This is a genomic window from Microbacterium testaceum StLB037 (assembly GCF_000202635.1).
In the GTDB taxonomy this organism is placed as follows: Bacteria; Actinomycetota; Actinomycetes; order Actinomycetales; family Microbacteriaceae; genus Microbacterium; species Microbacterium testaceum_F.
In genome coordinates, this window is record NC_015125.1 from 3824537 (window position 1) to 3882207 (window position 57671).

The 57671-nt window shown below is 70.5% G+C and carries 50 protein-coding genes and 1 tRNA gene (2 of these 51 running past the window's edge); 43 read left to right on the forward strand and 8 right to left on the reverse strand.

Features of this window, described 5'->3' with window-relative positions:
* Positions 1-371, forward strand: partial view of a VOC family protein gene (locus MTES_RS17525; protein WP_013586619.1) — the 3' portion only. Its footprint begins 25 nt before the window's first position; the window shows 371 of its 396 coding nt (coding positions 26-396); the start codon falls outside the window, past its left edge; the stop codon is at positions 369-371.
* Positions 372-536: 165 nt separating this feature from the next.
* On the opposite strand, the gene MTES_RS20045 is transcribed toward MTES_RS17525, so the two are convergent.
* Positions 537-779, reverse strand: coding sequence for an HNH endonuclease signature motif containing protein (locus tag MTES_RS20045; protein ID WP_419865648.1), 243 nt, complete (start codon positions 777-779; stop codon positions 537-539).
* Between the two features lie 491 nt (positions 780-1270).
* Between MTES_RS20045 and MTES_RS19420 the strand changes: the two genes are divergently transcribed.
* The 30 genes from MTES_RS19420 (at position 1271) to MTES_RS17675 (ending at position 34703) form a co-directional block, all read left to right on the forward strand.
* Positions 1271-2083, forward strand: coding sequence for a hypothetical protein (locus MTES_RS19420; protein WP_148272908.1), 813 nt, complete (start codon positions 1271-1273; stop codon positions 2081-2083).
* 274 nt (positions 2084-2357) lie between these two features.
* Complete coding sequence (gene pyrR, locus MTES_RS17535) at positions 2358-2888, forward strand: bifunctional pyr operon transcriptional regulator/uracil phosphoribosyltransferase PyrR (protein ID WP_013586621.1); 531 nt, start codon at positions 2358-2360, stop codon at positions 2886-2888.
* Complete coding sequence (locus MTES_RS17540) at positions 2885-3853, forward strand: aspartate carbamoyltransferase catalytic subunit (RefSeq protein ID WP_013586622.1); 969 nt, start codon at positions 2885-2887, stop codon at positions 3851-3853. Before pyrR ends, MTES_RS17540 begins: the two co-directional genes overlap by 4 nt.
* Positions 3850-5172 carry a dihydroorotase gene (locus MTES_RS17545; RefSeq protein WP_013586623.1) on the forward strand — a complete coding sequence of 441 codons (1323 nt, stop codon included), beginning with the start codon at positions 3850-3852 and terminating at the stop codon, positions 5170-5172. Before MTES_RS17540 ends, MTES_RS17545 begins: the two co-directional genes overlap by 4 nt.
* Complete coding sequence (locus tag MTES_RS17550) at positions 5169-5672, forward strand: hypothetical protein (protein WP_043361675.1); 504 nt, start codon at positions 5169-5171, stop codon at positions 5670-5672. The genes MTES_RS17545 and MTES_RS17550 overlap by 4 nt, the downstream gene beginning before the upstream one ends.
* Positions 5669-6907, forward strand: a complete 1239-nt coding sequence (gene carA, locus MTES_RS17555) for a glutamine-hydrolyzing carbamoyl-phosphate synthase small subunit (RefSeq protein WP_013586625.1) — start codon at positions 5669-5671, stop codon at positions 6905-6907. The genes MTES_RS17550 and carA overlap by 4 nt, the downstream gene beginning before the upstream one ends.
* Entirely contained in the window at positions 6900-10187 is a 3288-nt protein-coding gene (gene carB, locus MTES_RS17560) for a carbamoyl-phosphate synthase large subunit (protein ID WP_013586626.1), read from the forward strand. The genes carA and carB overlap by 8 nt, the downstream gene beginning before the upstream one ends.
* Positions 10184-11044 (forward strand): orotidine-5'-phosphate decarboxylase, encoded by an 861-nt coding sequence (pyrF, locus tag MTES_RS17565; RefSeq protein ID WP_013586627.1) that lies wholly within the window; start codon positions 10184-10186, stop codon positions 11042-11044. Before carB ends, pyrF begins: the two co-directional genes overlap by 4 nt.
* On the forward strand, positions 11037-11960 hold the full coding sequence (gene gmk, locus MTES_RS17570) for a guanylate kinase (RefSeq protein WP_013586628.1): 924 nt from the start codon (positions 11037-11039) through the stop codon (positions 11958-11960). Before pyrF ends, gmk begins: the two co-directional genes overlap by 8 nt.
* Before the next feature lie 113 nt (positions 11961-12073).
* On the forward strand, positions 12074-12328 hold the full coding sequence (gene rpoZ, locus MTES_RS17575) for a DNA-directed RNA polymerase subunit omega (RefSeq protein ID WP_013586629.1): 255 nt from the start codon (positions 12074-12076) through the stop codon (positions 12326-12328).
* Between the two features lie 117 nt (positions 12329-12445).
* Complete coding sequence (gene metK / locus MTES_RS17580) at positions 12446-13639, forward strand: methionine adenosyltransferase (RefSeq protein WP_013586630.1); 1194 nt, start codon at positions 12446-12448, stop codon at positions 13637-13639.
* Between the two features lie 88 nt (positions 13640-13727).
* Complete coding sequence (locus MTES_RS17585; RefSeq protein WP_013586631.1) at positions 13728-15710, forward strand: primosomal protein N'; 1983 nt, start codon at positions 13728-13730, stop codon at positions 15708-15710.
* 76 nt (positions 15711-15786) lie between these two features.
* On the forward strand, positions 15787-16704 hold the full coding sequence (gene fmt / locus MTES_RS17590) for a methionyl-tRNA formyltransferase (RefSeq protein ID WP_013586632.1): 918 nt from the start codon (positions 15787-15789) through the stop codon (positions 16702-16704).
* A complete protein-coding gene (locus tag MTES_RS17595; RefSeq protein WP_013586633.1) occupies positions 16701-18074 on the forward strand; it encodes an RsmB/NOP family class I SAM-dependent RNA methyltransferase in 1374 nt (457 codons plus the stop codon). Before fmt ends, MTES_RS17595 begins: the two co-directional genes overlap by 4 nt.
* A 68-nt stretch (positions 18075-18142) precedes the next feature.
* Positions 18143-18814: a ribulose-phosphate 3-epimerase gene (gene rpe, locus MTES_RS17600; protein WP_013586634.1), complete on the forward strand. Its 672-nt coding sequence runs from the start codon at positions 18143-18145 to the stop codon at positions 18812-18814.
* Between the two features lie 145 nt (positions 18815-18959).
* A complete protein-coding gene (locus MTES_RS17605) occupies positions 18960-19223 on the forward strand; it encodes a phosphoribosyl-ATP diphosphatase (RefSeq protein WP_043361677.1) in 264 nt (87 codons plus the stop codon).
* A 78-nt stretch (positions 19224-19301) separates the two neighbouring features.
* Entirely contained in the window at positions 19302-20144 is an 843-nt protein-coding gene (gene hisG, locus MTES_RS17610) for an ATP phosphoribosyltransferase (protein WP_013586636.1), read from the forward strand.
* Positions 20144-20908: an imidazole glycerol phosphate synthase subunit HisF gene (gene hisF, locus MTES_RS17615; protein ID WP_013586637.1), complete on the forward strand. Its 765-nt coding sequence runs from the start codon at positions 20144-20146 to the stop codon at positions 20906-20908. Before hisG ends, hisF begins: the two co-directional genes overlap by 1 nt.
* Entirely contained in the window at positions 20905-21243 is a 339-nt protein-coding gene (gene hisI, locus MTES_RS17620; protein WP_013586638.1) for a phosphoribosyl-AMP cyclohydrolase, read from the forward strand. Before hisF ends, hisI begins: the two co-directional genes overlap by 4 nt.
* Entirely contained in the window at positions 21243-21830 is a 588-nt protein-coding gene (locus MTES_RS17625; RefSeq protein WP_013586639.1) for a Trp biosynthesis-associated membrane protein, read from the forward strand. The genes hisI and MTES_RS17625 overlap by 1 nt, the downstream gene beginning before the upstream one ends.
* Before the next feature lie 261 nt (positions 21831-22091).
* Complete coding sequence (locus MTES_RS17630) at positions 22092-22322, forward strand: DUF6704 family protein (RefSeq protein ID WP_013586640.1); 231 nt, start codon at positions 22092-22094, stop codon at positions 22320-22322.
* 2 nt (positions 22323-22324) lie between these two features.
* Positions 22325-23101, forward strand: a complete 777-nt coding sequence (gene trpC, locus MTES_RS17635) for an indole-3-glycerol phosphate synthase TrpC (protein WP_013586641.1) — start codon at positions 22325-22327, stop codon at positions 23099-23101.
* The gene (trpB, locus tag MTES_RS17640) at positions 23098-24426 is read left to right on the forward strand and encodes a tryptophan synthase subunit beta (protein ID WP_013586642.1); all 1329 of its coding nucleotides are present in this window, start codon (positions 23098-23100) and stop codon (positions 24424-24426) included. The genes trpC and trpB overlap by 4 nt, the downstream gene beginning before the upstream one ends.
* Positions 24423-25214: a tryptophan synthase subunit alpha gene (gene trpA / locus MTES_RS17645; RefSeq protein WP_013586643.1), complete on the forward strand. Its 792-nt coding sequence runs from the start codon at positions 24423-24425 to the stop codon at positions 25212-25214. The genes trpB and trpA overlap by 4 nt, the downstream gene beginning before the upstream one ends.
* A 10-nt stretch (positions 25215-25224) precedes the next feature.
* Entirely contained in the window at positions 25225-26229 is a 1005-nt protein-coding gene (gene lgt, locus MTES_RS17650) for a prolipoprotein diacylglyceryl transferase (RefSeq protein WP_013586644.1), read from the forward strand.
* A gap of 51 nt (positions 26230-26280) precedes the next feature.
* Positions 26281-30858, forward strand: a complete 4578-nt coding sequence (gene gltB / locus MTES_RS17655; protein ID WP_013586645.1) for a glutamate synthase large subunit — start codon at positions 26281-26283, stop codon at positions 30856-30858.
* Entirely contained in the window at positions 30851-32317 is a 1467-nt protein-coding gene (locus MTES_RS17660) for a glutamate synthase subunit beta (RefSeq protein WP_013586646.1), read from the forward strand. The genes gltB and MTES_RS17660 overlap by 8 nt, the downstream gene beginning before the upstream one ends.
* Positions 32318-32371: 54 nt before the next feature.
* Positions 32372-33817, forward strand: a complete 1446-nt coding sequence (pyk, locus tag MTES_RS17665; protein ID WP_013586647.1) for a pyruvate kinase — start codon at positions 32372-32374, stop codon at positions 33815-33817.
* A gap of 81 nt (positions 33818-33898) precedes the next feature.
* Positions 33899-33979 (forward strand) — tRNA-Leu (locus tag MTES_RS17670).
* 103 nt (positions 33980-34082) lie between these two features.
* Positions 34083-34703, forward strand: coding sequence for an ANTAR domain-containing response regulator (locus MTES_RS17675; RefSeq protein ID WP_013586648.1), 621 nt, complete (start codon positions 34083-34085; stop codon positions 34701-34703).
* A 349-nt stretch (positions 34704-35052) separates the two neighbouring features.
* Here MTES_RS17675 and MTES_RS17680 read toward each other — a convergent pair whose 3' ends face one another.
* Complete coding sequence (locus tag MTES_RS17680; RefSeq protein ID WP_013586649.1) at positions 35053-35484, reverse strand: hotdog fold thioesterase; 432 nt, start codon at positions 35482-35484, stop codon at positions 35053-35055.
* Positions 35485-35558: 74 nt separating this feature from the next.
* On the opposite strand from MTES_RS17680, the gene polA reads away from it, so the two are divergent.
* The 7 genes from polA to MTES_RS17715 all read left to right on the forward strand — a co-directional run bounded on the left by polA (position 35559) and on the right by MTES_RS17715 (position 45013).
* Entirely contained in the window at positions 35559-38198 is a 2640-nt protein-coding gene (gene polA, locus MTES_RS17685) for a DNA polymerase I (protein WP_013586650.1), read from the forward strand.
* A 294-nt stretch (positions 38199-38492) separates the two neighbouring features.
* Positions 38493-40169 carry a DUF885 domain-containing protein gene (locus tag MTES_RS17690; protein WP_013586651.1) on the forward strand — a complete coding sequence of 559 codons (1677 nt, stop codon included), beginning with the start codon at positions 38493-38495 and terminating at the stop codon, positions 40167-40169.
* 98 nt (positions 40170-40267) lie between these two features.
* Positions 40268-41329 (forward strand): LLM class flavin-dependent oxidoreductase, encoded by a 1062-nt coding sequence (locus tag MTES_RS17695; protein ID WP_013586652.1) that lies wholly within the window; start codon positions 40268-40270, stop codon positions 41327-41329.
* Complete coding sequence (locus MTES_RS17700) at positions 41326-42660, forward strand: MFS transporter (protein ID WP_013586653.1); 1335 nt, start codon at positions 41326-41328, stop codon at positions 42658-42660. Before MTES_RS17695 ends, MTES_RS17700 begins: the two co-directional genes overlap by 4 nt.
* Before the next feature lie 118 nt (positions 42661-42778).
* Positions 42779-43543, forward strand: coding sequence for an SGNH/GDSL hydrolase family protein (locus MTES_RS17705; protein WP_013586654.1), 765 nt, complete (start codon positions 42779-42781; stop codon positions 43541-43543).
* Between the two features lie 71 nt (positions 43544-43614).
* Positions 43615-44121, forward strand: a complete 507-nt coding sequence (locus tag MTES_RS17710; RefSeq protein ID WP_013586655.1) for a hypothetical protein — start codon at positions 43615-43617, stop codon at positions 44119-44121.
* Positions 44122-44209: 88 nt separating this feature from the next.
* On the forward strand, positions 44210-45013 hold the full coding sequence (locus tag MTES_RS17715; RefSeq protein WP_013586656.1) for an SDR family oxidoreductase: 804 nt from the start codon (positions 44210-44212) through the stop codon (positions 45011-45013).
* 42 nt (positions 45014-45055) lie between these two features.
* On the opposite strand, the gene MTES_RS17720 is transcribed toward MTES_RS17715, so the two are convergent.
* Positions 45056-47302, reverse strand: a complete 2247-nt coding sequence (locus tag MTES_RS17720) for a transglutaminase domain-containing protein (protein ID WP_013586657.1) — start codon at positions 47300-47302, stop codon at positions 45056-45058.
* Positions 47303-47730: 428 nt separating this feature from the next.
* Here MTES_RS17720 and MTES_RS17725 point away from each other — a divergent pair, with 428 nt between their 5' ends.
* Positions 47731-48909, forward strand: coding sequence for a serine/threonine-protein kinase (locus MTES_RS17725; protein WP_013586659.1), 1179 nt, complete (start codon positions 47731-47733; stop codon positions 48907-48909).
* 23 nt (positions 48910-48932) lie between these two features.
* Here the strand turns inward: MTES_RS17725 and MTES_RS17730 are convergent, their stop codons facing one another.
* Positions 48933-49478 (reverse strand): hypothetical protein, encoded by a 546-nt coding sequence (locus MTES_RS17730; protein ID WP_013586660.1) that lies wholly within the window; start codon positions 49476-49478, stop codon positions 48933-48935.
* Positions 49479-49661: 183 nt separating this feature from the next.
* On the opposite strand from MTES_RS17730, the gene MTES_RS17735 reads away from it, so the two are divergent.
* Both MTES_RS17735 and MTES_RS17740 read left to right on the forward strand, forming a co-directional pair.
* A complete protein-coding gene (locus tag MTES_RS17735) occupies positions 49662-50591 on the forward strand; it encodes an AEC family transporter (RefSeq protein ID WP_013586661.1) in 930 nt (309 codons plus the stop codon).
* An 85-nt stretch (positions 50592-50676) separates the two neighbouring features.
* Complete coding sequence (locus MTES_RS17740) at positions 50677-51228, forward strand: HdeD family acid-resistance protein (RefSeq protein WP_013586662.1); 552 nt, start codon at positions 50677-50679, stop codon at positions 51226-51228.
* Positions 51229-51279: 51 nt separating this feature from the next.
* On the opposite strand, the gene MTES_RS17745 is transcribed toward MTES_RS17740, so the two are convergent.
* Positions 51280-53250: an alpha/beta hydrolase family protein gene (locus MTES_RS17745; protein WP_013586663.1), complete on the reverse strand. Its 1971-nt coding sequence runs from the start codon at positions 53248-53250 to the stop codon at positions 51280-51282.
* Position 53251: 1 nt separating this feature from the next.
* The gene (locus MTES_RS17750; RefSeq protein ID WP_013586664.1) at positions 53252-54016 is read right to left on the reverse strand and encodes an SDR family oxidoreductase; all 765 of its coding nucleotides are present in this window, start codon (positions 54014-54016) and stop codon (positions 53252-53254) included.
* Positions 54017-54168: 152 nt separating this feature from the next.
* Here MTES_RS17750 and MTES_RS17755 point away from each other — a divergent pair, with 152 nt between their 5' ends.
* Together MTES_RS17755 and MTES_RS17760 are read left to right on the forward strand one after the other, a co-directional pair.
* On the forward strand, positions 54169-54969 hold the full coding sequence (locus MTES_RS17755) for a glycerophosphodiester phosphodiesterase family protein (RefSeq protein WP_013586665.1): 801 nt from the start codon (positions 54169-54171) through the stop codon (positions 54967-54969).
* Positions 54970-55078: 109 nt separating this feature from the next.
* Entirely contained in the window at positions 55079-55450 is a 372-nt protein-coding gene (locus MTES_RS17760; RefSeq protein WP_013586666.1) for an RNA polymerase-binding protein RbpA, read from the forward strand.
* A gap of 15 nt (positions 55451-55465) precedes the next feature.
* Here MTES_RS17760 and lnt read toward each other — a convergent pair whose 3' ends face one another.
* Together lnt and MTES_RS17770 are read right to left on the reverse strand one after the other, a co-directional pair.
* Complete coding sequence (gene lnt, locus MTES_RS17765) at positions 55466-57031, reverse strand: apolipoprotein N-acyltransferase (protein ID WP_013586667.1); 1566 nt, start codon at positions 57029-57031, stop codon at positions 55466-55468.
* Between the two features lie 35 nt (positions 57032-57066).
* A protein-coding gene (locus MTES_RS17770) for a DEAD/DEAH box helicase (protein ID WP_013586668.1) crosses the window boundary here: on the reverse strand, positions 57067-57671 show its 3' portion. Its footprint extends 1879 nt past the window's final position; the window shows 605 of its 2484 coding nt (coding positions 1880-2484); its start codon lies off the right edge, out of view — the gene reads right to left on this strand; its stop codon occupies positions 57067-57069.

Genomic DNA, 57671 nt, shown 5'->3' on the forward strand with positions numbered 1-57671 from the left:
TGTGGGTCGCCGACCTGGCGTCGGCGCGCTCCGAGTGGGGCTGGCTGCTGTCGACGGTCGGCTTCGAACGGACCGGGCAGTGGTGCGATGGCGAGACGTGGAGCGCGGGTGACGGTGCCTACCTGACGCTGACGTCGTCGCCGAACCTGTCGGGATCCGATCACGACCGGCGTGCTCCCGGGGTCAACCACCTCGCATTCCTCGGTGGCTCTCGTGCGCAGGTGGATGCCGTGATGTCAGCGGCGAGCGCGCACGGGTGGCGGCCGCTGTATCAGGAGCGGTACCCGTTCGCGGGTGGCCCCTCGCACTACGCCGGGTGGGTCGAGAACTCCGCGGGCTTCAAGGCGGAGATCGTCGCTGTCGAGGACTGACCCGACCCGTGCGCCGCGTTCGTCGGACCGCGGTCGAGACGGGGTGCGGCGAGCACACTCAGCGCGGCAGGCATAGCCACGAGGGCGAGGGCCTGAGTCGCAGCCTCACTCCCTCCCAGCCTTTCCGATACCCACCGGCGAACCGCTCGCCGGCCTGTGCCGGCTTCACGCCGCGTCGAAGCGACGCGGAGATCTCGACCGCAGGAGAGTCGGCGGCCGCACCTCACCCGTGCGCGGATCAGGTGGAGCGTGCAACCAGTAGGAGTCCCGCCCGGTGAGGGGATCGCGCTCGCGCACGATCTTCTCGCCACGATTGTGCAGGCCGAGGTGGTGATTCCGGCAAAGTGGGACGCCGTCGTCGACGTCGGTCCTGCCGCGATCCGCCGCCCAGTGGTCGATGTGGTGCATCTCGCACTGCGAGATCGGGGCACGGCATCCGATCCCGACGCACCCTCCATCGCGCACCGCGATCGCGATCCGCTGGGCGCGGGTGAACAGACGCTGATGTCGACCGACGTCCAGAGGACGGCCCGCGCCATCGAGGGCCACCGGCACCGCACCCGCGTCGCACAGGTAGCTCTCGACCACTCCGCCGGGAAGGGCTTCTCCACCGTCTTCGAGGTGCCCGACGCCGCGCACGGCGGTCTCGACGCTCCACCGCCCGGGTCACCGCCGACGCGTCTCCCCCCGACAGCCCCCGGCGCAGACGCCTCCACCACGATCCGCACCCCGGGTTGCCGGTCGCCGAACGCCTGCGCGGGATCGGCAGCGGCCCCGGTGCGCATCACGGCGATCAGCGTGTCGTACGCGATCTGCTCGCCCGACCGATCGTCGGAGGCGTCGGCGACCAAGGCGTCCGGATCCACGAACCGCGGCCCCCTCCGCGGACGCAGCGCAGCGTGAAGGATCCCGTCGACCCACGCCGCCGCATCGTCGTCGAAGACGAACCGCCCGTGCCTCTGCCCGTGCTCGTCGATCCACGACCGGTACGACCGGGCGGCGAAGCGCTCCTCGAACCGCAGCGTCACCCCGACGGGATCGAGACGATCGCGGGCGATCCGCGCAAATGCCCGCAACTCCTCGACCGGCAGGTGAGGCGCTTCGTCGATCAACCGCTCGGCGGCCGTCGCCCAGGCCCGGGGGAGGACGTCCGGGTCGAGCTCGGGATACCTTTCGACGGGCGGCTCGCCCAGGCCCACGCGTATTGCCTGAAACTGCGCGTGGCCGAGCGTCCCGTCTCGAAGCGCCCTGCTCATGTGGTCGAGCCACTCCCCGGCGGCACCCTCGGGCACGACACCCGACGCCGCCGCAGAACGACCGCCGTCGGGCCCGAGCGAGGGAGGAAGGGAGGGAAGCAGATCACCCCCGGTCTTCACCGACCGCGTCACCTCGCGGCGACTCTGCCCGGTCAAGGTCTGCAGGAGTTCCGTCGCGTTCCGGTGTCCGTGTCGTTGCGCCAATCCTGCCCTGCCCAGCTCCCGTGCCGACCGCGCATCGATCACGCGCGCCGCACAGGCCGCCAGCACGTCGAGGGCGTTCCGCGCCGCAGTGATCTCCGCCATGACTGCCATGAGCTCGCGATCGTCGAGAACCTCGATGTCGCGCCCCGCAATCAGCGTGACGACACGATCGCTCGCCACCCGAAGGCGCTCCGTCGGCAGGTGTGGACTCATAGAACAAATATACGAATGTCGTGGGCCTGCCACGAGTGAATCCGGGCCTTACCACCCCGACCTTGCCGAAGTTTCACCCGCGGCCCGCCGACAGGCACCGCGCCCGCCGATCAGCGGTGACGCGCGAGATCACGCGCCCCCGCTGAGCGCACGCGAATCGACAGGTGATGTCGTCACGGTCACGTGACCTCGGCGGCGGAACCGGCGGCCCCGTCCGGAACCGCCCGGAAACCCCCGCCCCCACCCGCTACACTCGACCAAGAACCACAGCAACCTTTAACCCCGTCCCGTGAGGCGGAGAAGGGAGCGGCGGATGAGTACGCGCACCGTCATGCACGATGCCGATATCGCCCGCGCTTTGACGCGCATCTCGCACGAGATCCTGGAGTCCAACAAGGGACCGGAGGGACTCGTCCTCCTCGGCATCCCGACCCGCGGCGTCACGCTCGCGAACCGGATCGGCCCACTCGTCAGCGAGTTCGGGGGAGCGCCGATTCCGGTCGGCTCGCTCGACGTCACGATGTACCGCGACGATCTGCACCGCAATCCCACGCGGGCTCCGCGCAAGACCGAGATCCCCGCTGGCGGCATCGACGGCAGAACCGTCGTGCTCGTCGACGACGTCCTGTTCTCGGGGCGCAGCATCCGCGCCGCCCTCGACGCCCTGCAGGACATCGGTCGCCCCGCGGCCGTCCGCCTCGCAACGCTCATCGACCGCGGGCACCGCGAGCTGCCGATCCGTCCCGATTTCGTCGGGAAGAACCTCCCGAGCTCCCGCGAGGAACGCGTGAACGTGCGCCTCGCCGAGATCGACGGCATCGAAGAGGTGACGATCGAATCATGAGGCACCTCCTCGACACCCAGCACCTCTCGCGTGAGGACGCCCTCGAGATCCTCGACGTCGCCGAGGACATGGCCGACACCCAGCGCCGCGAGGTGAAGAAGCTCCCGACCCTGCGCGGCAAGACCGTGGTGAACCTCTTCTTCGAGGACTCCACGCGCACCCGCATCTCGTTCGAGGCCGCCGCGAAGCGCCTCTCCGCCGACGTCATCAACTTCTCGGCGAAGGGCTCGAGCGTCAGCAAGGGCGAATCGCTCCAGGACACCGCGCAGACGCTCCAGGCGATGGGGGCGGATGCCGTCGTCATCCGCCACGGCGCGTCCGGCGCCCCGAGGACCCTCGCCACGAGCGGCTGGATCACGGCGGGCGTCGTCAACGCCGGCGACGGCACGCACGAGCACCCGACCCAGGCGCTGCTCGACGCCTTCACGATCCGCAAGCGCCTCTTCGGCGACGACAGCCGGGGCCGTGACCTCGACGGCATCCGGGTCACGATCGTCGGTGACGTGCTGCACTCGCGCGTCGCGCGCTCGAACGTGTGGCTGCTGCACTCCCTCGGCGCGCACGTGACCCTCGTCGCTCCGCCGACCCTGGTCCCGCAGGACGTCAGCGGGTGGCCCGTCGAGATCGACTACGACCTGGACCACGCGATCGCCGCGGGCCCCGACGCGCTGATGATGCTCCGCATCCAGCTCGAACGCATGAACGCGGCGTATTTCCCGACTGAACGGGAGTATTCGCGTCGCTATGGACTCGACGCACGACGCCTGGCGGCCCTGCCGACCGATAGCATTGTGCTGCACCCCGGCCCCATGAACCGGGGTCTGGAGATCTCCGCCGAAGCCGCCGATTCGCCTCGCTCGACGGTGCTCGAGCAGGTCACGAACGGCGTCTCCGTGCGGATGGCCGTGCTGTACCTGCTGCTGGCGGGCGAGCGGCCCCACACCGAGAAAGAGGACCTCCGATGAGCCACGCCACCCCCCAGACCCTTCTGGTCCGCGGCGCGCGCGTCGAGGGTCAGGATGCCACCGACCTCATCGTGAAGGACGGCGTCATCGCCGAGACCGGCACCGGCCTCTCGCACGCCGGCGCCACCGTCGTCGACGCCGACGGGCTGATCGCCCTTCCCGGCCTGGTCGATCTGCACGTGCACCTGCGCGAGCCCGGGTTCGAGGCATCCGAGACCGTCCTCACCGGATCCCGCGCGGCAGCGGCCGGTGGCTTCACCACCGTCTTCGCCATGCCGAACACCTCGCCGACGGCCGACACGGCCGGTGTCGTCGAGCAGGAGCTCGCCCTCGGCGAAGCAGCCGGCTACGTGCACGTGCAGCCGATCGGCGCCGTCACCGTCGGGCAGAAGGGCGAGCGCCTCGCCGAGCTCGGCGCGATGGCCGACTCCCGTGCCCGCGTGCGCGTGTTCAGCGACGACGGCTTCTGCGTCTTCGACCCGCTCATCATGCGCCGCGCCCTCGAATACGTGAAGGCGTTCGACGGCGTCATCGCGCAGCACGCTCAGGACCCGCGCCTGACCGAGGGCGCACAGATGAACGAGGGCGCCGTCTCGGCCGAGCTCGGCCTGACCGGCTGGCCCGCGGTCGCCGAGGAGTCGATCATCGCCCGCGACGTGCTGCTCGCCGAGCACGTCGGCTCGCGCCTGCACGTGTGCCACCTCAGCACCGCGGGCTCGGTCGACATCATCCGCTGGGCCAAGAAGCGCGGAGTGAACGTCACCGCCGAGGTCACCCCGCACCACCTGCTGCTGACCGACGAACTCGTGCGCGACTACGACGCCCGGTACAAGGTCAACCCGCCGCTGCGCCGCGAGGAAGACGTGATGGCCGTGCGCGAGGGCCTGGCCGACGGCACGATCGACATCGTCGCCACCGACCACGCCCCGCACCCCGCCGAGGCGAAAGCCTGCGAGTGGGCGGCCGCCGCCAACGGCATGGTCGGGCTCGAGAGCGCTCTGCGCGTCGTGCAGCAGGCGATGGTCGACACCGGCCTCCTCGCCTGGACCGACGTCGCGCGCGTGATGTCGAAGACCCCCGCGCGCATCGGCCGCCTCGACGGGCACGGCACCCCCGTGGCGGAGGGGCAGCCGGCCTCCTTCACCCTGTACGACGCGCGCCCCTCGCGTACGTTCGCGGTGGACGACCTGCGCGGTCGCAGCAAGAACTCGCCGTACCTCGGCCGGGAACTGCCCGGAGAGGTGCGCTGGACCGTGCGTTCCGGCATCCCGACCGTCGTCGACGGTGCGCTGCTCGAGACGCCCGGGGCCCTCGCATGACTCGCGAGGGTGCTCTCCTCGTGATGGCGGGCGTGGCCGTGGTCGCGCTCGGCATCCTCGCGTGGGCGTGGTGGCGACGAACGCGGCGCGATGCGCGCTACACCGCCCCGGTGGGGGAGCTGCCCGCGGACGCCGTCGAGACGGCCGTGTTCCCGGGGCTCTACGTCGCCACGACCCGTCATGACGAGCCGCTCGAGCGTCTCGCGGTCAAGGGTCTCGGCTTCCGCTCCCGCGTCGACGTGACCGTCACCACGGCCGGCGTCGCGCTCGACCTTCCGGGCCAGCCCCGCATCGCGCTCACCCGCGATCGCCTGATCGATGCGAGCCAGGCGACCGTCGCCATCGACCGTGTGGTCGAGCGCGACGGCCTGACGCGCGTCAGCTGGCGCATCGACGACGACACCGTCGTCGACACCTATCTCCGACCTCAGGATGCCTCGGCGAAAGCCCTCGCCGACGCCATCCGTCCGCTCATCACCACGACAGGAAGCGACGCATGACCGCCCTGATCCCTTCCGCGCGCCTGACGCGCGACCCGGCCGTCCTCGTGCTCGAGGACGGCACCCGCTACACCGGACGCGCCTATGGCGCGCGGGGCGAGACCCTCGGCGAGGTCGTCTTCGCCACCGGCATGACCGGCTACCAGGAGACGATCACCGACCCCTCGTACGCGGGACAGATCGTGCTGCAGACCGCGCCCCACATCGGCAACACGGGTGTGAACGACGAAGACCCCGAGTCCCGGCGCATCTGGGTCGCGGGTTACGTCGTGCGCGACCCCTCGCGCATGGTGTCGAACTGGCGCGCGAACCGCTCGCTCGACGACGCTCTCGTCGAAGACGGCATCGTCGGCATCTCCGGCATCGACACCCGCGCCGTCACCCGCCGCATCCGCTCCGAGGGCAGCATGCGCGGCGGCGTCTTCTCGGGCGAGGCGGCGAACCTGGATGCCGAGGAGCAGCTGCGCCGCGTGCGCGAGGCCCCGGGGATGGCGGGCCGCAACCTGTCGGCCGAGGTCTCGGTCAGCGAGGTCGAGGTGACGCCCGCGACCTCCGACCGCATCGGCAACCTCGCCGTGCTCGACCTGGGCGTGAAGACCTCGACGATCAACAACCTCGCGGCGCGCGGCTTCGACGTGCACGTGTTCCCGCAGTCGGCGACGATCGACGAGATCCGGGCCATCGAACCCGTCGCGGCGTTCTACTCGAACGGCCCCGGCGACCCCGCGGCATCCGACCAGCACGTCGAGTTGCTCCGCGAGGTGCTGAGTGACGGCCTGCCGTTCTTCGGCATCTGCTTCGGCAACCAGTTGCTCGGACGCGCCCTCGGCTTCGGCACCTACAAGTTGCCCTTCGGGCACCGCGGCATCAACCAGCCGGTGCTCGACAAGACCACCGGCCGTGTCGAGATCACCTCGCAGAACCACGGTTTCGCCGTGGACGCGCCCCTCGACCAGGTCGTGGACAGCCCGAACGGCTTCGGCCGCGTCGAGGTGAGCCACATCGGCCTCAACGACAACGTCGTGGAGGGTCTGCGTGCCCTCGACATCCCCGCGTTCAGCGTGCAGTACCACCCGGAGGCCGCCTCCGGCCCGCACGACGCCAACTACCTGTTCGACCGCTTCCGCGAGATGGTCCTCGCCACCCAGGCCCTTCGACAGGCTCAGGGACCGGCCACCGCGGCTCATGGCCAGAACGACGCTCAGGACACGACCCAGGAAGACACCAATGCCTAAGCGCGACGACATCAACTCCGTCCTCGTCATCGGCTCCGGCCCGATCGTCATCGGTCAGGCCTGCGAGTTCGACTACTCCGGCACCCAGGCGTGCCGCGTCCTGCGCGAAGAGGGGGTGCGCGTCATCCTCGTCAACTCCAACCCGGCGACGATCATGACCGACCCCGACTTCGCCGACGCGACCTACATCGAGCCCATCACCCCCGAGGTGATCGAATCGATCATCGCCAAGGAGAAGCCGGATGCCGTGCTCCCCACCCTCGGCGGCCAGACGGCCCTGAATGCGGCGATCCAGCTCCACAAGCGCGGCATCCTCGAGAAGTACGACGTCGAGCTCATCGGCGCCGACTTCGACGCGATCAACCGCGGCGAGGACCGCCAGATCTTCAAGGAACTCGTCATCGAGGCAGGCGCCGACGTCGCGGCATCCGTCATCTGCCACTCGATGGACGAGCTCCTCGCCGGGGCGGAGAAGCTCGGGTACCCCCTGGTCGTCCGGCCGAGTTTCACGATGGGTGGTCTCGGTTCGGGCTTCGCCTACGACGAAGAAGACCTCCGCCGCATCGGCGGTGCGGGCCTGCACGACTCGCCCACCAACGAGGTGCTGCTCGAGGAGTCGATCCTCGGGTGGAAGGAGTACGAGCTCGAGCTCATGCGCGACACCGCCGACAACACGGTCGTGGTCTGCTCGATCGAGAACGTCGACCCGGTCGGCGTTCACACCGGCGACTCGATCACGGTGGCTCCCGCCCTCACGCTGACCGACCGCGAGTACCAGCGCCTGCGCGACATCGGCATCGACATCATCCGCGCCGTGGGCGTCGACACCGGTGGCTGCAACATCCAGTTCGCCGTGGACCCCGCGACCGGCCGCATCATCGTCATCGAGATGAACCCGCGCGTGTCGCGTTCGAGCGCGCTCGCGTCGAAGGCCACGGGCTTCCCGATCGCGAAGATCGCCGCGAAGCTCGCGATCGGCTACCGCCTCGACGAGATCCCCAACGACATCACCAAGGTCACCCCGGCGAGCTTCGAGCCCACGCTCGACTACGTCGTGGTGAAGGTGCCGCGGTTCAACTTCGAGAAGTTCCCGGCGGCCGACACCACGCTGACCACCACCATGAAGTCGGTGGGCGAGGCCATGGCGATCGGCCGCAACTACACCACCGCCCTGCAGAAGGCGCTCCGCTCGCTCGAGAAGCGCGGGTCGAGCTTCCACTGGGGCGAGGAGTCGCGCTCGGTGGAGGAGCTGCTCGAGATCGCGAAGACCCCGACCGACGGCCGCATCGTCGTGCTGCAGCAGGCGCTGCGCAAGGGCGCGACCCCCGAGCAGGCGTTCGACGCCACCGCGATCGACCCCTGGTTCATCGACCAGATGGTGCTGATCAACGAGGTCGCGGAGTTCATCGCGCAGGCCGACGAGCTGGATGCCGACACCCTCCGCGTCGCGAAGGAGCACGGTTTCAGCGACGCCCAGATCGCCGAGATCCGCGGCCTCGACGAGGCCGCGGTGCGCGAGACCCGCTACGCGCTCGACGTGCGCCCGGTCTACAAGACCGTCGACACGTGCGCGGGGGAGTTCCCGGCCCTGACGCCGTACCACTACTCGTCGTACGACGCCGAGACCGAGGTCACCCCCTCGGACCGCACGAAGGTCGTCATCATCGGCTCGGGCCCGAACCGCATCGGTCAGGGTGTCGAGTTCGACTACTCGTGCGTGCACGCCTCGTTCGCGCTGTCGGATGCCGGGTACGAGACCGTCATGGTCAACTGCAACCCCGAGACCGTGTCGACCGACTACGACACCTCCGACCGCCTGTACTTCGAGCCGCTGACACTCGAGGACGTGCTCGAGGTGCTGCACGCCGAGAGCCAGTCGGGCACGATCCTCGGTGTCGTCTGCCAGCTCGGCGGCCAGACGCCGCTGGGCCTGGCGAAGGGCATCGAGGCCGCGGGCTACACCATCCTCGGCACGAGCCCCGAGGCGATCGACCTCGCCGAGGAGCGCGAGCTGTTCTCGCGCCTGCTCGACGACGCCGGTCTCGTCGCCCCACGCAACGGCACCGCGATCGACGTCGAGGGCGCGGTCACCGTGGCCGAGGAGATCGGCTACCCCGTGCTCGTGCGCCCGAGCTTCGTGCTCGGCGGCCGCGGCATGGAGATCGTCTACTCGACCGAGGCGCTGCGCGACTACTTCGTGCGCGTCGCCGACCAGGCGATCATCGGCCCCGGGCTCCCGCTGCTGGTGGACCGCTTCCTCGACGACGCGATCGAGCTCGACGTCGACGCACTGTTCGACGGCACCGACCTGTACATCGGCGGGGTCATGGAGCACCTCGAGGAAGCCGGCATCCACTCCGGTGACTCCTCCTGCACCCTGCCGCCCGTCTCGCTCGGTCGCACCGAGGTCGACCGCGTCCGCGAGGCGACCCTCGCCATCGCGAAGGGCGTCGGCGTCCGGGGCCTGTTGAACGTCCAGTTCGCGATCTCGGCCGGCGTGCTCTACGTCATCGAGGCGAACCCCCGCGCGAGCCGCACCGTGCCGTTCGTGTCGAAGGCGCTCGGCATCCCGCTCGCCAAGGCCGCCAGCCGCATCATGGCCGGCAACACGATCGCCGAGCTCGTCGCCGAGGGACTGCTGCCCGAGCAGGACGGCTCGCGCGTGCCGCTCGACGCCCCCGTCGCCGTCAAGGAGGCCGTGCTGCCGTTCAAGCGGTTCCGCACCGCCGACGGCCACACGGTCGACAGCGTGCTCGGGCCCGAGATGCGCTCGACGGGTGAGGTCATGGGCATCGACCGCGACTTCCCGACCGCGTTCGCGAAGAGCCAGGAAGCCGCGTACGGCGGGATGCCGACCTCGGGCACCGTGTTCATCTCGGTCGCCGACGCCGACAAGCGCGCCGTGATCCTGCCCGCGCACCGCCTGCAGGAGCTCGGCTTCACGCTCATGGCGACCGAGGGGACGGCCGAGATCCTCGCCCGGAACGGCATCCGGGTCCAGGTCGTCGAGAAGTACTCCGAGACGCAAGGGTCCGGCCAGCAGAACGTGGTCGACCTCATCAACGCGGGGGAGATCGACATGATCGTCAACACCCCCTCGGGCGGCACGGCCCGCGCGGACGGGTATGAGATCCGCGCGGCGGCCGTCGCCGCCGACAAGGCGCTCTTCACCACGATGGCCGTCCTGGGTGCCGCCGTCAGCGCGCTCGGCGCGATGAAGGACGGCTTCGGGGTCCGCAGCCTCCAGGAGTACGCCGTGGATCGCGCGGGGCGTCTGTGAGCGAAACGTTCGGGCAGCGGCTCAGCGCCGCACTGTCGGCCCACGGCGCGCTGTGCGTCGGCATCGACCCCCACGCCGCGCTCCTGTCGGCGTGGGGGCTGGATGCCACGGCCGACGGCGCGCGCGACTTCGGCCTGCGGGTGGTCGAGGCCGCCCGCGGTCGGGTCGGGGTCGTGAAGCCGCAGGTGGCGTTCTACGAGCGCTACGGCTCTCGCGGCTTCGCCGCTCTCGAGGACGTGATGGCCGCCGCACGCGACGCCGGCCTCCTGGTGATCGCCGACGCGAAGCGCGGGGACATCGGCACGACCATGGAGGGGTACGCGCACGCCTGGCTCGAGCCCGGTTCCCCCCTCGAAGCGGATGCCGTGACCCTGTCGCCGTACATGGGCGCCGACTCGCTGCGCGACACGCTGTCGCTGGCGATCCGGCACGGCAAGGGTGCTTTCGTCCTCACCGCCACCAGCAACCCCGAGGCGCGCGCGCTGCAGAGCGCGATCGTGGACGACGCCCTCGCCGTCGGTGACCACGAACACGTCGCCGCCCGGGTGGCGCACGACGTGAACGAGGCGAACATCGGCGCGCCCGGCGCCCTCGGCTCGATCGGCGTCGTCGTCGGTGCGACGGTCGATCGTGCCGCGTTCGGCCTCGGCGACGTGGCCTTGGCGGGGATGCCGATCCTCGCGCCCGGGTTCGGCGCACAGGGTGCCGAGCCGGCCGACCTCGGCCGGCTGTTCGGGTACGTCGCCTCGGCGGTGGTCGCGAACGAGAGCCGGAGCGTCCTCGCGGTCGGACCGGATCGTCTCGGGGCTCGTATCGAACAGCGCGCCGCGCTGTACCAGGGAGTGTCTCGTGGTTGATTCCCGCCGTCCGCCCGAGGTCGATCGCGCCGCGGCATCGCGACGCGCCGTCGCTGCGCGCCGCGAGCGGGCCGCGCTCAAGCGCGATGTCTCCACGCGCGTCATCAGCCCGCAGGAGCTTCTGCGCAGGGCCCTCGCCGACCCGTCGTCGGCCGCGGGCGCCATGCGCGTGACCGAGTTCCTCACGGCGATCCCCGCGATCGGAGAGAGCAAGCGCGATCGGATCCTCGACGCCCTCGGCATCTCGCCGGTCAAGCGACTCGGCGGGCTCGGCTCGCGCCAGCGCGACGCACTCCGCGACTACCTCGACAGCCGATGGCCCGAACCCGGCCCCCGTGCCGGGCGGAGCCGCCTGATCGTGCTCGCCGGTCCCACCGCGGTGGGCAAGGGGACGGTCGCCGCGTACATCAAGGAGAACCACCCCGAGATCCACCTGTCGGTGTCGGCGACGACCCGTGCTCCGCGGCCCGGAGAGGTCGAGGGCGAGCACTACTACTTCGTCGACGACGCGGAGTTCGATCGCCTGGTCGCAACGGGTGCGCTGCTCGAGTGGGCGACCGTGCACAACCGTCATCGCTACGGCACACCGCGCGAGCCGATCGAGCGCGTGCTGGCGACCGGCGGTACGGCCCTCCTCGAGATCGATCTGCAGGGCGCCCGGCAGGTGCGCGCCGCGGAGCCCTCGGCGACCCTCGTGTTCCTCCTCCCGCCGAGCTGGGACGAGCTCGTCCAGCGTCTGGTCGGACGAGGGACCGAGGATGCCGAGGAGCGGGCGCGCCGCCTGCGCACCGCCCGCACCGAGCTGGCGGCCCAGAACGAGTTCGACTACCGCGTCGTGAACGACTACGTCGCCTCGGCCGCGGCCGAGGTCGTCGCCCTCGCCGCACGGCGGCCGGGAGACCCCGGAAGCCGCTGACCCGGCGCCCCCGCACGCAGAGCGCATCTCGGGCGGACGTCGGATAGAATGACAGGATGCTTCGGCGCTTCGCGCGCCGCATCCACCCATCCCGCCGAACCAGGAGGTTCCCCATGGCCGGACGTAACCAGGGCATCATCGACCCGCCCATCGACGCACTGCTCGACAAGGTCGACTCGAAGTACCAGCTCGTGATCTACGCATCCAAGCGCGCTCGGCAGATCAACGACTACTACTCCGACCTGCACGAGGGCAACCTCTTCGACAACGTGGGCCCGCTCGTCGACTCCACCGTCGAGGACAAGCCGCTCACCATCGCGCTGCACGAGATCCACGAAGACAAGCTGCGCCTGCGCGCTGCGGAGTAATCCACAACACCCGTTCACACGTGATCTGTTCACACATGTGACGATGCCCCGGGCGGCTCACCGCCACCCGGGGCATACTTGTGCCCGTTCCCACTCGCTCACCCCCACGGAGTCGTCTTGACCGACCTGCGCCTGTTCACGTCCGAGTCCGTCACCGAAGGACACCCCGACAAGATCTGCGACCAGATCTCGGACAGCATCCTCGATGCGATCCTGACCGACGACCCGACGGGCCGCGTCGCGGTCGAGACCCTCGTCACGACGGGTCTCGTCCACGTCGCCGGCGAGGTGTCGACGAGCGCCTACGTCGAGATCCCCGCGATCGTCCGCGACGTCGTCAACCGCATCGGGTACACCTCGAGCGAGACGGGCTTCGATGGCGAGTCGTGCGGCGTGTCCGTCTCGATCGGCGCGCAGTCGTCCGACATCGCCGCGGGCGTGAACAAGGCGTTCGAACAGCGCGAGCGCGGCTCCGTCGACCCGCGCGACCTGCAGGGCGCGGGCGATCAGGGCATCATGTTCGGCTTCGCGACGAACGAGACGCCGCAGCTCATGCCGATGGCGGCCTGGACCGCGCACCGGATCGCCGAGCGCTTGGCATCCGTGCGCAAGAACGGGACGCTGCCGTTCCTGCGGCCCGACGGCAAGACGCAGGTGACGCTCGGGTACGACGGCCACACGCCCCGCAGCGTCGACTCCGTCGTGCTGTCGACGCAGCACCACCCCGACATCTCGCAGGAAGACCTGCGCGCGGCGGTGCAGGCCGAGGTCATCGACCCGGTGCTCGCCGAGACGGGGCTCGAACTCCCCGACGTGAAGTACTACATCAACCCGGCCGGACCCTTCGTGATCGGCGGCCCCAAGGGCGACGCCGGACTCACCGGCCGCAAGATCATCATCGACACCTACGGCGGGGCCTCCCGTCACGGCGGCGGCGCGTTCAGCGGCAAAGACCCGTCCAAGGTCGACCGTTCGGCCGCCTACGCCATGCGCTGGGTCGCCAAGAACGCGGTCGCGGCGGGGCTCGCCGACCGTCTCGAGGTGCAGGTCGCGTACGCGATCGGCAAGGCCAACCCGGTCGGCCTCTACGTCGAGTCCTTCGGCACGGCGCACGTGGCCGACGAGGTGATCGTCCGCGCGATCCGCGACGTGTTCGACCTGCGACCGAAGGCGATCGTCGACCAGCTCGACCTCTTGCGGCCCATCTACGCGCAGACGGCCACCTACGGCCACTTCGGGCGCGAGCTGCCCGACTTCACCTGGGAGCGCACCGACCGCGTCGACGAGCTGCGCGCGGCCGCCGGGCTCTGACCGTGCGGGCGGGCGTCGCGAGGCCCGGCGGAAGCCGCGCCTCGTCGGCGGAGGTATCGGCTCCCGGTGGCGGCAGACAGGCACGCTCGTGAGCGAGCGGCGCGTGGCGCGCGTGCAGCTCGAGTCTCCCGTGCCGCAGCTCGACCGCCTCTTCGACTACGCGGTCCCGCATCCCCTCGTGGCCGACATCGCCCCCGGCGTGCGGGTGAAGGTGCCGCTGCGCTCGGCCGGACGGATGATGGATGCCTTCGTCGTCGATGTCGTCGCCGACGACGGCACCGAGCGTCCCCTGTCGTCGGTCGAGGCCGTGGTGTCGCCGATGCCGGTCCTGCCGGAGCGGCTGTACACGCTCGCCCGCCGCGTCGCCGATCGTGCCGCGGGTTCGGTCAGCGATGTGCTGCGCCTCGCGGTGCCCAAGCGGATGGTCCGCGCCGAGAAGGCCTGGGCCGCCGCGCCGCCGCCCGCCGCCCCGGACGTCGTCCCCGCGGCCCGAGAACGAGCCGCCGAGTTGTTCAAGCCCTATCCGGGTCTCGCGGACGCCCTCGACCGCGGCGAGCGCCTCGCGGTCGATGCGCCCCCGCACCCGCACGCGGACCTTCCGCGCGGAGCGTGGGCCGATCTCCTCGCCGCCGCCGCCGTGCACACGCTCGCCCGGGGCAAGAGCGCTGTCCTCGTCGTCCCCGACTACCGCGACCAGGCCCAGCTCCTCGCCGCCCTGTCGGAGCTGGTGACTCCGGATGCCATCGTGCGCGACGACGCGGACCAGTCCGGTCCCGCCCGTTACGCGCAGTATCTCCGTACCCTCGCGCCCGTGCCGTGCATCGTCGTCGGTCGCCGCTCGGGCGTGTACGCGCCCGCGTACGACACGGGGCTCGTCGCCATCTGGGATGACGGCGACTCGCTCCTGTCCGAGCCGCTCGCTCCCGGGGTGCATGCGCGCGACGCCGCTCTCGTGCGGCAGGAGCTCGAGGGGTCGGCCCTGGTGTTCGCGGGACACACCCGCACCACCGACGTGCAGCGCCTGGTCGACGTCGGGTACGTGCGCGAGATCACGCAGGCGCGGCGCCCCAGCCCCCGCGTGGTGCTGAGCGCGACGCGCGAGGGGGAGCAGCGCCAGTCCCGCGTGCCCTCGTCGGCGTTCGCGGCGGCGCGGGAGGCGTTGCAGAGCGGTCCCGTGCTGGTGCAGGTCGCCCGCCCGGGCTACGCCCCGTCCCTCGTGTGCGCGGACTGCCGCCGTCCCGCGCGCTGTCCGCACTGCGCCGGCCCGCTGCGGGCCGCCCGACCGGGGGCCGTTCCCGTCTGCGCGTGGTGCGGTCGCAGCGCGCACGCGTGGACCTGCGGGCACTGCCACTCGACAAAGCTGCGGATGGCCTCCTCCGGGAGTGAACGCACCGCCGACGAGCTCGGTCGCGCCTTCCCGAACACCCGGGTCATCATCGCGGACGGCGCGCACCCGGTCGCCGAGGTCGACGGGCACCCGGCCCTCGTGATCGCCACCCGGGGCGCCGAGCCGATCGCCCGGGGCGGATACCGCGCCGTCATCCTGCTCGACGGTGACCGAATGCTGCAGAGCGAGGCCCTCCGCATCGGCGAGAGCTGCCTGCGCTGGTGGTCCAACGCCGCGGCTCTCGCGGCCCCCGGCGCACCCGTGCACCTCGTCGGCGTCGCCGGTCCCGTCGCCCGCGCTCTCGCCGCCTGGACCCAGCCCGCGTACGCCCGCGCCGAGCTGGCCGACCGCGTCCCCCTGCGGATGCCGCCCGCCGTGCGCGTCGCGAGCGTCGACGGACACGCGCGGAGTGTGGACACCCTCCTCACGTCGCTCCTTGAGACGGTGCCCGATCTCGACCCCCTCGCGATCCTCGGTCCGGTGGACACATCGGAGACCCCGGACGTGTCGACCTCCCGGGCGCTCGTGCGGTTCGACTACGCGCACGGCAAGGCCGTGGCCGAGGCTCTCCGCGCCGGGGTCATCGCCGACGCCCTCCGCGCCCGCAAGTCACGCAAGGATCGCGGGCCGAAACAGCGCAGTACGCTCAGAGTTCGTCTCGACATCCCCGAGCCCGATCTGTGAGCACGACCCGCGCCCGGCCGACATCGGCCGCACTGCGCGGGACGCCCCTTCCGCCCCGAACCGCCTGAGGAGAACCATGCGCCTCGTCTTCGCCGGCACCCCCGCCGTCGCCGTCCCGTCGCTGCGAGCCCTGGCATCCGGTCCGCATGAGATCGCCGCCGTCCTCACCCGCGGCGACGCTCCGCTCGGCCGCAAACGCGTGCTCACCCCGTCGCCGGTCGCTCAGGCGGCGGACGAGCTCGGTCTCCCGCTCATCAAGGCGGACCGCCTCGACGCCGAGGCCACCGCGGCCGTCGCGGCACTCGAACCCGATCTCGGTGTGATCGTCGCGTACGGCGGTCTGGTGCGCGAGCCTCTGCTCTCGACGCCTGGTCACGGCTGGATCAACCTGCACTTCTCTCTCCTGCCGCGATGGCGCGGAGCCGCCCCCGTCCAGCGCGCTCTCATCGCGGGCGACCGGGTGACCGGCGCGAGCGTGTTCCAGCTCGTCGCGGCGCTCGACGCCGGTGACGTGTTCGCCGAGGAGCGCTACGAGATCCCCGCCGGGGCGACCAGCGCCGAGGTGCTCGACGCCCTCGCCGACATCGGCGCTCCGCTTCTCGCCCGCGTCGTCGACGGCATCGCCGACGGAACCGCGGTGAGCACCCCGCAGCAGGGCGAGCCGACGCTCGCCCCCAAACTCTCGCTCGAGGACGGCCTCCTCGATTTCACTCGGGGTGCCGACACCCTCCTGCATCGGATCGCCGGGGTCACGCCCGAACCCGGCGCGCACACCACCCTCGACGGTGCGCGGTTCAAGGTGCTGCGCGCCGCCCCCGCCGACGCACCGCCCCTTCCGCCCGGTCGGGTCGCGGCATCCGGCAAGGACGTGATCGTCGGCACCGGCACCGCACCGCTGCGCCTCGAGACGGTCCAGCCCGCGGGCAAGGGCGCGATGGCCGCCGGCGACTGGTTCCGCGGACTGCGCACGAGCGAACCGGTGCTGGGCGCATGAGCGTGCAGGGAGCGCGCGCGGTCGCGTACGAGGTTCTGCGGGCGGTCTCGGGCGACGAGGCGTACGCCAATCTGCTGCTGCCGCACGCGATCGTGCGAGCGAACCTGGATGCCAAAGACGCCGGTCTCGCGACCGAGCTGACGTACGGCACCCTGCGCCGTCGCGGCACCTACGACGCGATCATCGCCGCGGCCGCGGATCGTACGGTCGACCGCATCGATCCCGCCGTGCTCGACGCGCTGCGCCTGGGCGTGCACCAGCTGCTGTCGACGCGCGTCGCCTCGCACGCTGCGGTGAACGAATCCGTCGAGCTGGCGCGCCGCCACGGGGGCGGAAGGGGGGCCGCGGGCTTCGCGAACGCCGTCCTGCGTCGTGTCTCGCGCGACACCCCGGGCGAGTGGATGGACCGGATAGCGGCGACCGCGCGCAGCGACGACGAGCGGATCGGCGTGACGACCTCGCACCCGGTCTGGATCGTCCGCGCGCTCCGCCGTGCCCTGACCGCGGAGGGTCGGGCCGACGAGCTCGGTGCGCTCCTCGACGCCGACAACGTCGCCCCGCGCGTGGCGATGGTCGCCCTTCCGGGTCTCGCCGAGGCTCCCGCCGACGCCACGGCCGCGCGCTTCGCGCCCACGGCCTTCACCACCCGCGGGGGAGGCGACCCCGAGGGCCTCATCCGCGCGAGCGAAGGCCGGATCCGCGTGCAGGACGAGGGGTCGCAGCTGGCCGCTCTCGCCCTCAGTCGCGCGCTGCCGATCCGGGAGGGCGAGCGCTGGCTCGACCTGTGCGCCGGCCCCGGCGGCAAGACAGCTCTGCTCGCCGCCGAAGCCCTCGCGCACGGCGCTCACCTCGACGCGAACGAGATCGCTCCGGCGCGCGCGGGGCTGGTGCGCCAGGCCGTGGCATCCGTTCCGCTCGATGTCGACGTGAGCGAGGAGGACGGGCGCGACCGCGCGGCCCGAGCACCGGGGGAGTACGACCGCATCCTCGTCGACGCGCCCTGCACCGGGATCGGTGCTCTCCGGCGTCGGCCGGAGGCACGCTGGCGCAAGACGCCGTCCGACGTGCCCGATCTCACCGCCCTGCAGCAGGAGCTTGTCCTCGCGGCCTTCGAGGCGCTGAAGCCGGGAGGCGTCGTGGCCTACGTCACCTGTTCGCCGCACCTCGCCGAGACCTCCGGGGTGCTCGCCGAGGTCAAGCGCGCCCTCGGCGACTCCGTCGAGGAGCTTGATGCGCGCGCGGTCGTCCGGTCCGTGGCGCTCGCCGAGATCGACCTCCCCGACCAGGCGGACGGCTCGCTCCGCGCGCAGCTGTGGCCCCACCGCCACGGGACCGACGCGATGTCGATCGCTCTGCTGCGCAAGCGGTGACCCGGGGTCTCGCGGCCGATCGGCTCTGCCCGGGTGAGCGGGCCGCGACCCCTGGACATAATGGTCGGGTGCCTACCGACGCCCCGCGCATCAACCCGAGCATCCTCGCCGCCGACTTCGTGAACATGGAGGCCGAGCTCGCGCGCATCGCGGGCGCCGACTTCGTGCACGTCGACGTGATGGACAACCACTTCGTGCCGAACCTCACCTTCGGCCCGCAGATGGTGGGGCGCATCCAGGAGACGAGCCCCGTTCCGCTGGACGTGCACCTCATGATCGACGACCCCGACCGCTGGGCACCCGCCTACGCCGAGCTCGGCGCCGCCTCGGTGACCTTCCACCTCGAGGCCGCGGCATCCCCGATCGCCCTCGCCCGTCAGCTGCGCTCCCTGGGCGCCCGGGCGGGAGTCGCCGTCAAGCCCGGCACCCCCGTCGAGAACCTCTTCGAGGCGCTCAACGAATTCGACCAGATCCTCGTGATGACGGTCGAGCCCGGATTCGGCGGGCAGTCGTTCATGCCCGAGACCATGCCGAAGCTCCGCGCCCTCGCCGATGAGGCGAAGCGCCGCGGCTCGAACGTCTGGCTGCAGGTCGACGGGGGCATCGGCGAGTCCACGATCGCCCAGGCCGCCGAAGCGGGCGCCGACACCTTCGTCGCCGGCTCCGCGGTGTTCGGCGCCGACGACCCCGACCGCGCGATCGAGTCCCTCCGCGCCGCCGCGGCCCGCCACCGCCACTGACGCCGCCTCCGCGCCCCCGATAAACGCCGTTCCTGCCGAGAAACGCCGCGTCCCCGCGTGTCTCGCACGGAACGGCGTTTATCGAGGTCGGAGTCGGCGCCGGCCCGCGACATCCCCACCCCCGCCGACCCGATACCCTGGAAGCGTGAAGACCTTCGACGACCTGTTCGCGGAACTCAGCGCCAAGGCCGTCGAGCGACCCGAGGGGTCGGGTACCGTCGCGCAGCTCGACGCCGGCGTGCACGCCATCGGCAAGAAGATCGTCGAAGAGGCCGCCGAGGTGTGGATGGCCGCCGAGTACGAGTCCGACGCCGCGGCCGCCGAAGAGATCTCGCAGCTGCTCTACCACCTGCAGACGCTCATGCTCGCGAAGGGCCTGACGCTCGAGGACGTCTACCGACATCTCTGAGCCCGCGCCCGACCGCTCGACGCCGCACTCCGCGGCGTGAGCCGCCCACAGCTCACATCAACACGAAAGCCCCCCGTCATGCTGCGAATCGCCGTGCCGAACAAGGGGTCGCTCGCCGAGACCGCCGCCGAGATGCTCTCGGAGGCCGGGTACACCGGACGACGCGACTCGAAAGACCTGTACACCGTCGACCCCGCCAACGAGGTCGAGTTCTTCTACCTCCGCCCGCGCGACATCGCGACCTACGTCGGTTCCGGCGCGCTCGATGTCGGCATCACCGGCCGCGACCTGCTGCTCGACGCCCGCATGCCGGGCGCGCGCGAGGTCGAGTCTCTCGGTTTCGCCGGCTCGACCTTCCGCTTCGCCGGGCGCCCCGGCCGCTTCACCGACGTGCAGGACCTCGAGGGCCTCCGCGTCGCCACCGCCTACCCCGGCCTGGTCGACGCCTTCCTCGACGAACGCGGCATCGCGGTCGACATCGTCCCGCTCGACGGCGCGGTCGAGTCCGCCGTGCAGCTGGGAGTGGCGGATGCCGTCGCCGACGTCGTCTCGACCGGCACGACGCTGCGCCAAGCGGGGCTCGAGATCTTCGGGCCCGTCCTCCTCGAGAGCGACGCCGTGCTCATCTCCGGCCCGAACGAGGTCGAGGGCACCGAAACGCTGCTGCGCCGCCTGCGCGGCGTGCTCGCCGCCCGCAAGTACGTGCTCGTGGACTACGACCTCCCCGTCGCGCTCGTCGACCAGGCGATCGCGGTCGCCCCGGGCCTGGAATCCCCGACGATCTCGCCGCTGCGCGACCCCGAATGGGTGGCGGTCCGCGTGATGAGCCCGCGCCGCGACGTCAACCGCGTCATGGACGAGCTGTACGCGATCGGCGCGCGCGCGATCCTCGTCACCGAGATCCTCGCCGCGAGGCTCTGATGACCCTCGCGCGTCGCGTCATCCCGTGCCTCGACGTCGCGGGCGGCCGCGTCGTGAAGGGCGTCAACTTCCTCGACCTGCGCGACATGGGCGATCCGGTGGAGCTCGCGAAGCTGTACTTCGATCAGGGCGCCGACGAGGTCACGTTCCTCGATGTCACCGCCACGGTCGACGAGCGCGCCACGACGTACGACGTCGTCCGCCGCACGGCCGAGCAGGTCTTCATCCCGCTCACCGTCGGCGGGGGAGTGCGCTCGAGCGACGACGTCGCGCGCCTGCTCGCGGTCGGCGCCGACAAGATCGGCGTCAACTCGGCCGCGATCGCCCGCCCTGCGCTGATCGACGAGATCGCCGACCGCTTCGGCGCTCAGGTCATCGTCCTCTCTCTCGACGTCAAGCGCGCGGCATCCACTCCCTCCGGCTTCGTCGTGACCACGCACGGCGGACGCACCGAGACCACTCTCGACGCCCTCGAGTGGGCCCGTGAGGCGGTCGAACGCGGAGCCGGCGAACTGCTGGTCAACTCGATCGACGCCGACGGGACCAAGCAGGGGTTCGACCTCGAGCTCGTGCGTCTCATGCGCCAGGTCGCCGCGGTCCCGGTCATCGCCTCCGGGGGCGCGGGAGCCCTCGAGCACTTCGCCCCCGCGATCCAGGCCGGCGCCGACGCCGTGCTCGCGGCATCCGTGTTCCACTCGGGTCAGCTGACCGTGGGACAGGTGAAGGGCGCCCTGGCCGCCGACGGAATCGAGGTGCGCCGATGAGCGTCGACCGCGTCACCTACAACTCCGACGGCCTGGTCCCCGCGGTCATCCAGCAGTTCGACACGCGCGAGGTGCTGATGATGGGGTGGATGGATGCCGAGGCCCTGCGCCGCACGCTCACCACCGGCCGCGTGACCTTCTGGTCCCGCTCGCGCCAGGAGTACTGGCGCAAGGGCGACACCTCGGGCCACATCCAGCTCGTCAAGGGCGCGCGCTTGGACTGCGACGGCGACACCCTCCTCATCGAGGTCGATCAGATCGGCGCCGCGTGCCACACGGGCGACCACACCTGCTTCGACGCCGTCGACCTGCACCCGGTCGTGGGGGAGAGCTGATGCGGCGCCCCCGCTCGCTCGCCGTCGTCGCGATGCTCCTCGCCGGAGCCATCGGCGTGATCGGCTCGACGCAGACGTGGATCGACGTCACCCTCAACGACGGCGCGCAGCAGACCCTCGCCGTTCCGGGCTCCGACGCGCTCCCGGTGCTCACGCCGCTGAGCCTCGCCGCGCTGGCTCTCGGCGCGGCGCTCTCGATCGCCGGACCGATCGTCCGGTACGTCTTCGGCGCTCTCGGTCTCGGCATCGCCGCGCTCATCGGCTTCGGCGCCGCGCAGATCGTCTTCTCGACCCCCGTCTCGGCCACCGCCGCGACCGTGACCGAGGCGACCGGGATCTCGGGAGTGGATGCCGTCGGCGACCTCGTCGCGGGACTCTCGCTGACCCCGTGGCCCACGATCACGCTACTGGCCCAGGTCGTGCTGGCCGCCGCCGCCGTGTTCACCCTCGTGACGGCTCGCCGCTGGGGCTCGAGCGCGGGCCGGAAGTACCGCACCACCGCCGACGCGGCGGGGGAGTCCTCCCGCCCGCACGACGCGATCGACTCGTGGGACGACCTCTCGCGCGGGGATGATCCGACGGCCTGACGTCCCACCCATCCGCGCTCCGCTCGTCGGCTGCCCGCGCCGCGGGCCGTCCTGCCGCGAGCCGTCACGCGGAGTCCGCGGCCGACGCGCAGGATTCCGGCATCCGCACACGGGGTGTCCGTGACGCCGCCCGCATGACGGCACCGCAGCCGGCCGCGCCGTCCTCGCGACATCGAGACGACCGCACCGGTACCCCGCCCGCGCTTCGATAGACTGATCGAACGCTTTCCCCTGCGCCCGCGCGCGACTGTAAGGAGCCCCATGAGCAACCCCATCGGTGATCCCGGCCACGGACACTCGCCCGCCGCCTGGACGGCCGTGATCATCATGCTGCTCGCGTTCACGCTCGGAACGCTGTTCTTCTGGCTCGACATGCCCGTGCTCGTCTGGGCGTCCGTGGGCCTGCTGGTCGTCGGCGCGATCGTCGGTTGGGCCATGGGCAAGGCCGGTTACGGCGCGAACGGCTCGAAGACCAGCCCGAAGGCCCACTGACCGTGCTGGCCGATCTCACGGCCGGGGCGGTGGAAGACGCAGAGAAGCGCGCCGAGACGCGTCCTCTCGCAGAGGTGGAGCGCGACGCCCTCGCGCAGACGCCCCCGCGGGACGCCCTCGCGATGCTCGCGCCCGCCGACCGGGTCAAGATCATCGCCGAGGTCAAGCGCGCGAGCCCGTCCCGCGGGGACCTCGCGTCGATCCCCGATCCCGCCCGCCAGGCCCGCCTGTACGAAGAGGGTGGCGCGTCCGCGATCTCGGTGCTCACCGAGGGCCGCAAGTTCAAGGGCAGCCTCGCAGACCTCGAGGCCGTCCGCGCGGCCGTGAGCGTCCCCGTGCTGCGCAAGGACTTCATCGCCACGCCCTATCAGGTGCTCGAAGCCCGCGCCTCCGCAGCCGACCTCGTGCTGCTCATCGTCGCCGCTCTCGACCAGAAGACCCTCACCGAGCTCTACGGCCTCGTGACCGACCTCGGCATGACGGCCCTCGTCGAGACGCACTCCGCCGACGAGCTCGAACGCGCCACCGACCTCGGCGCGAAGCTCATCGGCGTCAACGCCCGCAACCTCTCGACCTTCGAGCTCGACCGCGACCTGTTCGGCTCGCTCGCCGACCGATTCCCGGCCGACGCCGTCAAGATCGCCGAGTCCGCGGTGCTCGCTCCGGCCGATGTGGCCCACTACCGCGCCGCGGGCGCCGATGTCGTGCTCGTGGGCGAAGCCCTCGTCACCGGCGATCCCGTCGCCACGCTCCGCGCGTTCCTCCAGGAGACGTCATGACCACCAGCCTGCGCGACCAGAAGGGGCCGTTCTTCGGCGACTTCGGCGGCCGGTACATGCCCGAGTCGCTCATCGCCGCGATCGACGAACTGACCGCGGTCTACGAATCGGCGATGGCCGATCCCGCGTTCCACGCCGAGCTGCGAGCCCTGCTGCACGACTACGCCGGACGCCCGTCCGCTCTCACCGAGGTCCCGCGCTTCGCCGAGCACGCGGGAGGTGCGCGCGTCTTCCTCAAGCGCGAAGACCTCAACCACACCGGCTCGCACAAGATCAACAACGTGCTCGGCCAGGCGCTGCTCACCAAGCGTCTGGGCAAGACCCGTGTGATCGCCGAGACCGGAGCCGGCCAGCACGGCGTCGCCACCGCGACGGCCGCGGCCCTCTTCGGACTCGACTGCGTCGTCTACATGGGCGAGGTCGACACCGAGCGTCAGGCGCTCAACGTCGCCCGCATGCGCCTCCTCGGCGCCGAGGTCGTCCCCGTCACGACCGGCTCGCGCACGCTGAAAGACGCGATCAACGAGGCCTACCGCGACTGGGTCGCCTCGGTCGAGACGACCAACTACATCTTCGGCACGGCCGCAGGCCCGCACCCGTTCCCGGCGATGGTCCGCGACTTCCAGAAGATCATCGGCGAAGAGACCCGCGCCGAGTTCCTCGAGCGCCTCGGCCGTCTCCCCGACGCCGTCTTCGCGTGCGTCGGCGGCGGTTCGAACGCGATCGGCATGTTCGACGCGTTCCTCGACGACGAGGGCGTCGCCCTCTACGGCGTCGAGGCGGCGGGTGACGGCGTCGACACGCCGAAGCACGCGGCATCCATCGAACGAGGTCGTCCCGGCGTCCTGCACGGTGCCCGCACCTACGTCCTGCAGGACGAGGACGGCCAGACCACCGAGTCGCACTCGATCTCCGCGGGCCTCGACTACCCGGGCGTCGGGCCCGAGCACGCGTGGCTGGCCGACATCGGCCGCGCCCAGTACATCCCCGCGACCGACGACGAGGCCATGCAGGCCCTCCGCCTCCTCTCGCGCACCGAGGGCATCATCCCGGCGATCGAGTCGGCCCACGCCCTGGCCGGAGCCCTGCGCATCGGTCGAGAGCTGGGTCCGGATGCCGTCATCGCGATCAACCTCTCCGGTCGGGGCGACAAAGACATGGACACCGCCGCCCGCTACTTCGACCTGTACGACGCGGAACACGCGCCCGAAGAGCCCGGTCCCGCGCAGACGAAGGCCGCCGCGACCGTCGCGTCGGCGGACGGCTCGCCGCTCGACGTGACGCCGGCCCCGGATGCCGCGAGCGGCGCGGGGGTCGAACTGTGACCTCGCGCGTCTCGGCAGCGATCGAGGCCGCCCACGCCGAGGGCCGTGGCGCGTTCGTCGCGTATCTGCCCGCCGGCTTCCCCGACGTCGCCACCAGCATCGAAGCGATCGTCGCGCTGGCCGAGGCCGGCGCCGACGTGATCGAGCTCGGACCTCCCTACAGCGATCCGGTCATGGACGGCCTGGTCATCCAGGAGGCGACGCAGACCGCGCTCGCCAACGGGTTCCGCATGCGCGACCTCTTCACGATCATCCGCGAGGTCACGGCGCGCACCGACGTGCCCATCCTCGTCATGACGTACTGGAACCTCGTCGAGCAGTACGGCGTCGACCGCTACGCCGACGAGCTCGTGGCGGCCGGGGGAGCGGGGCTCATCACGCCCGACATCACCCCCGACGCCGCGTCGGCGTGGATCGCGACGAGCGAACGAACCGGTCTCGACCGGGTCTTCCTCGCCGCCCCGACCTCGACCGACGAGCGTCTCGCGATGATCGTGGGCGCGTCCACGGGCTTCGTGTACACCGTCTCGACGATGGGCATCACGGGGGAGCGGGACCAACTGGATGCCGCTGCCCGCCGTCTCGTCGAACGGCTGCGCGCGCACGGCGCCGCCCACGCGTGCGTCGGCATCGGGATCTCCAACGCCGCCCAGGTGGCCGGGGTCGTCGAGTACGCCGACGGCGCGATCGTCGGGACCGCGCTGGTGAAGGCTCTGCGGGACGGCGGCGTCGAGGGTCTGTCCACCCTCGCGCGGGAGCTGTCCGCGGGCACCGCGCGGCGCGCCTAGACTCTTTCGCATGACGTTCGCCCTCTCGAGCGCCGCCTCCGGCGTGCTCGCCAGCATCCCGAGTCCGACGATCTCCTTCGTCGATCTCGGTCCGCTCCGTATCCACTTCTATGCCCTGTGCATCGTCGCGGGCATCATCGTGGCGTTGCTGCTCACGAACGCGCGTCTGACGCGTCGCGGCGCGGAGAAGTGGGTCGTCATCGACATCTGCCTCCTGGCGGTGCCGTTGGCCATCATCGTCGCCCGCATCTACCACGTCGCGACCCACGCGGGCTTCTACTTCGGGCCGGGCTCGAACCCCTGGAACATCACCCAGCCCGGCTCCGTGTGGGCCATCTGGGAGGGCGGGATCGCGATCTACGGCGCCCTCATCGGCGGCGCCATCGGCGCGATCCTCGGCTGCAAGTGGAGCGGCATCCGCTTCTGGACCTTCGCCGACGCCCTCGCTCCGGGCCTCATCATCGCCCAGGCGATGGGTCGTTTCGGCAACTGGTTCAACCAGGAGCTGTTCGGACAGCCCACCGATCTGCCGTGGGGCCTCGAGATCGCGCCGGGCAACCCGGCGATCCCCGTCGGGCTGCCCGCGGGGACGCTCTTCCACCCCACGTTCCTGTACGAGGTCATCTGGAACCTGCTCGGCGCCGCCGTCATCCTGTACGTCGGAAAGCGCTTCACCCTGCAGTGGGGCAAGCAGTTCGCGATCTACCTCGTGTGGTACAGCGCCGGACGCATCGTGTGGGAGTCGATCCGCGTCGACCCCAGCGACATCATCCTCGGCCTCCGCACGAACGTGTGGGCCGCGATCTTCGGCGTGGTGCTCGGTCTGGTCATCTTCATCGTCCAGTCGCGCCGTCACCACGGCCTCGAGCCGTCCCCGTACGCACCCGGGCGCGAATCGAAGGCTCCGGGGGCTGTAGACTCAACCGACCCCTCTGACTTCGTCGACGTGAGCGAGCCGCCCGCGACGAGCGACACCGTCGGCACCAGCGCCACAAGCAGCCCCGCCACGAACTAACCTCTGGGCCGACGTCGTCCCATTCGAAGCATCAACGTGAGGACGGTTGATATGGCTTCCAGCCTGCGCTCCGACACCGTCGGAGGCTCATTCCCGGCCCGACAGGGAATGTACGACCCGTCGTTCGAGAAAGACGCCTGTGGCCTCGCCATGGTCGCGACTCTCCGCGGCGAGGCCGGGCACGACATCGTCGACCTGGCCCTGACCGCGCTGCGCAACCTCGAGCACCGTGGTGCCATCGGCTCCGACGCCGGCACCGGCGACGGCGCCGGCATCCTCACCCAGATGCCGGATGCCTTCCTGCGCGAGGTCGTGGACTTCGCCCTGCCGCCGGTGGGGGAGTACGCCGCGGGGATGGTCTTCCTTCCCCTCGGGCACGACGAGCGCGCCGCCATGAAAGCGGGCATCGAAGAGATCGCGCGCCACGAGAACCTCGAGGTGCTCGGCTGGCGCGAGGTGCCGACCGAGCCCGACAACCTCGGCAAGCTCGCGTTCGAGGCGCGCCCGGCGTTCGAGCAGCTGTTCGTCTCGCGTCCGGCCGTCGGCGAGCAGCCCGCCCTGTCCGGGATCGCCCTCGACCGGCGCGTCTACCGCCTGCGCAAGCGCGCCCGCCACGAGCTCGACGCGTACTTCGTGTCGCTGTCGAGCCGCACCCTGGGCTACAAGGGCATGGTCACCACGCTGCAGCTGGAGCCGTTCTACCCCGATCTCCAGGACGCGCGGTTCGCGTCCGAGCTGGCCGTGGTGCACTCGCGGTACTCGACGAACACCTTCCCGTCGTGGCCGCTCGCCCAGCCGCTGCGCATGCTCGCGCACAACGGTGAGATCAACACGGTCAAGGGCAACCGCAACTGGATGCGCGCGCGCCAGTCGCAGCTCGAGTCCGAGCTGATCGGCGACGTCCGCCCGCTGCTGCCCATCTGCACCGAGGGGGCGAGCGACTCGGCATCCTTCGACGAGGTCCTCGAGCTGCTCACCCTGACCGGCCGGAGCCTGCCGCACGCCATCATGATGATGGTTCCCGAGGCGTACGAGAAGCAGGCGACGATCGACCCCGATCTGCGCGCCTTCTACGACTACCACTCGATGCAGATGGAGCCGTGGGACGGGCCCGCCGCCCTGATCTTCACCGACGGCACGCTCGTCGGCGCGACCCTCGACCGCAACGGCCTGCGCCCGGGTCGTTGGACCGAGACCACCGACGGCCTCGTCGTGATCGGTTCCGAGACCGGCGTGCTCGACTTCGCCCCCGAGCGGATCAAGCGCCGCGGACGCCTGCAGCCGGGTCGCATGTTCCTCGTCGACACGGCCGAGCGCCGCATCGTCGAGGACGAGGAGATCAAGGCCAGCCTCGCCGCGCTCGAACCCTGGCAGGAGTGGGTCGACGCCGGACGCGTGAAGCTCAGCGAGCTGCCGGAGCGCGAGCACATCGTCCACCCGATCGCCTCGATCACGCGCCGCCAGCGGACCTTCGGCTACACCGAGGAAGAGGTGCGCCTGCTGCTCACCCCGATGGGGCAGGCCGGCGCCGAGCCGCTCGGCGCGATGGGCAGCGACGCCCCCGTCGCCGTCCTGAGCGACCGTCCGCGTCTGCTGTTCGACTACTTCTCGCAGCAGTTCGCACAGGTCACCAACCCGCCGCTCGACTCGATCCGCGAAGAGGTCGTGACCTCGCTGTCTCTGGGTCTCGGTCCGGAGCGCAACCTCCTCGACTGGGGTCCCGAGCACACCCGCACGGTGACGCTCGACTTCCCCGTGATCGACAACGACGAGCTCGCGAAGATCCAGCACATCGACACCGCCCTCCCGGGGCGGTCGTCGGTGACGATCCGCGGGCTGTACCGCGTCGAGGCGGGGCACAAGGGCCTGCAGAAGCGCTTGACGCAGATGTGCACCGAGGTCGACCAGGCCATCGAGGACGGCGCCGAGTTCATCGTGCTCAGCGACCGTGACTCGAACAAGGACCTGGCGCCGATACCGTCGCTGCTCATGCTCGCGGCCGTGCACCACCACCTCATCCGCAAAGAGACCCGCATGAAGGTCGGGCTCGTGGTCGAGGCCGGCGACGTGCGCGAGGTCCACCACGTGGCCACGCTCATCGGCTACGGCGCGTCGGCGGTCAACCCGTACCTCGCGATGGAGACCGTCGAGTACCTCGTGCGCGCGGGCTTCATCACCGGGGTCACCCCGGAGAAGGCCGTCAAGAACCTGATCTACGCGCTCGGCAAGGGCGTGCTGAAGATCATGTCGAAGATGGGCATCTCGACGGTGTCCTCGTACGCCGGCGCCCAGGTGTTCGAAGCGGTGGGTCTGTCGCGCGAGTTCGTCGACGCGTACTTCACCGGCACCGAGTCGAAGCTCGGCGGCGTGGGGCTCGACGTCATCGCGGCCGAGAACGCCGCGCGGCACGAGTACGCCTACCCCGAGGATGCCGCGGCGCGGGCGCACGAGCGCCTGTGGACCGGCGGTGAGTACCAGTGGCGTCGCGACGGTGCCCCGCACCTCTTCAACCCCGACACGGTGTTCCGCCTGCAGCACGCCACGCGCGAGCGCCGGTACGACATCTTCCGCGAGTACACGCAGCTGATCGACGACCAGGCGCACGAGCTGAAGACGCTCCGCGGGCTCTTCGAGCTGCGCACGGGCGTCCGTCCGCCCGTGCCGATCGACGAGGTCGAACCCGTGTCGGCGATCGTCAAGCGCTTCTCGACCGGAGCGATGAGCTACGGCTCGATCTCCAAAGAGGCGCACGAGGTCCTCGCCGTCGCGATGAACCAGATCGGCGGCAAGTCGAACACCGGTGAGGGCGGCGAAGACGTCGACCGCCTGCTCGACCCCACCCGTCGCAGTGCCATCAAGCAGGTGGCATCCGGTCGCTTCGGGGTGACGAGCCTCTACCTGACCGAGGCAGACGACATCCAGATCAAGCTCGCCCAGGGTGCCAAGCCCGGCGAGGGCGGTCAGCTGCCGCCGACCAAGGTGTACCCGTGGGTGGCGCGGACGCGCCACGCGACCGCGGGCGTCGGGCTCATCTCGCCCCCGCCGCACCACGACATCTACTCGATCGAAGACCTCAAGCAGCTCATCTTCGACCTCAAGCGCGCCAACCCGAAGGCCCGCATCCACACGAAGCTCGTCAGCCAGTCGGGTATCGGTGCGGTCGCAGCCGGTGTCGCCAAAGCACTGAGCGACGTCATCCTCGTCTCCGGCCAGGACGGCGGGACGGGCGCGAGCCCGATGAACTCGCTGAAGCACGCGGGCACCCCCTGGGAGCTGGGCCTCGCCGAGACGCAGCAGACGCTCATGCTCAACGGCATGCGCGACCGCGTCGTGGTGCAGGTCGACGGTCAGATGAAGACCGGCCGCGACGTCATCATCGGCGCGCTGCTCGGCGCCGAGGAGTTCGGTTTCGCCACGGCTCCGCTCGTGGTCTCGGGCTGCATCATGATGCGCGTCTGCCACCTCGACACCTGCCCCGTGGGCGTCGCGACGCAGAACCCGGTCCTGCGCTCGCGCTTCACCGGCAAGGCCGAGTACATCGTGAACTTCATGGAGTTCATCGCCCAGGAGGTGCGCGAGTACCTCGCCGCCCTCGGGTACCGCTCGATCGACGAGATCGTCGGGCACGCGGAGCTCCTGGACGTCAACGGCGCGGTCGAGCACTGGAAGGCGCGCGGCCTCAACCTGGCCCCGATCCTCGAGGGCCCGCGGTTCGCGGACGACGAGCCGCGCCGCCACGGCCGCAACCAGGACCACGAGCTCGAGGAGCACTTCGACGTGCAGCTCATCGAGCGCGCGCAGGACGTCATCGCCCGGGGCGGAAAGATCACGATCGACCTGCCCATCCGCAACACCGCGCGCGCGGTGGGGACGATGCTCGGCCACCACGTCACGAAGGCCCACGGCGAGCACGGCCTCCCCGAGGGCTCGATCGACGTGCGTCTGACCGGTTCAGCCGGGCAGTCGTTCGGTGCGTTCATGCCCGCCGGCATCACGCTGCGTCTCGAGGGCGACTCGAACGACTACGTCGGCAAGGGCCTGTCGGGCGGCACGATCGTCGTGCGCCCGCCGCGCGGGTCGACGTTCGCGGCCTCCGAGAACGTCATCGCCGGAAACGTCATCGGCTACGGCGCGACCCAGGGGCAGATGTTCCTGAACGGTGTCGTGGGCGAGCGTTTCCTCGTCCGCAACTCTGGGGCCACCGCGGTCGTCGAGGGCGTGGGAGACCACGCGCTCGAGTACATGACCGGTGGTCTCGCCGTGATCCTCGGCTCCACGGGCCGCAACCTCGGCGCCGGCATGTCGGGCGGGCAGGCCTACGTCTACCGTCTCGACCGTGACCTGGTGAACCGCGAGGCCTTGGCATCCGGTGAGCTCGTCCTCGGAGAACTCGGATCCGGGGATGCCGAGATCCTCCGCGATCTGCTCGAGAAGCACGTCGCGGAGACCGATTCCACGTTGGCCCGTCGTCTCGTCGAGGAGTTCGAGACCGAGGTGCACAATTTCGTCCGGGTGCTGCCGCGCGACTACGCCGCTGTGCTGCAGACCCGCCAGGAGGCATTGGCCGAGGGGCTCGACCCCGACGGCGACGTCGTCTGGACGCGCATTCTGGAGGTGACGGGTGGCTGACCCGAAAGGTTTTCTCAAGGTCACGGAGCGCGAGCTCCCGAAGCGTCGACCGGTGCCCGTGCGCATCATGGACTGGAAAGAGGTGTACGAGCCGGGTGATTCGGCCGTCATCCGCCGCCAGGCCGGCCGCTGCATGGACTGCGGCATCCCGTTCTGCCACAAGGGGTGCCCTCTCGGGAACCTGATCCCCGAGTGGAACGACCTCACGTGGCGCGGCGAGGGCCGCGCGGCGATCGAGCGCCTGCACGCGACGAACAACTTCCCGGAGTTCACCGGACGGTTGTGCCCCGCGCCCTGCGAGAGCTCGTGCGTGCTCGGCATCAACCAGCCGGCCGTCACCATCAAGCAGGTCGAGGTCTCGATCATCGACGAGGCCTTCTCCAACGGCTGGGTCGAGCCCGAGCCCCCGGAGCGCCTGACCGGTAAGACGGTCGCCGTGGTCGGTTCCGGCCCCGCCGGCCTCGCCGCAGCCCAGCAGCTCACGCGCGCCGGTCACACGGTCGCCGTCTACGAGCGCGACGACCGCATCGGCGGACTGCTGCGGTACGGCATCCCGGACTTCAAGATGGAGAAGCGCCACCTCGAGCTGCGCCTGCGCCAGATGCAGGCCGAGGGCACGCGTTTCCGCGCCGGCGTCGAGATCGGCCGGGACATCTCGTGGAGCGACCTCCGCGCGCGCTACGACGCCGTGGTGGTCGCCACCGGGTCGACCGTGCCGCGCGACCTGCCCATCCCGGGCCGCGACCTCGACGGCGTCCACTTCGCCATGGAGTACCTCGTCGAGGGCAACAAAGCTGTCGCGGGCGACCAGGTGCCGCAGCAGATCTCGGCCGAGGGCAAGCACGTCGTCGTCATCGGCGGCGGCGACACCGGTGCGGACTGCATCGGCACCGCGCACCGTCAGGGTGCTTTGAGCGTGACGAACCTCGCGATCGGCAAGCAGCCGCCGTCGGAGCGTCCGGCGGAGCAGCCCTGGCCGATGATGCCGAACCTGTTCGAGATGGCATCCGCCCACGAAGAGGGAGGGGAGCGCACGTTCCTTGCCTCGACCGTGGAGTTCCTCGGCAACGCCGCGGGCGAGGTGCGCGCACTGCGCGTCGCCGAGACCGAGTACGTCGACGGCCGTCGCGTCCCCAAGAGCGGGACCGAGCGCGAGATCCCCGCCGACCTGGTGCTCATCGCGATGGGCTTCACCGGCCCCGAGAGCGAGCACCTCGGCGACCAGCTCGGCACGCGCTTCACCAACCGCGGCAACGTCGAGCGCGACGCGACCTACGCCACGTCCACCCCGGGCGTGTTCGTGGCCGGCGACGCCGGTCGCGGACAGTCGCTCATCGTGTGGGCCATCGCCGAGGGCCGCGCGGCCGCCGCCGAGGTCGACACGTACCTGATGGGCGAGACGGTGCTCCCCGCACCCGTGCGTCCGACCGATGTCGCCATCGGCCTGCTGCCCGCCTAAGCTGGCAAGGGCCGATCGGCCACTTCCCGATAATTTCACGGAGCTTGAAACCGGATGAGACGCGCCAAGATCGTCGCAACACTCGGGCCCGCCACGTCGTCGTATGAGATGGTTCGCGCCATCATCGACGCCGGGGTGGACGTCGCCCGCCTCAACCTGAGCCACGGAGACTACTCCGTGCACGACGCCAACTTCGCCAACGTGCGCAAGGCGGCAGAGGACGCCGGCCGCCCGGTCGCCGCCCTCGTCGACCTCCAGGGTCCCAAGATCCGCCTCGGCAAGTTCGAGAACGGCCCGCACGAACTCCTGCCCGGTGACATCTTCAAGATCACGATCGAAGACATCCTCGGCACCAAGGAGATCGTCGGCACGACCTTCAAGGGTCTGCCCCAGGACGTCCGCCCCGGCGACTTCCTCCTCATCGACGACGGCAAGGTCCGCGTCGAGGTCGTCGAGACCGACGGCACCGTGGTGACCACCCGCGTCATCGTGGGCGGTCCCGTCTCGAACAACAAGGGCATCAACCTGCCCGGCGTCGCGGTCAACGTCCCCGCCCTGAGCGAGAAGGACGAAGCCGACCTGCGCTGGGGCCTGAACGCGGGCGCCGACCTGATCGCGCTCTCCTTCGTCCGGGATGCCAAGGACATCGAGCGCGTGCACGAGATCATGGCCGAGGAGGGGCGCTACGTGCCCGTCATCGCCAAGATCGAGAAGCCGCAGGCGGTCGACAACCTCGAAGAGATCATCGACGCGTTCGACGGCATCATGGTCGCCCGTGGCGACCTGGGCGTCGAGCTGCCGCTCGAGGCCGTGCCGATCGTGCAGAAGCGCGCCGTGGAGCTCGCCCGCCGCATGGCGAAGCCGGTCATCGTCGCGACGCAGATGCTCGAGTCGATGATCAACAGCCCGGTGCCGACGCGCGCCGAGACCTCCGACGTCGCCAACGCCGTCCTCGACGGCGCGGACGCGGTCATGCTCTCGGGCGAGACCAGCGTCGGCGACTACCCGGTCGTGGTCGTCGAGACCATGGCTCGCATCGTCGCCTCGACCGAGGAGCACGGTCTGGAGCGCATCGCGCCCCTGACCAACAAGCCCCGCACGCAGGGCGGCGCCATCACGCTCGCCGCCGTCGAGGTCGCCGACTTCGTCGAGGCGAAGTACCTCTGCGTGTTCACCGAATCGGGTGACTCGGCGCGTCGCATGTCGCGTCTGCGCTCCACGATCCCGATGCTGGCGTTCACGCCGGAGCCCGGCATCCGTCGCCGTCTGGCCCTCACGTGGGGCGTGCGCTCGACGCTGGTGGAGCACGTGTCGCACACCGACAAGATGTTCCTCCAGGTCGACGACTACCTGCTGTCGAACGACCTCGCGAAGGTCGGCGACAAGGTCGTCGTCATCTCGGGTTCCCCTCCCGGAATCGCCGGCTCGACGAACGACCTGCGCGTGCACCGCGTCGGCGACGCCGTCCACGGCGCGGCCCCCGGGTACCAGGAAGTCTGATCGTCCGACGACGCGCGCCGGTTCCGCCGGCGCGCGTCGTCGCTCGTGTTCTCCCGGTACATTGGGAGTTCGCGAACACAAGCCGGTGTGGCGGAATGGCAGACGCGGGGCACTCAAAATGCTCTGTCGAAAGACGTGTGGGTTCGAGTCCCACCACCGGTACGACCACGGGTCGGCTCTTCCGAGTCGGCCCGGTGTTGTCCAGCCCCTATCGCATCCTCGCCGTTTCGCGGGCGATGCGCCCTCCCCGTCCTAGGATGGTCACGTGACTGATCAAGAAGCCGCTCCGGCCTCCGCGCCCGCCGCCCCCCGCCGCGTCGTCGTGGCGGAGGACGAGTCGCTCATCCGTCTCGACATCGTCGAGATCCTCCGCGACAACGGCTACGACGTCGTCGGCGAGGCCGGCGACGGCGAGACCGCCGTGCAGCTGGCGACCGAACTCCGCCCGGATCTCGTGATCATGGACGTGAAGATGCCGCAACTCGACGGCATCAGCGCCGCCGAGAAGCTGAGCAAGAACCACATCGCGCCCGTCGTGCTGCTGACGGCGTTCAGCCAGAAGGAGCTCGTGGAGCGTGCGAGCGAGGCCGGTGCCCTGGCCTACGTCGTGAAGCCGTTCACGCCGAACGACCTCCTGCCGGCGATCGAGATCGCCCTGGCCCGGTACGAGCAGATCATCACGCTCGAGGCCGAGGTCGCCGACATGGTCGAGCGCTTCGAGACCCGCAAGCTCGTCGACCGGGCCAAGGGCCTGCTCAACGAGAAGATGGGCCTGTCCGAGCCGGAGGCCTTCCGCTGGATCCAGAAGGCGTCCATGGACCGCCGTCTGACCATGCAGGACGTCGCGAAGGCGATCATCGAGCAGCTGGCTCCCAAGAAGGGCTGACCGCGACTTTCGAGAGATGGATGCCACCGAGGTGGCATCCATTTTTCGTTGGTGGGGGCGGGACGACCGGTCCCTTCGACGGGCTCAGGGACCTCAGCGGAGGGGCACCGACCCGGCAGGTGGCTGAGCTCGTCGAAGCCACCAGGCCCCGCGCGCTGCTCACCCCGAAGGAACGCGAGACAGGTGGCTGAGCTCGTCGAAGCCACCGAACGCCGCGCGCTGCTCACCCCGACGGCACGCGAGACAGGTGGCTGAGCTCGTCGAAGCCACCGGGCCCCGCGCGCTGCTCACCCCGAAGGAACGCGAGACAGGTGGCTGAGCTCGTCGAAGCCACCAGGCCCCGCGCGGCTCAGCCCTGCGGCGCGTCCTTGATCATGTTCGTGATGCGCACCGTGGAGCACCGACGCCCCTGGTCGTCGGAGATCACGATCTCGTGCACCGTCAGGCTCCGCCCGAGGTGGATCGGCGTGCAGACGCCGGTGACGCGGCCGGAGGTCGCGGATCGCGTGTGCGTGGCGTTGATGTCGATGCCGACCGCGAGCTTCCCCTCGCCGGCGTGGAGGTTCGCCGCCATCGAGCCGAGCGACTCGCCCAGCACCACGTAGGCGCCGCCGTGCAGGAGGCCGACGGGCTGGGTGTTGCCCTCGACGGGCATGGTCGCCACGCATCGATCGATGGTGAACTCCACCCATTCGAAGCCCATCTTCTCGGCGAGAGCGCCCATTCCGCGCTTCTTCACCCAGTCGAGGCCGGACAGGGGGTCGGGGATCGTGGACGTCATCATCGCCTTCGTGTCATCGACGTGATCGGGGCCGGGCCGGGGGCAGTGTCCGTGGTCCTCGTTAGGCTGGAGGGGTGACGGATGCCGAAAAGCCTACCCTCCTCGTCGTCGACGGCCACTCGCTGGCCTATCGGGCGTTCTACGCCCTGCCCGTCGACAACTTCTCGACGAAGGACGGCCAACACACCAACGGCATCTACGGTTTCCTCTCGATGTTCGTGAACCTCGTGAAAGCCGAGAAGCCGACGCACCTCGCCGTCGCCTTCGACACCTCACGGCAGTCGTTCCGCACCCGCGAGTACGCCGAGTACAAGGCGAACCGCAGCGAGTCGCCCGCCGAGTTCAAGGGACAGATCCCGCTGCTGCAGGAGTGCCTCGAGGCCATGGGCGTCCCGGTCCTGAAGAAAGAGGACTTCGAGGCCGACGACATCCTCGCCACCCTCGCGACGCAGGGAGAAGCGCAGGGCTTCCAGGTGCTCGTCTGCTCGGGGGACCGCGACACGATCCAGCTCGTGACCGACGACATCACCCTGCTGTACCCCAACGTGCAAGGCGTGTCGCAGCTCAAGCGCTACGACACCGCCGCCGTCATCGAGAAGTACGGGCTGCCCCCGGAGCAGTACCCCGACATCGCCGCTCTCGTGGGCGAGACGAGCGACAACCTGCCGGGTGTCCCGAAGGTCGGCGAGAAGACCGCGGTGAAGTGGCTGACGCAGTGGGGCTCGCTCGACGCCCTGCTCGAGAACGCCGACAAGGTCACGGGCGTCGTCGGCAACAACCTCCGCGAGCACCTCGACGGTGTCAGGCGCAACCGGGCACTCAACCGTCTGCTGCGCGACGTCGAGCTTCCCGTGGGGCCCTCCGACCTCCAGATGAAGCCGCTCGACGGCCAGGCCGTGCGCGACATCTTCGCGCGCCTCGAGTTCCGCACCCTGCTGCCGCGCGTGTTCGACGCCCTCGGGGGAGATGCGGGTGACGCCGCCGAAGAGGCCCAGCCGACGGCCACGGCACCCACCCCGGCGACGCTCGGCGCCGACGCGCTTGCAGCGTGGGCGGCCGCGTCGACCGACACGGTCGGCCTCACCCTCGTACTGGCGCAGGGAACCCCCGCCCAGATCGGTCTCGCGCGCGCCGACGCGGCGGCCGAGGCCGCGTGGACGCCGGCCGTCCGAGACGCCCTCGCCGAGTGGTTGGCATCCGACACTCCCAAGGTGATGGCCGACGCGAAGCCGCAGGTGAAGGCGCTGCTGCGCGAGGGGATCGCGCTCGGCGGCATCGCGTCCGACGTCATCCTTGCCGGGTGGCTCGTGCGCCCGAGCTTCCCCGACAAGACGCTCGGCGACCTCGTGCAGCGCTACCTCGATGAGAAGCTCCCCGAGGCCGACCCCACGCAGCTCGTCCCCGAGACCGAGGGCGCAACGCCCGGTCAGCTCGCGTGGTTCATCCGGCGGGTCGCCGAGGCGCAGCGCGCCGACCTTCCCGAGCGCGTGGCCGAGGTCCTCGACGACATCGAGATGCCGACCCTCACGGCCCTCGCCGACATGGAGCTGGCGGGCGTCGCGGTCTCGCACGCGAAGCTGTCGGGCTTCTCCGCCGAGCTCGGAGCACGCGCCGACGCCCTCGCCCGCGACGCGTACGCGGCGATCGGACACGAGGTGAACCTCGGCTCGCCCAAGCAGCTGCAGGAGGTGCTGTTCGACGAGCTGCAGCTCCCGAAGACGCGCAAGACCAAGAGCGGATACACGACGGATGCGGCGGCCCTCGCCGATCTGCAGGAGAGCGCCCCGCACCCGTTCCTCGACCTGCTGCTCAAGCACCGCGAAGCGACCAAGCTCAAGCAGATCATCGATGCGCTGGACACGGCCACGGGACCCGATGGCCGCATCCACACGACCTACGTACAGACGGGGAGCCAGACCGGGCGCCTGTCGAGCACCGACCCGAACCTGCAGAACATCCCGATCCGCACCGAGGAGAGCCGGCGCATCCGCGCCGCGTTCGAGGTGGGCGAGGGCTACGAGACCCTGCTGACGGCGGATTACTCCCAGATCGAGATGCGGATCATGGCGCACCTCTCCGGCGACCCCGGACTCATCGAGGCCTTCAACTCGGGCGAAGACCTGCACCGCTTCGTCGGGGCGCGCGTCTTCGGCGTCGAGCCCGCCGAGGTCACGCCCGCGATGCGTACCAAGGTCAAGGCGATGTCGTACGGCCTCGTGTACGGCCTCTCGGCGTTCGGGCTCTCGAAGCAGTTGCGCATCGAGCAGTCCGAGGCGAAGAAGCTCATGCTCGAGTACTTCGCCCGCTTCGGCGCCGTCCGCGACTACCTCCGCGGCTCGGTCGAGCAGGCGCGCCAGGACGGCTACACCGAGACCATCTTCGGTCGGCGCCGGCCGTTCCCCGACCTGACGAGCATGAACCGCGTGCTGCGTGAGAACGCCGAGCGCGCCGCGCTGAACGCCCCGATCCAGGGCAGTGCCGCCGACATCATGAAGGTCGCGCTGTTCCGCATCCGTGAGGAGCTGGCATCCGCGGGTCTGCGCTCGCGCGTCCTGCTGCAGATCCACGACGAACTCGTCGTCGAGATCGCGCCGGGGGAGTGGGATGCCGTGGAGCGCATCGTGCGAGCCCGGATGGCGGACGCGGCCGAGCTCTCGGTACCGCTCGACGTGCAGATCGGTCGCGGAGGCGATTGGGACGAAGCGGGCCACTGAGCCGCTGGGCCCGGCTCGCGCAGCCCCGCAGCCGCGCTCGACCCGGCGCGCGTGGCCCCGTGGCCGAGCTAGACCCGGCGCGCGCGGCCCCGTAGCCGCGCTCGACCCGGCTCGCGTGGGCCCGCCGCGCCGCGCTCGCCCCGGCGCGCGTGAGCCCGCCGCGCCGCGCTCGCCCCGGCGCGCGTGAGCCCGCCGCGTCGAGAACGGTCGCGTCCCGGGGCGGAGGGTGACCGCGTCGTCCGGCGCGCCGCGCGGAGGGATGCGTGACCGCTCCGGCTTCCCTAGGCTCGAAGGATGACTGACGCACAACGCACCCCCACGCCGATCGACACGATCGCCGAGGCGTGGGTCGACACCCTGGCGGAGCGCATCCCGACGCTGGCCACCTACATCGGGCGCGACGAGTACAACGGCCGCTTCGGCGACTACAGCCCCGAGGGCGCCGAGGCCCTCACCGCCGACGCGCGTTCGACGAAGGCCGCGCTCGAGGCCGCCGAGCCCGTCGACGGGATCGACGCGGTCACGAAGATGGACCTCGTCCGCGAGCTCGACCTGATGATCGAGCAGCACGAGGCCAAGACGCACTTGCGCGACCTGAACGTGATCGCCTCGCCCGCGCAGGACATCCGCGCCACCTTCGACCTCATGCCGACCGCCACGGTCGAAGACTGGGTCACGATCGCCGAGCGCATGAAGGCCCTGCCCGCCGCCGTCGAGGGCTACGTCGAGACGCTTCGCCGCGGCATCGCCGAGGGTGTCGTCCCCGCACGCCGCCAGGTGAGCGAGGTCGTCACGCAGATCGGCCGCTACACCGCCGACACGGGCTTCTTCGCGGAGTTCGCCGCGGGAGCCGCTCCCGCCGAGGGTCAGCTGCCCGCCTCCCTGGCGCGGGAGCTCGACGAGAACGCGGGTGCCGCCCGCGTCGCGTACGACGGCTTGGCATCCTTCCTCTCCTCCGAGCTCGCCCCCGTCGCGGGCGAGGCCGACGGCGTGGGCCGCGAGATGTACGCCCTGCACTCCCGCCAGTTCCTCGGCGCCGAGATCGACCTCGACGAGACGTACGACTGGGGCGCGGAGGAGCTGGCTCGGATGGTCGCCGAGCAGGAGGCGATCGCGAACGAGATCCTCCCCGGGGCGAGCGTCGAAGAGGCGGTCGCGTTCCTCGAGAAGGACGAGTCCCGCAAGCTCCGCGGCACGAAAGCCCTGCAGGAGTGGATGCAGCGCACGAGCGACAAGGCCGTGGAGGAGCTCGGGCGGACCCACTTCGACATCGCCGAGCCCATCCGCGAGCTCGAGTGCATGATCGCCCCCACGAACGAGGGCGGGATCTACTACACCGGGCCCACCGACGACTTCTCGCGGCCCGGCCGCATGTGGTGGTCGGTCCCCGAGGGCGTCGACACCTTCGACACCTGGCGCGAACTCACCACGGTGTACCACGAGGGCGTACCGGGTCACCACCTGCAGATCGCCCAGGCCGTCTACAACCGCGCGCAGCTCAACTCGTGGCGCCGTCTGCTGGCGGGCACGAGCGGCCACGCCGAGGGCTGGGCGCTGTACGCCGAGCGCCTCATGGAGCAGCTCGGCTACCTCGACGACCCCGCCGACCGCCTCGGCATGCTCGACGGGCAGCGCATGCGCGCCGCGCGCGTCGTGCTCGACATCGGCGTGCACCTCGGCAAGCCCCGCCTCGACGGCACCGGCACCTGGGACCACGACTACGCCCTCGCGTTCATGCTGAAGAACGTCAACATGAGCGAGGAGTTCGTCCGTTTCGAGGTCAACCGCTACCTCGGCTGGCCGGGGCAGGCCCCGGCGTACAAGGTCGGCCAGCGCATCTGGGAGCAGGTCCGCGAGGAGGAGCAGCAGCGCCGCGGCGCCGACTTCTCGATGAAGGAGTTCCACACCCGGGCGCTCGACATCGGCGGCGTCGGTCTCGACACGCTGCGGGCCGCCTTGGCATCCGTCTGATCCCTTCGAGGGGCGTCGCTTCTGCGGCGCCCCTCGTCCGTGGCGGGGAATGTTTCCCCCTCGCGTAAAGTTCATTCATCCGAATGCAAGGAGATCCCATGGACGCCACCCCCGTCGAGCTCGGCCTCGATACCTTCGGAGACATCTCGCGCGGTCCCGACGGGTCGCTGCAGAGCGACGCGCAGACCATCCGCAACGTCGTGGAGCAGGCGGTGCTGGCCGACCAGGTCGGGCTGTCGTTCTTCGGGGTGGGGGAGCACCATCGCAAGGACTTCGCGGTCACCAGCCCCGAGATCGTCCTCGCCGCGGCCGCGGCCCGCACGACGAACATCCACCTCGGCACCTCCGTGACCGTGCTCTCGAGCGATGACCCCGTGCGCGTCTACGAGCGGTTCGCGACGCTCGACGCCGTCTCGAACGGTCGCGCCGAGGTCATCCTCGGACGCGGATCGTTCATCGAGTCCTTCCCGCTGTTCGGCTACGACCTGAACGACTACGAGCAGCTGTTCGAGGAGAAGCTCGAGCTGTTCTCCCTCCTGCTCGACGAGAAGCCCGTCACCTGGTCGGGGCGCACGCGTGCCGGACTCCGGGATGCCGACGTGTATCCCAAGACCGAGAACGGGCTGAAGGCGTGGGTCGGTGTCGGCGGATCTCCCGAGTCGGTCGTCCGCGCGGCTCGTTACGGCTACGGTCTCGTCCTCGCGATCATCGGCGGGTCCTCCGCCCGCTTCCGCCCGTTCGGGCAGCTCTACCGGCAGTCGCTGCAGGAGTTCGGCAAGCCCGCGATGCCCATCTCGGTGCACTCGCCCGGTCACGTGGCGGCCACCGACCAGCAGGCGTGGGACGAAGCGTACGAGGGGGTCGCCGAGCTCAACACGACGATCGGCCGCGAGCGCGGCTGGCCCGCGTACAACCGCCTGCGCTTCCAGCACGACGTCGGTCCCGAGGGCGCGATGTACATCGGCTCTCCCGAGACCGTGGCGACGAAGATCGCGGCGACCGTGCGAACGCTGGGCGCCTCGCGCTTCCAGATGAAGTTCGCGAGCGGCTCGATCTCGCACGACCGCCTGATGTCGAGCATCGAGCTCTACGGCACGCGCGTGCTGCCCCTCGTGCGGGAGATGCTCGCCGACACGGACTCCGACGCGGCGGTCTCGTGAGCGCGAGCACCGACACCCTGCGAGTGTCCGAACGTCTCGACGCCCTGCCGTTCACCCGACGTCACGGGAAGATCCTGGGCGGCTCGGGACTGGGCTGGGCCCTGGATGCCATGGATGTCGGGCTCATCTCGTTCATCATCGCCGCGCTGGCGGCGCAGTGGCAGTTGGAGCCCGCCCAGGCGTCGTGGATCGCCTCGGCCGGCTTCGCGGGGATGGCGATCGGCGCGAGTCTCGGCGGACTCCTCGCGGACCGCTTCGGCCGACGCCAGGTCTTCGCCCTCACGCTCCTCGTCTACGGTGCCGCGACCGGCGCGAGCGCGTTGGTCGGCGGTCTCGCGGCCCTGCTCGTGCTGCGCTTCCTCGTGGGCCTCGGTCTCGGTGCGGAGTTGCCCGTGGCCTCCACCTACGTGAGCGAGTTTGCCCCGGCGCGCATCCGAGGACGCGTCATCGTGTTCCTCGAGGCGTTCTGGGCCGTCGGGTGGACGGCCGCCGCGATCATCGGCTACCTCGTCGTCCCGTCCTCGGCCGACGGGTGGCGGTGGGCGTTCGCGCTCGGTGCGATCCCCGCGGTCTACGCCCTGATCGTGCGCTGGGGCCTTCCGGAGTCGCCTCGGTGGCTGGCGTCGCGGGGTCGCAACAGCGAAGCCGTCGCGATCGTGCGGGACCTCGAGGCCGCCGCCGGGCGCGTGTCGCTCGAGCCGTCGAGCGACACGCGCCCGGCATCCGCTCCCGCCCCTCGCGCGCGCGTCGGCGCGCTGTGGGCACCGGCCCTCCGGGTGCGCACGGCGAGTCTGTGGGTGCTGTGGTTCTGCGTGAACTTCTCGTACTACGGCGCCTTCATCTGGATCCCGACGATCCTCGTGGCCCAGGGCTACGACCTCGTGCGCTCGTTCGGCTTCACGCTCATCATCACCCTCGCGCAGCTCCCCGGATACGCGGTCGCCGCGTGGCTCATCGAGGCCTGGGGGCGACGCGCGACCCTCGCGACCTTCCTCGCCGGTTCGGCGATCGCCGCGGTGCTCTTCGGCACGGCGTCGGGGGAGCTCGCGGTGATCGGGACCGGGATGCTGCTGTCGTTCTTCAACCTCGGCGCGTGGGGCGCCCTGTACGCCGCCACCCCCGAGACCTACCCCACGACCCTCCGCGGTACCGGTGCCGGCTGGGCCGCGGGCGTCGGGCGCATCGCGTCCATCCTCGCGCCGCTCTCGGTCCCGCCGTTGCTGGCCGCCGGCGGCGCCCCGCTGCTGTTCGTCGTGTTCGCGGCGTTCTTCGCTGTCGCCGTGGTCGCCGCGCTGTTCCTCCGGGAGCAACGGGGTCGCGCCCTGTCCTGAGGCGGGTGCCTCCGGAGGGGTCCACGGCGTCGAGTGTCCCTCACGCGCCGTCACCGCGGCATCCCTCGTGGCGTGCCTGGGACGCTCGAGGGGAGTGACGGCCGCGTAGGCTCGAGCAATGGCATCCGTCCGCTATGTCGCGATCGGCGACTCGTTCACCGAAGGAGTCGGCGACGAACTCCCCGACGGCACCGTGCGAGGGTGGGCCGACCTCGCAGCCCAGGGATGGGCGGATGCCGCGGGCGAACCGATCCAGTATGCGAACCTCGCGATCCGCGGCAAGCTCATCCAGCCCATCGTCGAGCAGCAGCTCGAGCCGGCGCTGGCCCTGCGTCCGACGCACCTGTCCTTCAACGGCGGCGGGAACGACATGCTGCGCCCGCGGGCCGACCTCGAACGGATCGTCGGGTTCTTCGAGCACGTGCTGCGGCGCTGCGATGAGGAGGGCGTGCAGCTGATCGTCCTCTCAGGCGCGAACCCGTCCGCGGGGCTGCCGCTCGGGCGTGTGCTGCAGATGCGCGGTGATCGACTGTCCACAGCCGTCGAGGAGCGACTCGCCCCCCGCCCCGACGTCATCACGGCCTACAACTGGTTCGATCGCGAGCTCGCCGGGGGAGAGTTCTGGTCCGTCGATCGGTTGCACATGAACCCCCGGGGACACCACCGCGTCGCCGCGCGCGTCCTCCAGGCGGTCGGCCTGTCGGCCCCGCCCGAGTGGTGGCGACTGCGCGAGATCCCCGAGATCGAGCGCCTGAAGGGCTCCGCGTACTACCGCGAGCACGTCGCTCCCTGGGTGCGTCGGCGCCTCGCGGGTACCTCGTCGGGCGATGGTCGTGCTCCGAAGTTCGGCGGCGCGTGGGTGGAGCTCACCCCGGGCGGGTGAGAGGCGATCGTTCCGGGTGCCGGGTACGCGACCCCCTGGCATTCCGGCATCCCCGTGCCTAGGATCGCCCGATGTCCCCCTCGAACGCGCGCCTTCTTACCTTGTCCGGCACCGCGATCGCGCTCGGCACCCTGGCGGGGTGCACGGGTGCGGATGCGGAACCGCCCTCGGCCGTTCCTCTCACTCCCTCGCCGACGGTGCCGACGACGACCGCCCCTCCGACGCCCGATCCGTGGGCCGGGTACTTCGACGACGAGGTCGCCGACGCCGAGGTGGGGGAGTACCTCTGGCAGTCATGGGGGACGTTCGGCGACAGCGGTCGTGTGGCTCCCCACCGCAGCGACAACCAGACGATCGATCCGGGCACCTACACAGTCACCCTCGAGTGCGCGGGTCCCGAGATGATGACCGGGCGCATCTCGACGTCGTCGGGGACGCCCGTGGTCGATCCTCTGTCCGTCTCGTGCATGGCCGCGACGCCCGTGCCGGTGGAGCTGTCCGAAAGGGGTCTCCTCGTCGAGCTCGACAGCGACCGTGCCCCCGGGGCGTTCCTCATCCGGGTGGCCGAGGTCGAGTAGTCGCGCGATCGATCACGCGACGGGCGCGGGTTCTCGGAACCGCCCCGATTCATAGCATCCGGACAACCGCACCCACGACAATGGCCCCATGACAACTGCACTCGTCACCGGCACCTCCAGCGGCATCGGCCTCCACACCGCGATCGGCCTCGCGCGAACGGGCGTCCAGGTCATCGCCACCGTCCGCGACACGAGTCGAGCCGATGCGCTCCGTGCGGCCGCCGCGACGGCGGGGGTCGAGCTCGACATCCGTGCCCTCGACGTCACCGACGCCGCCGGCGCGCGCGACCTCGTAACAGACGCGGGGCCGCTCGACATCCTCGTGAACAACGCGGGCCGGGGCGCCGTGGGCACCCTGGAGCAGCTCACCGACGAGGATCTCCAGGCGCAGCTCGATACGAACTACCTCTCGGTCGCCCGACTCACCCGCCTGGTCCTCCCCGGCATGCGCGAGCGGGGGAGCGGTCGCATCGTCACCGTCACGAGCGTCGGGGGAGCCGTGGGCCAGCCGTTCTCCGACGCGTACTGCGCCGCGAAGTTCGCCGTCGAGGGGCTGATGCAGTCCCTCGCCCCCGTGGTCGCCCCCTTCGGCATCGACGTGTCGATCGTCGAGCCCGGTGCCGTCGCGTCGTCGTTCACCGCCTCGGTCGAGCGGGCGGAACCGGGACCCTATGCCGCTCTCCAGCAGGCGTACCTGGACCGGGCGGCGACTTCGTTCGCGAGTGCGCAGTCGGCGGAGGATGCCGCGGAGACCGTCGTCGAGGCGGCCGTCACCGATGCGCCACGGTTCCGGTGGCAGACCTCGGAGTCCGCGCTGCGGTTCGCGGGTCTCTCCCTCGCCGACCTCAGCGGCTCGCGCGTGCTGGACGTGACCTCGCACTGGGTGCGCTGACCAGTCCCCGGGCGGCGCCGCACGCCGCCGCCCGGGCCGGCGTCACGGCGTCGCGTAGTCGGCGATCCGGTTGTCCACCATCCAGTCGTTCGACTCGGTACGGGTCGCCGAGCCGGTGAACTGCGCATCCGAGATCATCAGGTACTCCGTCGGGTCCCCGCCGTCGTTCCACGTCGGATCGACCGCGAGCCACTTCCCGTCCACCTGGACCTTGTTCCATGCGTGTCCGCCCCCGTCGAGCACGTCGCCGGTGACGACGACGGACGGGACGCCCGCGGCATCCATCAGGGCCTTGTAGGCGGCGGCGTAGCTCGCGCACACACCGGTGTTGCCGTTCTCCGACAGCAGCACGCCGCTCGGGTCCCACGCGTGCGCGAATCCGGACGGGAACCCGAGGGTCGCCTTGCCCGCCTCGAGGGCAGCCTTGTCGTAGCTCGCGGTGTCGACGAGCCACTGGTTCAGAGCGCTGGCCTTGTCCGCCGCGCTCATGTCGGACGTCGTGACCTTCGCGACGGCATCTCCCACGACGGAGGCGATCTCGCCCTGCAACCGCTTCGTCGTCTCCGCGTCGTTCGCATAGCTGACGTAGACGATGTCGCCCTTCACGGTGTACCCGCGATAGCCGAGCACATAGGGGTTCTGGTAGACCGCTTCGCCGATCGCGTCGCTGAGCTCCGGCATCCCGGCGCGATCCACATAGGCCGAGACGTCGATCGCGTCTTCGCGCGCGACGAGGTTCGCGGCGAGGTATCTCGTGAACTCATCGGTGCCGGAAACGGGGTAGTCGACATCGGGTGCCGTGGTCGACGGTGTGTACTGGCTGGGATCGCCCTGGATGGGCGCGGAGATCGTCGTGACCTGGGGGAGTCCTGTCGTGGGCAGCTCGGCCTTCACCCGCTCGTTGAAGGCGTTGATCTGCGCTTTCGCCGCGTCGACGTCCCTGACCGTGAGGTACATCGGCCATCCGAGACCGGTGCCCAGCCCGCTCAGGTGCATCCGCACGCCTTCTTTCTGCAGGGCCACGTCATCGGGGTCGATGTAGGCCGCCGTCTGGCGCGTCGCCCCGTCCACGGACGTGAAGAAGAAGCGGGTCGAGATCTTGTCGAGAGAGTCGACGATCTGCCCGTTGGGGAACTGCTGCTTCTTGAGGTAGAGCGGAATCTCCTGGGGGAGGGACGCCGCAACGGTGTTGGCATCGGTCGGCTGCATCGCCGAGAAGCCCGTCCCGTCCGTGGCGATCACACCGTACTCGTACTCGCTCGTGTCGTTGTCGAGCGCGTTCACGGCCCCGCCGTTATCTGCCTGCCCCTCGATCTCGGCGGCGCTCCACATCGCGTACGTCCGAAGGCCCTGGTTCTGCTCCTGCTCCACCGTCTCGCGCTCGCCGGAGAAGGGATCCCTGATCGGGGGAGACCACGTCGGAACCTTCGTCGAGCCGACCAGCCACACCTGCCGGCGCTCGCCGTCCCACGACGACACCGCGACGAGGTACTCCGTCGCTCCCGGCACCGGGTCCCACGACATCTGGAGAGTGCCGTTGGGATTGACGCCGTAGTTCACCTGCGGCATCGCCAGCGCCCGCGCCACCCGGAAGGGGTGCACGATCGGCTTTTCGAGCGGATTCCCGGCCTTGTCGAGTTTCTGCACGAGGTAATACGTGTCGTGCACGCCCCACGCCGAGCGGCCGCCGTTGATCTCGAACTCGCGGTCGTCGGGATTGTCGATCGTGTCCGTTTCCCAGTGGAACCGGAGATGGGAGGCGCCGAGCCCCGGCCCGATCTCCACGTCGCGGTCGTACTGGTGCGCGGTGTAGTCGGCGTGATGGGTCAGGCTGGAATCCGTGAACAGCTCGAACGCGAAAGACGTGTCGCGTTGGTCGCCGTTCTCGGCGGCCTTCGCATCGAGGTCGTAATCGGCGGGGAAGGTGAATGTCTGGTTCATATCGACGTTGTCCTGAAGCGGCGCCCACGCATAGGGCCAGTCGTCCTGCGTGGTGAGCTGAGGTCCCGTCAAGGCGGGTAGGCCCCACGCGAAGAACGCCGCCACGGCGACGACGACCGCGGAGAACCCGCCCACGAGACCGACGATGAGGCCGGTGCGGCGCTTCTTCGGCGGATTCTGGGCATCCCCGGTCGCCGCCGCGACGCCGGGCTGAGCGCCCGCCGCGTTGTCAGCGGAGACCAGGGGGTGGATGTGCTCCGTCCATCGCCCGTCGCGCCAGTAGCGCAGCTGCGTGCCCGGGCTGCCGGGATCGGGATACCAACCGTCGGGAGGCGCAGCGTCGCTCATCGTCATCCGTTTCTTCCGTCTGTACAAAGGCCCGCCGTATTGTACGAAATCGGCGTGAATGGCGATGAGGACTTGAACCGTGCGCGTCTCTCGTTCTTTCTCCTGAGCCTTTCCGATTTCGCACGGGAACGCGTCTGCGGGACGGGTACCGGCCGTCGTCCTGACGGCATCCCGCTCGAGCAGGACCCGCGGTGGGAGGAGGGCGACTCCCGTTCAAACTGACATAATGTGCATTATCGGCTTACCCGCGAAGCGCTGAGAGAGCATCCCTGTTCGCTGGGAGACCGGGCGATCACGCCAGAAGCGCCGCATTATCTCCCTCGCGCCGCGACCGCACCACCCCCGGTTTCGGTCACCCCGGCGCGCGTACGTTCCGAAGAGGGAAAGGTGCCACGCGCACGTCCCACATCGACGAACCGAAGGACCTGATGAGCCAGTCGATCGACGCCGCGATTCCGCACACCGGCGACACGCTCGGCGGCCGCTACATCCTCTCCGAACGCGTCGGCGCTGGCGGCATGGGACGCGTCTTCCGCGCACGCGACACGGTGCTCGGGCGTGACGTCGCGATCAAGCTCTTCCACACCGATCGTGCCGCGGATTCCGAGCCGTCGCGGCGCCTCGCCGAGGCACGCGTCCTGGCCGCGTTCGACCACCCGTCGCTGGTCACGCTCTACGACGCGCGTCTGGACGGCGGCGATCACATCTACCTCGTCATGGAGTTCGTCGACGGGCCCTCTCTCCAGCGCCGGATCGAGCAGGACGCGCTCGAACCCGCGTTCGTCGCCACCCTCCTCGCCGATCTCGCCCGGGGTCTCGCCGCGGTGCATGCCACCGGAGTCGTCCACCGCGACGTCAAGCCGTCGAACGTGCTCCTCCGCCCCACGCGACACTCCCCGTACGGCTTCGAGGCGGTGCTCGCCGACTTCGGCGTCGCCCACCTCGTCGACGCCGCCCGCCTGACCACCCCGGGGACCGTGATCGGAACGGCCGCGTACCTCGCACCCGAGCAGGTCCGCGGCGAGGCTCCTCGTCCCGCCTCCGACATCTACGCGCTCGGCCTCCTGACCATCGAGGCGCTGACGCGCTTGCATCCCTACGGTGGCGGCACGCTGCAGGAGACGGTCTTGGCGCGCCTCTCGCGTACCCCGTCGATCCCCGCTTCCCTCGGGCGCGAATGGTCGTCGCTTCTCGTCGCGATGACCTCCTTCGACCCGTCCGACCGCCCCGACGCGTCCGTCGTCGCGGAACGGGCGACGGCGCTGGCCCACGTCGCACAGACGGAGATCCCGGATGCCGCTGACCTCGACGTCCTCGACCTCCTCGGCCTCGAGACGGCTCCCTGGAGCCTGCTCCCCGACGCCGAGAACGTCCCCGAGGACGCACCCCCGACCCGCGTCGCGCGGAAGCGCTCCGTGCCCCGCAGACGGCCCGCGATCCGGGCATCCTGGCTGGGTGCCGCCGCCCTCGCCGTCGCACTCATCATCGGAGGGCACGTCGTGGCCCTTTCCGTCTTCGCGCCCCGTCAGCAGGTGACCGAGATCGCTCCGTCCCCCGCGCACAGCGCGCCGGCCGCACAGCAGGTCGCGGTCTCCGGCTCGCGCTGACGCGCCGGAGACCGCGACCTCGCTCAGCGCATGACGAGCGTCTGCGTGCGCAGGCCCAGCTTCTGCGCGGAGTTCATCGCCGCGCCGTCGGCGACCATCGCCCAGTTCTCCCCGAGCAGGTAGCTCGTGACCTCGCCGCCCTTGACGACAGTCTGGGCGTCGAACCACTTCTGCGCCTCGTCGGCGGTCGCGAACACCGCGATCGTCTGGGTTCGACCGGACACCCCGGCACAGTCGACGGAAGAGGTGGCGATCGACAGGCCGGAGTCCGTCGGGTTGGCGCACGTGCCGCCCGCCGCGACGAACGCGTCGGCGACCGCCTGTGCCGTGTCGAAGCTCGAGGCGTTCGCGTCGTCGATGTCCCCGGCGTAATCGTCGAGATCCTCGTCGATGTCGTCGTCGGAGTCGCCGTCATCCGTCTTCGCGCTCGACGACGGTGCGGCCTTCGCCGTGTCGTCCCCCGTCGTCGGTGCCGGGCTCGAGCAGCCTGTCAGGCCGAACGCGGCCGCGGCCACGATGATCGATGCACCCAGCGCCCAGGGCGCCCTCTTCTCCCGCAACATGCGCACGTGTTTTCCTCTCGGTGGTGAACGAGCCGCGGATTCTCCCCGATTCGCGGCCGTGAGCCGATGCTATCGGCGGCGCGACCATGCTCCCGGCGGCCCCCGTGTAACGATTCGATCGCGCGACGAGCGCACTATTCTCGGAGGGATGCCTTCCCTCGCCCCCGCGCCCTCTCCCCTGTTCCGCGCGTGACCGGTGTCCTGACCGGCTTCGCGGTCGTCGGGCTCGCGGTCGTCGTCGGCTACGTGATCGCCCGTATCGACCTGCTCGGTCCGCACGCGCGGCACGTCCTCAGTCGCCTGACGTTCTTCGTCCTGTCCCCGTTCCTGCTGTTCACCGTGCTGGCGACGGCCGACGTCGCCACCCTGTTCTCGGCGCTCCTGCCCGTGTCGATGATCACCGCGGCCGTCATCATCGGCGTCTACGCCCTCGTCTCGGCCGTCATCCTGAAACGTCGCGTCGGCGAGACGGTGATCGGTGCGCTGTCGGCGGGTCAGGTGAACAGCAACAACATCGGCATCCCGATCTCGCTCTACATGCTGGGCAATGCGGCGTACTCCGCCCCCGTCATCCTCTTCCAGTTGCTGGTGCTCATGCCCATCGCGCTGTCGGTCCTGGATGCCGCGACCTCGGGCTCGCGTTCGCCCTGGCGCATCCTCCGGCAGACGGCGAAGAACCCGATGCTCATCGGCTCGGCGCTCGGCGTCCTCGTCGCGGTGCTCGGAATCGACCTCCCGCCGATCGTGTTCGACCCGCTGCACCTCATCGCCGGCGCGTGCGTCCCGGTGCTGCTGATGTCGTACGGCATGTCCCTCTACGGACAGCGCGTGCTCACCGAGCCGGGCCGCCGCCTCGACGTGATCATCGCCTCCGCACTGAAGCTCGTGGCGATGCCCGCTCTCGCCTGGCTGATCGCCACGTGGTTCGGGCTGCCCGCCGAGCAGGTGTTCATCGTCGTCGTCCTCGCCGCGCTCCCGACCGCGCAGAACGTCTTCAACTTCGCCCAGCGCTACGGTGTGGGCGAGATCCTCTCCCGGGACGTCGTGTTCATCTCGACGATCGGATGCCTCCCCGTGCTGTTCACGGTCGCGCTGCTGCTGGACCACTCCCCCGCGTGACCGACCGCGACGCCACGTTGGCGTGAGTCTCACCCTCGGGTCTAAGGTGAGCACTGTTCTCAGCTTTCACTCAGAAAGGCTCGCCATGTCGCCCTCGTCCACGACCAGCCCCGCCGTTGGAGCCGTTCGCACCGCACTCGGCATCAGCGGCGCGCTGTCACTCGTCATCGGTCTGCTGATCCTCATCTGGCCGGGCCGCACCGCCGAGATCGCCGTCGGCATCATCTCGGTCTACGTCATCATCGCGGGTCTCGTGAACATCGCGATCGGCCTGTTCTGGCGCTCCGGCTGGACACGCATCGGCTACATCGCCCTCGGCGTCCTCTTCATCGTCGCCGGCGTCTTCTCGTTCGCCAACCTCTCGGCCACGACGGCCTGGTTCGGCGTGTTCATCGGCACGCTCGTCGGCATCCTCTGGATCATCGAGGGCGTCGTGTCGCTCACCACCGTCGGCCACGGATCGAAGGCGCGGGCGTGGACGATCTTCTTCGCGATCGTGAGCATCCTCGCCGGCGTCGTGCTGCTGTTCTCGCCGCTCCTCGGCGCGGTCACCCTCTTCCTGCTCATCGGCATCTCGCTCGTGATCCTCGGCGTCTTCCAGATCGTCCGGGCGATCCAGTTCGGCAAGGCCGCGTAAGCGGACACGAGAAAGGGACCGGATGCCATGGCATCCGGTCCCTTTCTCGTGTCACGCCGTGGGCAGGTACCTGCTCCACCAGTCGAGCACCGCGTCGAAGCGCTGCACCCGGTGCTGAGGGCGCCCGCCGCGCGTGAGCTCGTGGTCTTCGCCGGGGAAGATGAGCATCTCCGCCTCGGTCCCCTGCTGCTTCAGCGCCGCGTAATACCGCGTCGCCTGCTCGAGCGGGCAGCGGAAGTCGAGCTCCGAGTGCAGGACGAGCGTCGGCGTCGTCACCCGATCGACCACCGCCATCGGGCTCTGCGCCGCGATCTGTGCGGGGTCGGTGCCGACGTACTCCTGCCCGAAGAAGGAGCCGATGTCGCTCGAGCCCGGGAAGGCGGTGGGGTCGAGGAACCCGCGCTCCACGATCGCGCCGGCGAAGCGGTGGTCGTGGGCGATGACCCACGCCGTCATGTAGCCGCCGTACGAGCCGCCCATCACGCCGACCCGGTCGCCGTCGAGGCGCGGGTCGGCGGAGACGACACCGTCGAAGAAGTCCAGGACGTCGAAGAAGTCGAGCGTCCCCATCCGCTGGCGGATCGACCGGCCGTGCTCGCGGCCGTACCCGGCGCTCCCGCGCGGGTTGCTGTAGACCACGGCGTAGCCGGCGTCGACGAGCACCTGCGTCTCGTCGAAGACGTGCACCCCGTACGAGGCGTACGGCCCGCCGTGGATCTGCAGGATGACCGGGAACGGCCCCTCCCCCTCGGGCGTGGCGACCCAACCGTGCACGGGGTAGCCGTCGCGGCCGGTGATCTCGTGCTCGACCGGGATGACGACTCCGCGCTCGCGCACCGCGGCACCGAAGTCGGTGAGAGCGCGGACCTCGCGACCCTCCACGAGCGTGAGCTCCCCGAACGATTCGGGCGAGGCGACGGATGCCACGACCCGGCCGTTCGCGACGGCGTGGCCGTTCACCTCAAGGTCGCCCCCGAGCACCTCGGCCACCTCTCCCCCGCGCGTGACGCGCAGCAGGCGCAGGCGTCCGCGGGTGCGGTCCTGGACGAGCACGTCGTCGCCGTCGAACGAGAGGTGACTGCCGACCTCGCCGAGGTCGATCGTCTCGGCGTCGGTGAGGCGGCGCGGGCCGTCGGCCTCGAGCGCGAACAGCGCGACGCCGGGGGCCACGAAGTCGACTCCCTCCGGCCCGACGTCGTTCGCGAGCGCGAACACCGCGCCGTCGGGGGCGACAGCGACCTCCGAGATCGACAGGTCCGCCGCGGTTCCGAGCACCTCGCGCTCGGCGCCGCCCTCGACCGCGATCGCGACGATCCGGTCGCGCAGGTCGCGGCGATCGGTCTCGATGACGTCGGGCACGCTGAGCAGCTCGGCGCCGTCGCGCGTCCACACGACGCCGTTCCAGCTGGTGTCGCCCTCGGTGAGCCGCGTGGCGTCGCTCGCGACCACGCGCTTGTCGGGAGCGTCGATCGCCGGGGCGGGCGCGTAGAACGGCTCCGCCTCCATCGAGGGCACGTCCACGACGAAGAGGTGGGTCGGTCGGTCGAGATAGCCGAGCCCGTTCGCGTGCCAGCGGATGCCGGTGATCCGACGCGGCGGTTCGGCCGCGGCATCCCGTCCCTCGACCGTGCCGTAGCGGCCGGGCTCGGGCACACGCGCCGAGAAGGCGAGGCGCGCACCATCGGGCGACCACGCGAGGTCGGTGACGCCCCCGTGCTGCTCGGTGACCTGGACGGGCTCTCCCCCGGTCGCCGAGACGACGAAGACCTGCGCGCGGCCGCGCTCGTCGGCGCGGAGGAACGCGATCGTGCTGTCGTCGGGCGAGAGCCGCGGAGAACGGTCGACGACGCCGCGCGTCAGGCGACGCGGGGTTCCGTCGGGCAGGTCGACGCGCCACAGCTGGCCGACTCCGCGGTCGGCGGCGAGATCGGGACGCGAGGTGGCGAAGACGGCGAAGCCGCCGTCGGACGAGAGGACCGGGCGACCGACGGAGATCAGCGCCTCGATGTCGACGGGGCGCACCTCACTCGCCTCCGAACGAGCCCGTGTCTCCGACGAGGCGGGTGTTGTCGGCCGGCACCGGGTCGACGGCCGCGCGAGCGACCTCGGCGGCGAACTCGGACACGTTGTAGAGCTTGCCGGCGTCCTCGCGACGGGCCGAGATGGCACCGGGGTTCGCGCGCTCGAGCAGCGTCGCCGTGATGGTGCCCTCGATCATGTCGCCGGAGACGACGGTGAAGCCGATGCCGCGCTCCTCGAGAGCGGGTATCTTCTCGCGCAGGGCGTCCTCGCCGGCGCGCTTCGAGAGCGCGACCGGCTCGTACTCCGGCATGGTCGGGGTCGTGCGGATGAAATGCGCCTGGTGGCTCGTGACGAACACGACACGCGCGTCGTCCTTGAGCAGCGGCAGCGCCGTCTCGAGCACGTTGACCTGTGCGTCGCGGTTGAGCTGCAGCGCGTAGTCCTCGGCCATGCCCGACTCCATGCCGCCCGAGGCGTTGAGCACGAGGACGTCGAGACCGCCGAAGGTGCGCTCGACCTCGTCGAACATCGCCTTCACCGATTCGGGATCGGTGAGGTCGGCGCCCACGACGAGGGCCTCGACGCCGAGTTCGCGCAGCTGCGACGCGAGCTTCTCGGCGCGGGGCGCCTTGTTGCGGAAGTTGATGACGACGTTCGCGCCGGCCTCGGCGAAGTAACGGACGGTGTCGGCGCCGATGCCGCGGGACGAGCCGGTGACGAGGGCGGTCTTGCCGCTCAGGGAGCCGGACGGAAGGGTCTGGGACACGGATTCTCCTGACGATTCGTGATCGAGCCGCGCGCCGTCGGGGGCACAGGCGACCTTCCCACCCTACCGAGCCGCACCGGCTCCGCTCCGGGGTGTCGGCGCGTCACGAGCGTGTCGGATCACCGTGCTACGTTCGCCGCGGAGGCCCCGACATGATTCGCTCGATCGCGCCGCGTCATCCGTACTTCGCCGCCGGCGATCCCCCTCGGGTGCTCGCGCACCGCGGTCTCGTCACCGCGGATGCCGCAGCGCTGGGAATCGTCGAGAACTCTTTCGCGGCGGTGGCCGAGGCCCACGCCGCCGGCCTCGTCTACGTCGAATCGGACTGCCATCTCACCGCTGACGGCGTCGTCGTGCTGTTCCACGACGACGATCTGGACCGGGTGACCGGCGACCCGCGCCGGATCGCCGACGTCCGCCTGCACGAGCTCGAAGAGGTGATGGCCGACCGGGGCGGGCTGATCACGCTCGAACAGGCCCTCGAGGCTTTCCCCGAGACGCACTTCAACCTCGATGTGAAGGCCGAGGCGGCCGCCGAGCCCGTCGGTCGCCTCGTCGCCCCGCACGCGGATCGCGTGCTCCTGACGAGCTTCTCGGACGATCGGCGTCACCGCGCCCTCGCCGCCGCGGCCAGCGTGGGTGGCGCTCTCGCGCCCGCGACCTCCCCCGGGTCGGCGACCGTCGCCCGTGTGGTGGCCGCGGTGGCGACGGGCATCGGTCCCCTCGTTCGTCGTGCCCTGCGCGGGATCGATGCTCTTCAGATTCCCGAGCGACAGGGGCGCATCCGCGTGGTGTCCCCTCGATTGATCGACGCCGCCCACGCGTCGGGCGTGGAGGTGCACGTCTGGACCGTCAACGACGAGGCCGACATGTCGCGTCTCCTGGATGCCGGTGTGGACGGGCTCGTGACCGACCGCGGCGACGCCGCGCGGGCGCTCGTGAACAGCCGCTGAACGGGAGGTGTGCTGAGCATCGCCTGTGAGTTCTGCCAGGACGCGCTCATTTCGAATAAAGCGCACAGGTGCGGTCGTTATACATGGGGACCGACGAGAGGACCACACAATGGCAGATCGCAGTCTTCGAGGCATCCGACTCGGCGCACAGAGCCTTCAGAGCGAAGACGGGGTCGTGTTCCACGACCGCGCGCAGCACACCTACGCTTGCAGCACCTGCGGGCGCGAAACAGTCCTGACCTTCGCGGCCGACGCCGAGGTTCCGCCCTCCTGGGAATGCCGCACCTGTGGTGCTGAGGCGCTCCTGCGGATCGGCGAGGGAACCGCGACCGTCGACCACAGCGACGACAAGGCTCCGCGCACGCACTGGGACATGCTCCTGGAGCGCCGCACGATCCCCGAGCTCGAGGAGCTGCTCGAAGAGCGCCTCGCCTTCGTCCGCGCGCGTCGCGGAGCGGGAGATCAGAAGATCAGCGCCTGACGCTGACCACCGAGTTCAGACGTCGGTCCCTTCGGGGATCGGCGTCTTTCTCGTTCGCCGGGTCCGCAGGCCGACCAGGGCGCCGACGATCACCAGCGCGAGGAGGGAACCTCCGCCCAGCATGATCTTGACCGCGGGACCGATCACGACGGCCGGGGTGAGGCCCGTCCGAAGCGGCACGTCGGTGAGCATGTGGCCGGCGACGTCGACCGACAGCTCATCGAGGGTGGATCCATCGGGTGCGATGACCTGGCTCGTGCCGACGGTCGAGATGTTCACCACGGAGCGGCCGGTCTCGATGGCGCGCATCCGGGCGAAGGCCAGCTGCTGCAGGTTCTCGTCGGTTCCCCGGAAGTCCGCGTTGTTCGTCTGGAACATGTAGGTCTCGGCACCGTCGGACGCACCGTCCCACACGACGTCGTCGTAGATCACGTCGAAGCAGATCGCGAGCCCCACACCGATGCCGTTGAGGTCGATGAGAGGCCGCGCGGTGCCCGGGGTGTACTCCCGGCCGATCAGCCCGATGAGGTCGGGGGCGAAGGGCTCCCAGAACGCCCGGTCCGGGACGTACTCACCGAACGGCACCGGATGCCGCTTGTCGTAGGTCTGCTCGGGCCCGCCGTCGGCCGTCCACAACAGCGAAGAGTTGAACAGCTCGGACCCTCTCTCCGTCACCGCGGACACGATCAGCGGCGCGTCGACCCGGCGCGAGAGCTCGTCGAGAACCCCGGCGGTCTGCGCCGACGTCGTGGGGTCGGAGTCGACACCGCCTTCGGGCCAGAGCAGGACGTCCATGTCCTGGCCGAAGAGCGGAGCGGATGCCGCGAGCTGCGCGTTCAGCACAGCGCCCCGCGCGCGCTGGTCGAAGTAGCCCGCGGGCCCGTTCCCCTGGACGGCGCCGACGCGCATCGACCCGGCCGCCGTCGTGGGGAACTGCGGCAGCGCGAGGAGGACCACGAGCAGGACGGCCGCGGGGACGGCGCGCCGCAGATCGCGGAACCGCCCGGCGCGGACGAGTTCGATCGCCATCGCGCACAGCGCCACCACGAGGAACGTCAGCCCCGACATCCCGACCCACGACGCGACCTCCGCGAAGGGGCCGTTCACCTGGGAGACGCCGATGCGCCCCCACGGGAATCCCCCGTACGGCCACGACCCGACGACCTGCTCGCGCAGGGTCCAGAGGCCGGCGACGAGAGCGGGCAGCACGAGGAGACGGCTCATCAGCCCCGGTGCGACCCGGGGCAACCAGCGGTAGGCGAGGGCGATCGGCACGGCGAAGACCGCGGTCAGCAGCGCCTCCAGCGTCGACAGCGCGATCCACGGGATGGGCCCGAGGTAGCGCGCGGTGAAGAGGAGGTTCACGGAGAAGAACGTCGCCCCGAAGAGCAGGCCCACCAGCGCCGCCGACCAGACGCGACGCCCCGCGAGGGCGACGAGGGCCAGGGCCACGGCGGGGAACGCCATCGGCCACCACGCGAGGGCGGGGTATGCCGTGACGAGCAGGAGACCCGCGGCGGCCGACAGGGGCGCGGCGACCGCCAGAGGAACGATCGGTCGCGGCGGGACGGCGAGGGGCACCCCTTCAGCCTAAATCGCGGCGGCGGGACCCGCGCTCACGCGGACGTGTACGCGACGATCCCGCGACGCACCGCGTCGAGCGCCGTGCGGGCGGTCTTGGCGAGCTTCGGCTCGGCAACGAGCGAGATCTGGTCGAGGAGGTCGATGGTCTGCTTGGCCCAGCGGACGAAGTCCCCCGCGGCCATATCGGCGAGCGTCAGCACGCTGTCGAGCGGGAGCCCCTTCGCCCACGCGTGCATCGCCGGCGCCAAGCCGGAGGCGGGCGACTCCGACCCCGGCAGACGGTGGTCGCGTTCGAGGTCGTCCAGCTCCTGCCACAGCGTCTGCGTGGCATCCAGGGCTCCGCGGAAGGCTCCCCGAGGCAGTCCCCGCTCCCCCGGTCCCGCCTCGTCGCGTCGCGGCTCGTAGACGAGGCAGCACGCCAACGCCGCCAGGGAGGGAGCGTCGAGGTCGTCCCACAGGCGCTGCCGCAACGATTCCGCGACGAGCAGGTCGCGCTCGCCGTAGATGCGTCGCATCGTCCGTCCCGCCGGGGTGAGGACCGTCCCGCCGTCCTCGTCGATCGCCACGTACTCGAGCGTCGCGAGGACCTCGACCACCCGGTCGAAGACGCGCGCGACCGTCCCGGTGCGCTGGTCGA

Excerpts from the sequence above, each read along its gene's own strand:
- MTES_RS20045 (WP_419865648.1), bottom strand. The coding sequence starts at position 779 with ATGCACCACATCGACCACTGGGCGGCGGATCGCGGCAGGACCGACGTC.
- pyrR (WP_013586621.1), top strand. The coding sequence starts at position 2,358 with ATGAGTACGCGCACCGTCATGCACGATGCCGATATCGCCCGCGCTTTG.
- MTES_RS17540 (WP_013586622.1), top strand. The coding sequence starts at position 2,885 with ATGAGGCACCTCCTCGACACCCAGCACCTCTCGCGTGAGGACGCCCTC.
- MTES_RS17545 (WP_013586623.1), top strand. The coding sequence starts at position 3,850 with ATGAGCCACGCCACCCCCCAGACCCTTCTGGTCCGCGGCGCGCGCGTC.
- MTES_RS17550 (WP_043361675.1), top strand. The coding sequence starts at position 5,169 with ATGACTCGCGAGGGTGCTCTCCTCGTGATGGCGGGCGTGGCCGTGGTC.
- carA (WP_013586625.1), top strand. The coding sequence starts at position 5,669 with ATGACCGCCCTGATCCCTTCCGCGCGCCTGACGCGCGACCCGGCCGTC.
- carB (WP_013586626.1), top strand. The coding sequence starts at position 6,900 with ATGCCTAAGCGCGACGACATCAACTCCGTCCTCGTCATCGGCTCCGGC.
- rpoZ (WP_013586629.1), top strand. The coding sequence starts at position 12,074 with ATGGCCGGACGTAACCAGGGCATCATCGACCCGCCCATCGACGCACTG.
- fmt (WP_013586632.1), top strand. The coding sequence starts at position 15,787 with ATGCGCCTCGTCTTCGCCGGCACCCCCGCCGTCGCCGTCCCGTCGCTG.
- MTES_RS17595 (WP_013586633.1), top strand. The coding sequence starts at position 16,701 with ATGAGCGTGCAGGGAGCGCGCGCGGTCGCGTACGAGGTTCTGCGGGCG.
- hisG (WP_013586636.1), top strand. The coding sequence starts at position 19,302 with ATGCTGCGAATCGCCGTGCCGAACAAGGGGTCGCTCGCCGAGACCGCC.
- hisF (WP_013586637.1), top strand. The coding sequence starts at position 20,144 with ATGACCCTCGCGCGTCGCGTCATCCCGTGCCTCGACGTCGCGGGCGGC.
- hisI (WP_013586638.1), top strand. The coding sequence starts at position 20,905 with ATGAGCGTCGACCGCGTCACCTACAACTCCGACGGCCTGGTCCCCGCG.
- MTES_RS17625 (WP_013586639.1), top strand. The coding sequence starts at position 21,243 with ATGCGGCGCCCCCGCTCGCTCGCCGTCGTCGCGATGCTCCTCGCCGGA.
- MTES_RS17630 (WP_013586640.1), top strand. The coding sequence starts at position 22,092 with ATGAGCAACCCCATCGGTGATCCCGGCCACGGACACTCGCCCGCCGCC.
- trpB (WP_013586642.1), top strand. The coding sequence starts at position 23,098 with ATGACCACCAGCCTGCGCGACCAGAAGGGGCCGTTCTTCGGCGACTTC.
- lgt (WP_013586644.1), top strand. The coding sequence starts at position 25,225 with ATGACGTTCGCCCTCTCGAGCGCCGCCTCCGGCGTGCTCGCCAGCATC.
- gltB (WP_013586645.1), top strand. The coding sequence starts at position 26,281 with ATGGCTTCCAGCCTGCGCTCCGACACCGTCGGAGGCTCATTCCCGGCC.
- pyk (WP_013586647.1), top strand. The coding sequence starts at position 32,372 with ATGAGACGCGCCAAGATCGTCGCAACACTCGGGCCCGCCACGTCGTCG.
- MTES_RS17680 (WP_013586649.1), bottom strand. The coding sequence starts at position 35,484 with ATGACGTCCACGATCCCCGACCCCCTGTCCGGCCTCGACTGGGTGAAG.
- MTES_RS17690 (WP_013586651.1), top strand. The coding sequence starts at position 38,493 with ATGACTGACGCACAACGCACCCCCACGCCGATCGACACGATCGCCGAG.
- MTES_RS17695 (WP_013586652.1), top strand. The coding sequence starts at position 40,268 with ATGGACGCCACCCCCGTCGAGCTCGGCCTCGATACCTTCGGAGACATC.
- MTES_RS17705 (WP_013586654.1), top strand. The coding sequence starts at position 42,779 with ATGGCATCCGTCCGCTATGTCGCGATCGGCGACTCGTTCACCGAAGGA.
- MTES_RS17710 (WP_013586655.1), top strand. The coding sequence starts at position 43,615 with ATGTCCCCCTCGAACGCGCGCCTTCTTACCTTGTCCGGCACCGCGATC.
- MTES_RS17715 (WP_013586656.1), top strand. The coding sequence starts at position 44,210 with ATGACAACTGCACTCGTCACCGGCACCTCCAGCGGCATCGGCCTCCAC.
- MTES_RS17720 (WP_013586657.1), bottom strand. The coding sequence starts at position 47,302 with ATGAGCGACGCTGCGCCTCCCGACGGTTGGTATCCCGATCCCGGCAGC.
- MTES_RS17725 (WP_013586659.1), top strand. The coding sequence starts at position 47,731 with ATGAGCCAGTCGATCGACGCCGCGATTCCGCACACCGGCGACACGCTC.
- MTES_RS17740 (WP_013586662.1), top strand. The coding sequence starts at position 50,677 with ATGTCGCCCTCGTCCACGACCAGCCCCGCCGTTGGAGCCGTTCGCACC.
- MTES_RS17755 (WP_013586665.1), top strand. The coding sequence starts at position 54,169 with ATGATTCGCTCGATCGCGCCGCGTCATCCGTACTTCGCCGCCGGCGAT.
- MTES_RS17760 (WP_013586666.1), top strand. The coding sequence starts at position 55,079 with ATGGCAGATCGCAGTCTTCGAGGCATCCGACTCGGCGCACAGAGCCTT.